This is a genomic window from Rhodopseudomonas sp. AAP120 (assembly GCF_001295845.1).
In the GTDB taxonomy this organism is placed as follows: domain Bacteria; phylum Pseudomonadota; class Alphaproteobacteria; order Rhizobiales; family Xanthobacteraceae; genus Rhodopseudomonas.
In genome coordinates, this window is record NZ_LJIC01000134.1 from 1 (window position 1) to 42,335 (window position 42,335).

The 42,335-nt window shown below is 61.7% G+C and carries 36 protein-coding genes and 2 pseudogenes; 12 read left to right on the forward strand and 26 right to left on the reverse strand.

What is annotated here, in order from left to right; all coding sequences use genetic code 11:
- Positions 1–143, forward strand: a 143-nt coding sequence (locus IP86_RS29465) for a conjugal transfer lipoprotein TrbH (RefSeq protein WP_502694008.1), incomplete at its 5' end; no start/stop codon positions are given.
- A 12-nt stretch (positions 144–155) separates the two neighbouring features.
- The gene (trbI, locus tag IP86_RS20255; protein ID WP_054164236.1) at positions 156–1,454 is read left to right on the forward strand and encodes an IncP-type conjugal transfer protein TrbI; all 1,299 of its coding nucleotides are present in this window, start codon (positions 156–158) and stop codon (positions 1,452–1,454) included.
- A gap of 122 nt (positions 1,455–1,576) precedes the next feature.
- On the opposite strand, the gene IP86_RS20260 is transcribed toward trbI, so the two are convergent.
- Positions 1,577–2,890: an NRAMP family divalent metal transporter gene (locus IP86_RS20260; RefSeq protein ID WP_054164237.1), complete on the reverse strand. Its 1,314-nt coding sequence runs from the start codon at positions 2,888–2,890 to the stop codon at positions 1,577–1,579.
- A gap of 335 nt (positions 2,891–3,225) precedes the next feature.
- Here IP86_RS20260 and IP86_RS29150 point away from each other — a divergent pair, with 335 nt between their 5' ends.
- Entirely contained in the window at positions 3,226–3,396 is a 171-nt protein-coding gene (locus IP86_RS29150; protein WP_197279906.1) for a hypothetical protein, read from the forward strand.
- Between the two features lie 121 nt (positions 3,397–3,517).
- Complete coding sequence (locus IP86_RS20270; protein ID WP_054164266.1) at positions 3,518–3,928, forward strand: MerR family transcriptional regulator; 411 nt, start codon at positions 3,518–3,520, stop codon at positions 3,926–3,928.
- A gap of 141 nt (positions 3,929–4,069) precedes the next feature.
- On the opposite strand, the gene IP86_RS28260 is transcribed toward IP86_RS20270, so the two are convergent.
- The 13 genes from IP86_RS28260 to IP86_RS29730 form a co-directional block, all read right to left on the reverse strand.
- On the reverse strand, positions 4,070–4,306 hold the full coding sequence (locus tag IP86_RS28260) for a PilZ domain-containing protein (RefSeq protein ID WP_082364133.1): 237 nt from the start codon (positions 4,304–4,306) through the stop codon (positions 4,070–4,072).
- A 295-nt stretch (positions 4,307–4,601) separates the two neighbouring features.
- Complete coding sequence (locus tag IP86_RS20275; protein WP_054164239.1) at positions 4,602–6,593, reverse strand: carbohydrate porin; 1,992 nt, start codon at positions 6,591–6,593, stop codon at positions 4,602–4,604.
- Between the two features lie 160 nt (positions 6,594–6,753).
- Positions 6,754–8,370, reverse strand: a complete 1,617-nt coding sequence (locus tag IP86_RS20280) for a T6SS phospholipase effector Tle1-like catalytic domain-containing protein (protein WP_054164240.1) — start codon at positions 8,368–8,370, stop codon at positions 6,754–6,756.
- 144 nt (positions 8,371–8,514) lie between these two features.
- Positions 8,515–9,741: a tetratricopeptide repeat protein gene (locus tag IP86_RS20285; protein ID WP_245290684.1), complete on the reverse strand. Its 1,227-nt coding sequence runs from the start codon at positions 9,739–9,741 to the stop codon at positions 8,515–8,517.
- A 692-nt stretch (positions 9,742–10,433) separates the two neighbouring features.
- Entirely contained in the window at positions 10,434–11,369 is a 936-nt protein-coding gene (locus IP86_RS20290; RefSeq protein ID WP_054164242.1) for an NAD(P)/FAD-dependent oxidoreductase, read from the reverse strand.
- A gap of 52 nt (positions 11,370–11,421) precedes the next feature.
- Positions 11,422–12,288 (reverse strand): MBL fold metallo-hydrolase, encoded by an 867-nt coding sequence (locus IP86_RS20295; protein ID WP_054164243.1) that lies wholly within the window; start codon positions 12,286–12,288, stop codon positions 11,422–11,424.
- Positions 12,289–13,555: 1,267 nt separating this feature from the next.
- Complete coding sequence (locus IP86_RS20300; RefSeq protein ID WP_054164244.1) at positions 13,556–15,085, reverse strand: thymidine phosphorylase family protein; 1,530 nt, start codon at positions 15,083–15,085, stop codon at positions 13,556–13,558.
- The gene (locus IP86_RS20305; protein WP_054164245.1) at positions 15,082–16,440 is read right to left on the reverse strand and encodes an MBL fold metallo-hydrolase RNA specificity domain-containing protein; all 1,359 of its coding nucleotides are present in this window, start codon (positions 16,438–16,440) and stop codon (positions 15,082–15,084) included. The genes IP86_RS20300 and IP86_RS20305 overlap by 4 nt, the downstream gene beginning before the upstream one ends.
- 9 nt (positions 16,441–16,449) lie before the next feature.
- Positions 16,450–18,819, reverse strand: a complete 2,370-nt coding sequence (locus IP86_RS20310) for a phosphoketolase family protein (RefSeq protein WP_054164246.1) — start codon at positions 18,817–18,819, stop codon at positions 16,450–16,452.
- Positions 18,820–18,865: 46 nt separating this feature from the next.
- Positions 18,866–19,897, reverse strand: a complete 1,032-nt coding sequence (locus tag IP86_RS20315) for a ribose-phosphate pyrophosphokinase (protein ID WP_054164247.1) — start codon at positions 19,895–19,897, stop codon at positions 18,866–18,868.
- 152 nt (positions 19,898–20,049) lie between these two features.
- Entirely contained in the window at positions 20,050–20,499 is a 450-nt protein-coding gene (locus IP86_RS29470) for a hypothetical protein (RefSeq protein ID WP_244526140.1), read from the reverse strand.
- A 40-nt stretch (positions 20,500–20,539) separates the two neighbouring features.
- Positions 20,540–21,457, reverse strand: coding sequence for a cation diffusion facilitator family transporter (locus tag IP86_RS20325; protein WP_054164248.1), 918 nt, complete (start codon positions 21,455–21,457; stop codon positions 20,540–20,542).
- A 203-nt stretch (positions 21,458–21,660) separates the two neighbouring features.
- Positions 21,661–22,023: a zinc-ribbon domain-containing protein gene (locus IP86_RS29730; RefSeq protein ID WP_082364135.1), complete on the reverse strand. Its 363-nt coding sequence runs from the start codon at positions 22,021–22,023 to the stop codon at positions 21,661–21,663.
- A 335-nt stretch (positions 22,024–22,358) separates the two neighbouring features.
- Here IP86_RS29730 and IP86_RS20330 point away from each other — a divergent pair, with 335 nt between their 5' ends.
- Complete coding sequence (locus IP86_RS20330) at positions 22,359–22,820, forward strand: MgtC/SapB family protein (protein WP_054164268.1); 462 nt, start codon at positions 22,359–22,361, stop codon at positions 22,818–22,820.
- Between the two features lie 116 nt (positions 22,821–22,936).
- On the opposite strand, the gene IP86_RS20335 is transcribed toward IP86_RS20330, so the two are convergent.
- From IP86_RS20335 to IP86_RS20350, 3 genes are all read right to left on the reverse strand, one after another.
- On the reverse strand, positions 22,937–23,395 hold the full coding sequence (locus IP86_RS20335; RefSeq protein ID WP_054164249.1) for a ferritin-like domain-containing protein: 459 nt from the start codon (positions 23,393–23,395) through the stop codon (positions 22,937–22,939).
- Positions 23,396–24,451: 1,056 nt separating this feature from the next.
- Entirely contained in the window at positions 24,452–24,760 is a 309-nt protein-coding gene (locus IP86_RS29155; protein ID WP_054164251.1) for a ClpX C4-type zinc finger protein, read from the reverse strand.
- A gap of 175 nt (positions 24,761–24,935) precedes the next feature.
- The gene (locus IP86_RS20350) at positions 24,936–27,488 is read right to left on the reverse strand and encodes a heavy metal translocating P-type ATPase (RefSeq protein ID WP_054164252.1); all 2,553 of its coding nucleotides are present in this window, start codon (positions 27,486–27,488) and stop codon (positions 24,936–24,938) included.
- Positions 27,489–27,883: 395 nt separating this feature from the next.
- Between IP86_RS20350 and IP86_RS20355 the strand changes: the two genes are divergently transcribed.
- Together IP86_RS20355 and IP86_RS20360 are read left to right on the forward strand one after the other, a co-directional pair.
- Positions 27,884–28,729: a universal stress protein gene (locus tag IP86_RS20355; RefSeq protein ID WP_054164253.1), complete on the forward strand. Its 846-nt coding sequence runs from the start codon at positions 27,884–27,886 to the stop codon at positions 28,727–28,729.
- 70 nt (positions 28,730–28,799) lie between these two features.
- Entirely contained in the window at positions 28,800–29,258 is a 459-nt protein-coding gene (locus IP86_RS20360; protein WP_244526139.1) for a hypothetical protein, read from the forward strand.
- A gap of 70 nt (positions 29,259–29,328) precedes the next feature.
- Here IP86_RS20360 and IP86_RS20365 read toward each other — a convergent pair whose 3' ends face one another.
- From IP86_RS20365 to IP86_RS20380, 4 genes and pseudogenes are all read right to left on the reverse strand, one after another.
- Positions 29,329–30,453 carry an ABC transporter permease gene (locus tag IP86_RS20365; RefSeq protein WP_054164254.1) on the reverse strand — a complete coding sequence of 375 codons (1,125 nt, stop codon included), beginning with the start codon at positions 30,451–30,453 and terminating at the stop codon, positions 29,329–29,331.
- A 3-nt stretch (positions 30,454–30,456) separates the two neighbouring features.
- Positions 30,457–33,231 (reverse strand): ribosome-associated ATPase/putative transporter RbbA, encoded by a 2,775-nt coding sequence (gene rbbA / locus IP86_RS20370; protein ID WP_054164255.1) that lies wholly within the window; start codon positions 33,229–33,231, stop codon positions 30,457–30,459.
- Entirely contained in the window at positions 33,228–34,304 is a 1,077-nt protein-coding gene (locus IP86_RS20375) for an HlyD family secretion protein (protein ID WP_054164256.1), read from the reverse strand. Before IP86_RS20375 ends, rbbA begins: the two co-directional genes overlap by 4 nt.
- Positions 34,305–34,341: 37 nt before the next feature.
- Positions 34,342–35,037, reverse strand: a pseudogene (locus IP86_RS20380) (acetate/propionate family kinase); the annotation flags it as partial.
- Positions 35,038–35,044: 7 nt separating this feature from the next.
- Here IP86_RS20380 and IP86_RS20385 point away from each other — a divergent pair.
- Both IP86_RS20385 and IP86_RS20390 read left to right on the forward strand, forming a co-directional pair.
- Positions 35,045–35,827: pseudogene (locus tag IP86_RS20385) on the forward strand (type IV secretory system conjugative DNA transfer family protein); the annotation flags it as partial.
- Positions 35,828–35,989: 162 nt separating this feature from the next.
- A complete protein-coding gene (locus tag IP86_RS20390; RefSeq protein WP_082364143.1) occupies positions 35,990–36,412 on the forward strand; it encodes a thermonuclease family protein in 423 nt (140 codons plus the stop codon).
- An 80-nt stretch (positions 36,413–36,492) separates the two neighbouring features.
- Here IP86_RS20390 and IP86_RS20395 read toward each other — a convergent pair whose 3' ends face one another.
- On the reverse strand, positions 36,493–37,419 hold the full coding sequence (locus IP86_RS20395; protein WP_197279904.1) for a class I SAM-dependent methyltransferase: 927 nt from the start codon (positions 37,417–37,419) through the stop codon (positions 36,493–36,495).
- Between the two features lie 268 nt (positions 37,420–37,687).
- On the opposite strand from IP86_RS20395, the gene IP86_RS20400 reads away from it, so the two are divergent.
- The 3 genes from IP86_RS20400 to IP86_RS20410 all read left to right on the forward strand — a co-directional run bounded on the left by IP86_RS20400 (position 37,688) and on the right by IP86_RS20410 (position 38,905).
- Positions 37,688–38,089 (forward strand): hypothetical protein, encoded by a 402-nt coding sequence (locus tag IP86_RS20400; RefSeq protein ID WP_054164259.1) that lies wholly within the window; start codon positions 37,688–37,690, stop codon positions 38,087–38,089.
- 235 nt (positions 38,090–38,324) lie between these two features.
- Complete coding sequence (locus tag IP86_RS20405) at positions 38,325–38,570, forward strand: WGR domain-containing protein (RefSeq protein ID WP_054164260.1); 246 nt, start codon at positions 38,325–38,327, stop codon at positions 38,568–38,570.
- Between the two features lie 146 nt (positions 38,571–38,716).
- Positions 38,717–38,905, forward strand: a complete 189-nt coding sequence (locus tag IP86_RS20410) for a hypothetical protein (protein ID WP_054164261.1) — start codon at positions 38,717–38,719, stop codon at positions 38,903–38,905.
- On the opposite strand, the gene IP86_RS20415 is transcribed toward IP86_RS20410, so the two are convergent.
- The 4 genes from IP86_RS20415 to IP86_RS20430 form a co-directional block, all read right to left on the reverse strand.
- The gene (locus IP86_RS20415) at positions 38,906–39,175 is read right to left on the reverse strand and encodes a DUF4326 domain-containing protein (RefSeq protein ID WP_054164262.1); all 270 of its coding nucleotides are present in this window, start codon (positions 39,173–39,175) and stop codon (positions 38,906–38,908) included. It lies immediately after the preceding gene.
- Positions 39,176–39,241: 66 nt separating this feature from the next.
- On the reverse strand, positions 39,242–39,592 hold the full coding sequence (locus tag IP86_RS20420) for a DUF736 domain-containing protein (protein ID WP_054164263.1): 351 nt from the start codon (positions 39,590–39,592) through the stop codon (positions 39,242–39,244).
- A gap of 645 nt (positions 39,593–40,237) precedes the next feature.
- Positions 40,238–41,164: an ArdC family protein gene (locus IP86_RS20425; protein WP_054164264.1), complete on the reverse strand. Its 927-nt coding sequence runs from the start codon at positions 41,162–41,164 to the stop codon at positions 40,238–40,240.
- Positions 41,165–41,521: 357 nt separating this feature from the next.
- The gene (locus tag IP86_RS20430; RefSeq protein ID WP_054164265.1) at positions 41,522–42,109 is read right to left on the reverse strand and encodes a hypothetical protein; all 588 of its coding nucleotides are present in this window, start codon (positions 42,107–42,109) and stop codon (positions 41,522–41,524) included.
- Between the last annotated feature and the right edge of the window lie 226 nt (positions 42,110–42,335).

The following is a 42,335-nucleotide window of genomic DNA, read 5'->3' on the forward strand; positions in this document are numbered from 1 at the left end:
CTCTTGCGTATGTCGTCGACAATCTCGATGGCACGATCCTCGCGCGACTGTCGACGCAGCAACTCGATCTCGGCCGCGCCTATACGGTGACGGCCTCGGGCGCGAAGCCGACGAGTCCCGTGTCGGTAATGCAACGCGGTTAGCGGAGGACGGTGATGGCGCAGTCGCTTGATCTCAATGCCGGCGGACCCGCGCCGAAGATCCGTCGTCTTAACCGCCTGCCGGTCATCGCTGCGATCGTGTTTGTCGTGTTGTTCTTTGGCGTGATCCTCTATGGGCTCACGACGCGCGGATTGTATTTCCGCGGCGATCGCGGTTCCGACGGTCCGCCATCGAGTCCCGCCTCGACCTACGCCGATGCGATGAAGCGCAATGTGCCAGACGGCATCATCGAGGACCCGACGCCGGCGCAAGTCTTCCAGCCTGCGCCTCCGCCGGCGCCCGAGCGACCGGCGGCGAACCCGTTCACCCCCGCACCCCAGCCGGTGCGCGAGGGGCCGGCGATCGAATCCGAGGAGGCCTGGCGCGCCCGCATCGAGCGCGAGCAGCGTGAGCAGTATCTGCGCGAGCAACACCGACAGCGCATGGCGCGCATTCAGGCGCACAGTACCGCTTATGATTCACCGCTTGGCGTGAACCTCGCCAAGTTGCAGACCGCGACGCCCGCCGGGGCACAACAACAGCCACAACGGCCGGGAGCCGCGAGCCCGCTTGGCAATGGGGGCGCGGCCGATCTTTACGCGGCCGCGCTCCGCGCCGGTTTGACCGGGCAGCCCATCGACCCGAACGGGCAGACATCGAAAGAGAGCTTCTTCAACAGCGACCTCACCAAGCTCGGCTATCTGCCCAACTCCGTGGTGCCGCAACGATCGCCGTTCGAACTCAAGCGCGGCTCGGTCATTCCGGCGACTCTTATCACCGGCATCAATTCCGACCTTCCCGGGCGCATCACAGCGCAGGTGTCTCAAAACGTGTACGATAGCGCGACCGGCCATCGCCTGCTCATCCCACAGGGGACGCGACTGCTCGGGCGCTACGACAGCAAGGTCTCCTTCGGCCAGTCGCGCGTGCTCGTCGTGTGGACCGACATCATCCTGCCGAACGGCTCGACCTTGCAGATCAGCGGCATGGCCGGCACGGATGCGCAGGGCTATGGCGGCTTCAGCGACAAGATCGACCGCAAACTGCTGCAGACCTTCGGCTCTGCGATCCTGATCGCCTTGATCGGCGCCGGCACGGAGATGGCGATCCCGCGCGATCGTAATTCGTTCGGAATGCAGAACACCGCCGAATATGCGGCCCGGCGATCGTTTGCAGAAACTTTCGGACGCATGGCCGAGCGCACGATCTCGCGCAACATGGACGTACAGCCGACTTTGGAAATCCGCCCTGGATACAAGTTCAATGTCCTTGTCGACCAGGACTTGGTGTTTCCGGGGGACTATCGCCGATAGATATGATGCAATCTCCTAACTGTTATGCTGCAGTACGTGCGAAACGGCCGGCGATTCTGGCCCCGGTGCTCGGTACGGCCCTTCGCTATGACATCGCGGCTCGGTGGACGGCGAGCAACTACTTAGAATGAGGTCGCCGCCATCGCGGCCACAGCCGCCGCCATGATGGCCGTCGCGCACCAGCCAAGCGCTTTGAGCCAACCTTTCACTGTGAATTCACCCATGATTTTCGTCTGAGCTGACATCAGCATCATGATGACCATCACGGGGACCGCCACCACGCCATTGATCACCGCGGTCCAGTACAGAGCCTTGATCGGATTGATCGGTGTGAAATTAAGTGTCATGCCAACCAGCGTCGCAACAGCGATCGTTATGTAGAACGCTTTGGCTTCAAGGGGCTGACGCGCCAGACCGACTGGCCACTTTCGCGCTTCGCCAACCGCATAGGCCGCCGAGCCAGCCAGCACCGGTATCGCGAGCAAACCCGTCCCAATCACACCGAGAGCAAAGACCAATTCGGCCAGGGGGCCGGCGATCGGGCGGAGCGCCTCGGCAGCCTGCGCCGACGTCTCGACATCCTTGACACCTGCGACGTTCAGCGTTGCTGCGGTCGTGATCATGATCGCGAGGGCAATGAAGTTGGAGATGCCCATGCCGGCGATCGTATCAAGCTCGATCCTAGCAAGCGCCGCCGGTGCTTGCTGTGGTGCGCGCGTGAGCGGCCGTCGCTTCGGCAGCTCGCGGACGTCTTCCGCTTCCTGAGAAGCCTGCCAGAAGAACAGGTACGGGCTGATGGTGGTTCCGAAGACCGCAACCAGCGTAGTCAGATACTCTTTGCTCCACGTAATGTCCGGTACCACAAGCCGGTATAGCGCTTCGCCCCAGGACACTTGGACCATGAACATCGTCGCGACGTAGACCAGCAGGATCAAAGCCAGCCACTTCAAAACGGCGACGTAGCTCGTGTATTGCATGAAGATTTGCAGCGCGGTGGAGATCCCAGCGAACAGAAGAACGTATACAATTTGGGGCCCACCAATGATCAGGCGCGTGGCATCCGCCATGGCGCCAAGATCCGCGCCGATATTGATGGAATTTGCGATCAGCAGCGGAATGACGATGCTCAGAAGGACGTAACTCGGGTAGTGTTGACGGAGGAGCCCTGCGAGACCGCGGCCTGTCGTGCGGCCCATCCTGGCGCTGATCATCTGAACAGCGGTCATTAAGGGGAACGTCAGAAGCAGCGTCCAGGATAAGCCGTAACCAAACTGAGCGCCCGCTTGGCTGTAGGTCGCGATGCCGCTGGGGTCGTCGTCCGAAGCTCCTGTAATGAGGCCAGGCCCAAGAACTTTCAGCAGGCGTGGTTTGCTAGTCCCGACAACCGGACTTTGGTGCTCTGTTTCAGGGTCTAAAGTCTCCGGCGCTTCGCTCAAGCGGTATTCCTGACCGTCGGTGATACTTTCGCAGCGCCGCTCATCGCTCGCGCCTGAGGTACATAACCAATAGCAAAACCCCGAGCACGCAAAGCACCGGGCCTATGAAATTCACAGCGATGCTGTCCGGGAAAATTCGCTTGAGCACGAGGACCAAGTTCGTCGCGGCCAGTGGGACAGCGATTAGGCCGCCGACCAGAAATGCAGTTCTCGATCTTCTGGAACTCATCAGTTGATGTCGGGCGCGCCGAGAAAACCGTGGAGGGCGAGTCCGCCCTCCACGGTGGGGTTGAAAAGGGCTATCGCTTGTCCGATCCGCCCTTGTCGCGATGGCCATGCTGATCGACGTCACCCGGCTTATGGCCTGGGTGATCGTGATGCTGGCCAGGGACTTCCTTCTGGCCTGCCTTATCGCGATGGCCGTGCTGATCGACGTCGCCCGGTTTGTGGCCCGGATGATCGTGATGCTGACCGGGTTTATCCTGGGGCATGTGGTACTCCCTTGAACCAAAAGCTCGCACCTTCATGCGAAACCTCGTTCGGCCATCGAGGCCTCTCGGTCCTTGCATTATCACCGAGAAAGGAGCTTACATCCTCAAGTCACTTGAGGAGCAAGGGCTGAATCTGATGAAGGACGAGCTGTCTATCGGCAGGGTTGCGGAGATGGTGCGGATGAACGTGCCGACAATCAGGTACTATGAGGAGATCGGCCTCGTCCCAACCGCGTTGCGAACCGAACAAAACCGACGAGTCTACAAAGATGTGGACGTCCGGCGCCTTAATTTCATTCGCCACGCCAAGGAACTCGGGTTCGATCTGGATTCAATCCGGCAGCTTCTGGCCCTTGCGGGTTTACCGGAGGAGCCTTGCGAAGAGGCCGATCAGATTGCGCGTGCTCATCTTGCTGATGTCGAGCACAAAATAGCACGATTGACGGCGCTGCGAAAGGAACTACGCGCAATGGTCGAAAATAGCGATCATGGCAGGATCAGGGAATGCCGTGTTATTGAAGTCCTTTCACGGTTTGGAAATCAGTGACCGCGGCGTTCGGAAAAATAACCTCTATTACCCGGACGGGTGTGATAGCTGACGGGCTTGCACGCGCGTCAAGCTCTCAAATACTTTTAGCCACGGCAAGAGCGTGCACCGGTTTCGATGGCAAACTAAGCGGATTGGCGGCTATTGAAATTCAACACCCAATCGATTCTGCTTCGCCCAGATGATGCGGCACCGCATGCGCATGTCATCCACTGGCACGACAAGCACAAACTCTACCGGAATGCCAACGGGACTTTCGACGTCAAGCATCGCGCCAACCGAACTGACATTGCGTACGAGGCAATCAATGGCTGATGCCCCAAATTGAATTGATCCTTTCTTCAGGACACGCCGCCGCGGATTTTTACGTCGTTCCATCTGGCCGCTCTTCGGTTGGGTTTGTTGCTGAATGTGTCCGTCCCGCGCGTAGCGCCCGTTACCATCTACCACAAAATTTTTGGCTCGCGTCGTGGTCGGTCAAGAAGCGGTTTCGGATTTCCAACAACTCTGCGGTCCTTGCAGGGTCGTTAAGATAAAAGTGCCCGATCTGACCTTACCTAAAGTGATGTCGACTGACGGAGTGAAAGCTAACCGGAGCAGCTTGGAATCGACGCGTCTTCAATTCCGCGGCGAGCAAGCGTGACCCGGCGATGCGCCCGCCCCAAAGCACGCGTCAGAACTGCGTGCGCATCCGAATGCCAAAGATCGAAGCCGGGCCGCGATCGCGGTTGTAGGCAGGGTTCGTAACAAGCTGATAGTTCAAAGTCGCACGCCACGACCAGATTGGGAGGCTGTAATAGGTCTCTATAATCTTTTCCAGACCGGCGTTCGGCAGGCGCCCGTCGCCGACAAGAATACCGAGACCGCCGGCGTCAAGATATGCCTGGCGGGCACTCGAGATGCCGTTGACGACGCCGGCCAGCCCGAACGTATCGTTCGGCCTGTTCCAGGAGGAACCGGTCAGCGAAAGCCCGGCAGCGAACGTCGAGTCAATATCGGAGAATTCGTAAGCTTCCTTTGACCCATCAGCGAGGCCCGCGCGAGCGAACACACCAAGGTCAGCCGTGATTTCCTGTTCCAGGTTCACACCGATGCCAGCTCGGCTTTGGTATCGCCTGACCAGAGCGACATCAGCGGGCATTCCCGTTGCCCGCGCCAGCGTTACGGCCTCGTCCAAGCGCCCCATGCGGCCACGCGACAAAAACGCCGTGACCGCAACCTTCCCCTTCTTGCCCCAGATCTCATGCCGATGTTCGATCTCGCCGACCCATTGAAACTGAGAAAAGCTCGGATCTAATTCGGTGCTGTTGGGGACGCGGGAGAGATCGAAAATCCCGCCGCGGAATGTCCAGTCACCTTTGTACCATTCAACTGCGGCGCCATAGGTGAAGCCCCAGGCGTCGGCGGCGTAATCGAAGGTGCCGGTGTCAACGACCGACCAATTCATGAAATCCTTGCGCGGATCATGAGCATATTTGTTGGTGTCGAACACGTCGGTGACCGCAAATTTCCCAAGGGTCAGGATCAGTCGATCCGACGTCTGGCTCCCCGCGAACTGGTTGATGTCGGCGTCGATCTTTTTCGTCTCTCCGCCCAGATCGAAAGTCTGACGGAAGAACGCGCGCGGGATGCGCGCGTAGGCAACCGCCGCTCCGACCTTGTAGGCCTCGCCACTTGGAAAGCCGGCCACACCGACGGTCGAACTCAAGCCAAACCCCTGATCGATCTCGGGGTTGATCCAGACCTCTCCGCCTGACCAGGGGCGAAATCCAGCATACAGCGTCACATCCCAAGTCTGTCGGGTCTGGTTGGGGATGAGACTGTTTGTGCCGATATAGGGCGACCGAAACGGTGCTGCGTATTGTTGGAGGTAGGTAGTCTGTCCGTGCAGAGCGAACCGATCAGTTTCGAACGGTGTCAAGCCATCCTGTAGAACCCGCTGTCCCTCCTTGCCAAAGCGGTAATTGACGCCGAGGCGGGCGGTCTGAACCGCGAGGTCCGATGACAGGCGCTGCGCGGTTCCACCGAACCCAATCTCTTTCCCTCCGAAGTTCGTGGAGAGATATTCAAACCGGGCGGACCAGTTGTTCGATAGCGCGAGTTCGGCACCCACGCCCCACACCGTTCCAAGTCGCGTGGTCTTGGTTGTGTCTTCTGGAGCATCGACCGGCCCGAGCTGCGCCTCATCATAGCTCCATGCGAGGCCGCCCGTCGCATAGAACAGCCAGGAGCCCGGCGCATATCCCACACGTGCCCGCAGCGTTCCAGATGTCAGCACGGTTTGCGTAAGCGTTTGCGAACCCTGAACGCCCGTCGTTGTGGCAATTCCGGAAACCGTGTTTGGAAAGGAAATGTCGGCCTCAAGGCCGACGACCATGCGCGAAGGCAGCATGTAGTTGTATCCGCCACCCAACCCTAACGCATACGATCCCGTCCCCTTGAAAGCATCGATTGGATTGGTCAAGTCGATCGCGCCCGAGGATGGCGGCAACCCGGGCCCGACCAAGGAAAAGTTTGAATGTCCGCTCGCGTAGGCGAAATGACTGCCAACGAAAGGCCCGGTCCAATCGACAGGAGTATTTGCGCTGACCTTGCCAAGGTCAGCCGACTGCCCCTCGACGGCCGAGCTTGCCGCCAGGACCATCGCCAGAAAAGCCTTTCTCATTGCACCTACGCCCGCCCATTTGACCGGTATTCGGCACGACATTTGGGTGTTGGCAACAGCTAAGTTTTTGCAGGTGTCACGTCAGCGTCACGAAGGGTGTGAAAACTCCGACCAATGGATTTCGCGTCGGAAAAACGCATTCGAGAGCGTCCCGCGAACATCAGGCCTTCGAGTCGGAGCGATCGAGAGATGCGGCAGGACTTCGGTGCAGATGAGCCGGGGATTCCGCGCTCGTCAGCGGCTGGTAATACTGCTTGAAGCTTTCATGATTTTTCAGCGCGTCCGGGCGGTACGCGCCAACGCCCGCACACTGCCTAACCTCCGGCAAGTCAAACCGCGCCCGGACAGTCGCGTGCACCGGTGCTTTGGGATTGATCTCCCGGATTTCAAAGTCCCAGTTCTTGGCGCCGACGAGAGTCTGCAGCCACGGCCATTTTGGCAAGCTGGCAGCGTAACTATCCAGGGTGTCGCGCATGCTGGCAATCTCGCAATGCTGCACACCTTCGGCCCGAGGAAACAGGTTTAGCGCGGGGCCAGAATCCCCGGTGTTCGGCATTTTGACGCCGTCGACGTAGATCGGGCCGGTGATGAGGCCGTCGGGGACGGAAATCGCTTGTTCGCACATCCAGGAGAGCGCGATATCCGACAGCCGCGATTCCGGTTCCGGATAAGACCCGCCGATGTCGGAGTGGTTGCCCGCAAACCAAAGCTGGATAATGCGATCAAAACCAGGCGTGGCAGGGTGCGCCCCCGGTTCGGTGCCGCCCCAGCCGACCCGGGCGAAGTCCTTACGCGCTTCATCGATCGCATTCGCCGATCGCGCAAACCGAACGTGCTTGCTGAGGAGGCGGTCGAAGTTCTTTCCCGTCCATTCCGCAATGTGCGAACGAGGCGGGTCTCCCTTGTTTGGGAAATCGTAAATCGTCTTACGATTAGTCGTGCGCTGCTTATTCAAGAACCATAGGACGGCACCCAACATCGCCAGATGGGTGACGAACCACGCCGGGACGATAAATCCCCAAAGCAGGCCTGCTCCCGAGACAATGGCTGTTACTACACCGACAACCGCGGCAGGGACAAGGGAAGCTATAAACGCAGCAACCGCAACGCCGAGGGTCAAGCCCAGTTGGATCATGCGACGCCTGGGGCCGCTTGCTCCAAGTGCTGCGACGGTGTCGAACACCCCGATGAAATAGGCGGCGGCATTCGAGTTTGCTTCATCGCCAGACCCGTATTTGAGTTGAAATCGCCGCGCCAGTTCCAGTCTCTCCGCCTCAAACTGCTCGCGCGGGTGACCCGCGCCGTGTTCGAGCACTGTATCGACCGCCTCCCAGGCGACATCCTTCACAGCTTTCCGAAAGCGCAGCAGCGGGCCTGCGGGCGTCGTGGTCGGGATGCCGCACAGCATCAGCAAGTTGGCAACGCTGCGCACCGTGTAGGCTCCGCGGCTGAAGCCGAACAGGAAGATCCGGTCGCCCTCTTCATAGTGGTTGAGGATAAATTCGTAGCAATCAGCGATATTGCGTTTGATCCCATCGCCAGCAACAGATCCCAGCATCTTTTGGACAAATCGCAAGGGAGCGATGAAAGCGGTGGCACCGATATCGGTTCCCAAGCCGGCATCATAGAAGACGACCTGCTTGGTCGGGTCGACAGCCGTATCCGCGTGGTTACGTGAGACCCTGTACATCTTGTAGATGTTGCTGATGCGTTGCTCCGGACGGGCGCCACCGTCCTGCCCAGTACCATCAGAATAAATGACGATGTTTTTGCTCATGCCCTTGTCCCGGAACCGACCTTCGCATTCACGCTTGGAGCCTGCCGATCAAGGCTAAGGGGCCTAATCAATTATGCGCAAAATTGTCGGCGCGCGTCTGCTCTGCGCGCCCTGTCAATGATTGGAGCACAGCTGAGTCGCCCATCATTTAGAAAGTAAATTAAGCTCGGCCAATGCTGCGCTGTAAACGACGTCATACAGTTTGCACCCTGCCACTACGCTTTTGAGACGTTCGCGCGCTTGATCGACTTGTCCGGCATGAACAATGGACTCGCTCAAGAAGAACTCAGCTTCGCACGCGCGCTTGGCTTGATCCTGGCCAGACCCGATACGGGATGCCGCCTGAACTTGCCCCGAATCGACCGCATCCAGATAATACTCGAGCATCGGCGCCGGCCACATGTCTCGCCTGACTTTTGCAGCGTTCTCGGTCAGCTCGGCGCGGTCATTTTCTCCACCGTGCACGCGAGCGATGTGGAGCCAGATCATCGCATATGGATTGGACGGCCGCAGACGCACCGCGGTTTTGAAATCCTCGACACTCGCCGTATTATCCCCGGCAAACAATCGGGCGCGTCCTCGACCGAGATAATAGGCTGGGTCTCCGGGAGCAAGTTGGAGCGCCTGATCGAAATCGGCGAGCGCCGCAGTAAAATTTCTTACTGTCAAATTTGCATTGGCCCGATTTGCCCAAAAGCTCGCGTCCCCCGGCCTAAGGCGGATCGCCGCGCCGAAATCTGCGATCGCCTTCTCAAAGTTTCCCAGCATCAGATGCACCGCGCCTCTGTTGCCGATTGCATCCGCAAACGTCGGCTGCAGTGAGATTGCCTGGTCGTAATCAGAAAGTGCTCTTTGTAGGTCGCCTTTCGTCAGAAAGGCGGCAGCGCGGTTGTAATAAGCTTCTGCGTAACTCGGCTGAAGGCGAACCGCCTCATCATAGTTTTCGATCGCTCGATCCAGATCGCCTTTTCTTTCGTAAGCGCCCGCAAGGTTGTTGAAAATCATCGGATCCCTGGGACTTAGTCGGCGCGCGCTAAGAAAGTCGTCGATGGCGCGATCGTATTCGCGCTCGAATGTCCAAATCAGGCCCCGGTAGATGTAGGAATTGGGAAAGTTCGGCAAAAGCGCTATTGCAGTGTCGAAATCGGATAACGCTTTGTCGCTAATTCCCATGCCCTCGTAACATACACCTCGGCTGTAGACGAGGAAGCCGCGGCGCTCACTATCGAAATTGCCCTGACGAATTGCCTCGCTAAAAAGCTGAATGGCTTGCACGCAATCGCGACGCTGCTTCGCTGCAAAACCAGCCTGTGCCAAATCGAGTGCGTCTGCCTTCGCCAAAGGTATTGCAGACAAAGTAATGAGCGTCACGAAAAGTCCGAACACCACCGGTGGGGCCGATTGTTTGGAAAGCGCCCTGAGCATAAAAGCGACTGCCCCTAAATATAGCGAGATGTCCAAATATTAGCACACTTAGGCGCCAAATGCTCACGTTAAGGACATGCTGGCACCCCATGGTCGCAGTCGACCTGCTGGGAAGATGCGATCAGAGCCCCGCTGGGCAATTCTCTGATGTTGCGCTCATCTTCGGCCTCGGTATCAAGGAACGCTACCTTTTTAAGGGCGATCGGGCGTTGCCTTTGTACAGCACGCTCGTGAACCGCCATTTCACGCTGTATCACTCCTTTGATCGCCCACCCCCGGTGACGGGAGAATGTGACCATCACCGGTGCACAATATCACCTCATCCATTGCCCACACAACAGCGCAAGCCTGGCCAAACTGCCTGCACCGTCGCGCGGTCCGACACATTTACAACTGACTTTGCCACCGAGTTAATGTCCTCCGTATCGGCACAGTCCCAATGCCCTGCTTTGCGCTGATGGAAGACCCACACAGCGCGGCTGTTTCACTTCCGTCATGAAACACACGAGAACCGCCATCAGTCCAGATTGAATACGACAAAGAGATGAGGTGCGATGCACTGCGGCTCTGGACAGGCAGCTCCAAGCGCTTCGAAGGTTTTGTCTGTGCTGCCATTCTCGACTTCACAGCCCGATTTACTACTGGCGCGTTAAGCCGTCTAGATTGCGCAGATCGTTGTGCAGCGTCGTGGCGGCGATTGCCGCGTGGCCCATCGCGACGCTGATCTGATCGAGCGCGAAGACGATGTCGCCTGCGGCGTAGATGCCGCCTCGGCTAGTGCGTTGCTTTTGATCGACCGCGATACAGCACCCATCCGCCATGTCGAGACAGAGCGCCTGGGCAAGATGGTCGTTCGCTTCGGAACCAAGCGCCGGATAGATGGTGTCGAAGCTGAGCTGCGAGCCGTCGCGAAAGTGAACTATCGCGCGACTACCGGTGCAATCGAGGCGCAAGGGCGGTCGTTCTTCCACGCGGATACCGTGGCGTTCGAGAAGGGCGCGGTCGTCGGAGCTGATATCGACTGCACCCGCCGGGAGTATGGTAATGTCTTCGGAATATGTTCGCAGGAACAAGGCTTCAGCGACGCCCCGCGCATCGGCGCCGATAACACCGATAGCCTTGTCCCCGGCCTCGAAGCCGTCGCAGACCGGACAATAGCGCAGCAGACCGCGCTCCAGCGCAGACCGATGCATAGCGGGATCGAGGTCCGGGCGCCGGTTGTTGGTGCCGGTTGCCAAAAGAATGGTTCGCGCTTCGAGCGCGATGTTGTTACCACACGCCAGAAAGCTGCCGTCCCGCTCCTCGATCGTCTCGATACGGCCCCGCAGCACTCCGGCACCGTAGAGCTCCGCCTGAGCGCGCATACGACTCAACAGCTCCTTGCCGCTAATTCCGTCGGGAAAGCCGGCATGGTTGTGTGAACGGGGTATCCAGAGTGCGCGGCTGTCGCCGTCGTCCACTACGGTGACGCGTCGCCGGTACCGCGCCAGATAGATCGCAGCAGTCAGGCCCGCAGGGCCCCCTCCAACAACGAGGCAATCGAGCGGACGGCCAGTTGACAGGATTTCATCCATCACGGTGTCCCGTGTATTTGGGGCGGTGGAAGCCACGCTCGGGCGGTGGCGGCTAGAGAGCACTGACCGGAACATCAAGCGGCATCGGCAGAATGACCCGCCCGTTACTTGCGGGCTCCGGGAAGCGCCCAGCCGCGATGTTGAGCGGCAAGGATGCGAGCAGGAGCGCTGGCATTTCGAGCCCGGCATCGCGCTCCTGCCGCAGAGCGATGAACTCCGCTTCGGTCCGCCCCTTGCCGACATGAATATTTTCGGCCCGCTGCGCGCCCACTGTGGTTGCCCAGGCGGGCGGGCGGCTGCCCTCCGCGCCGTAATCATGGCAAACGAACAAGCGTGTCTCTTCGGGCTGATCGAGGATACGACGGATCGAAGAATGGAGCATGCGGGCGTCGCCGCGATGGAAGTCGCAGCGCGCCGTTCCGCTATCGGGCATGAAGAGCGTGTCGCCCAGAAAAATCGTGTCGGCGATGCGATAGCTCAAATGGTCGATCGTGTGCCCCGGCGTCGCCCAAACCTCGATCGTCTCTTCGCCAAACCCCAGGCTGTCGCCTTCATCCAGCAGACGGTCGAACGGACGTGCATGCGTTTGCGGCAGGGCATAGACTTGGCGAATAACTTCGGCGACCTCCACAACGCGCTTGCCGATTGCCAGTCGGCCGCCGAGCGTTTCACGCAAGGCCAGGGCGCCGGAGATGTGATCGTGATGAACATGGGTCTCCAGAAGCCATTCCAGTGACAACTTCTCGGCCCTTATGAAATCCACGATACGGTCAACGGGAGCGCGGCTGGTACGTCCCGACTTTGGATCTAGATCGAACACTGGATCGATGACAACACAAGAACCGGACGCAGCGCATGTGACAACATGCGTTGCGGTGCCACTGCGCTGATCGTAAAAGGTCTGGACACTGATAGTCATTGCCACCTATCCGTTATGGGTTCACGACTTGACCTGCGTCACCGCGATAAGCTAGCTTGGCCTCAAGGGCGCCCGCCGGAAATTTCATGCACACCGCGTTTTGGGACCGACCCGTGTAACGTAATCTCTGTCGCCAGTTAATAGTCCTCGCAGCAGAATGTTTCGAACATAATCCAACGAATTTACCACACCAAGTTGTCCTGAAACTTGTCTCGCGCTTACCAAAAAAGATTGGTAGAGCTTCACGGAGGGGTCTCGCTCGTATGGCGATGGATGATGCGCACTGCCCGGGTAGTCGCCAGTCACCGTCGTGACGGTGGAGCGCTTCGACTTCATCCCGCAGGGCTGCGGTGATGCCATCATGACGCACTGATGCCTAGGCGAAGCGGCCAAGGTAGCGTTGATCGAGGAATTAATCCGGCGTCTCACGGGCTCGATGTCTTACGATGTCCCTGTATAGCAGCTGGGCTATTCGCTAGCCTAGACTAGATTCCCGCCCGGTGACGAGACGGGTTCGGGATTGCCGCCGGACAAAGTTGCGAATGACGGACAAGAGCGAATCGCCAATGATGGACGGTGCCCAACTTGACCACCTTCGGTGGGCGGCCATCGACGACATCATCACGTAGAGAGTCTTCAAGCCATCGGAGCAGAACGGGTTTGGCACCATTGTCTCATGCTGAAGACAATGGCTGCGTCGTCGCCTACCTCATCAGTGCATGGCTAGCAAATGTGTGGCGAGCGCGCGGTAGGCTTGATGGGGAAGAGCTTAGCAAACAAGTTCGATCATGTTCTGTATGATCTTCGACAAGCAAGGACAAGTCGGCAGGGCGAGGGTGAGCGGCAGCGCACCAGATGGCCCGTCGAGCCCTGCCATTCCAGCGCTGTTAGACAACGAAGATAAGCCGGCTCCGGCGCAACTAAGATCCGCCGAACCGTTCCCTTACAGTCTGACGCAACACGCCAAGCTTGTCTCTGATCTTTGCCCAACTGACCTCTCGATGGCGGAGGGTGTCGACTATTTCGCAAGGTGGTCGCGGTGCGCCTCGGCCGTGGCGTTGAGCGATCCAGGAGCAGCGAGCAGACGGTGAGTAGACGAAATCCTTTGGCAATGTAGCTTGGCCCCACATGAAAAGCTGGCAGGCCTCCACATCGTAAAACGCTGTGTATGCTGCAAAATATCCTGTAAATTGGAAACGGAGTTATTGCTTTGAACGCGGCCCCAGGTAAGCCTAGACGATCCGACTCAACCGCCAGCAGGGAGCCTTCAAGACCCGACTATCAGAATATCGCCAGCACGTGCCGCATAGTCGAGCGCGTAGGCGAGCTCGCCGGGTGTCTCGGCGTGGACATGAAAGAGCGGCTGTCCGCGATCAACCTCCGCGCCAAGCCGCACCTCCATGAAGACGCCGGCAGCCTTGGCGCCGGGCGCACCGGCCAGCTTGGCAAGCCGCGCTAGTTTGCGATTGTCGATATGAACGATTCGGCCTGCGCGCGGCGCAACCAATGGATAGACGTGGCGCGCCTGCGGCGGAGTGCGCAGTCCGCCCTGCGCCTCACAGATGGCTTCGAACTTCTTCCACGCCCGGCCGTCGGAAAGCGTCGCGAGCGCCAGCGTCACGCCGCTTCCCTTGCTGGCCTTTCCGCCAATTTCCAGTGCCGCGCCCGCCAGCGTGACAGCTCGCTGGCGCAGGTCATCGGGCGCGTCGGATTTGTTATGCAAAACGGCGAGCACATCGAAGGCCTCGAGCGCCGGACCGATGCCACGGCCGACGGGCTGCGAGCCATCGGTTTGAAGGCATATGGCGGCAAGGTTAAAGCGCGCAGCCACTGCGGTCATGCGCTCGGCAAGGCGGTCAGCGACGTCTTTACCGCGCACCTTCGCGGTTGTGCCGACCGGGATATCGATGACCACGTGTGTCGAGCCTGCAGCGATCTTCTTCGAGAGGACGGACGCAATCAACTGACCTTCAGTATCGATATCCAGTTCGCGCTCCACCCGCACGAAGATATCGTCGGCCGGGCTGAGGTGGACCGCACCGCCCCAGGCAATGCAGCCCCCTTCCGCCTCCACCACGCGTCGGAGAGTCGCGATGTCGAGATCGACAGGCGCCAAGGTTTCCATCATATCGGCCGTACCGGCCGGCGAGGTGATCGCGCGCGAGGAGGTCTTGGGCATGACGAGGCCGTTCGCGGCCACGATCGCCACGACAATCGGCGTGGTGCGGTTGCCGGGAAGCCCGCCGATGCAGTGTTTATCGACCACGATCGCGGCATCCCAGCGCAGGCGGTCGCCGACATTCACCATTGCCCTCGTCAGACTAACCGTCTCCTCTTCGTCCAGCGGCAGCGCGGCGCTCGCGGTCAGGAAGGCGGCGAGGTGCACGTCGGTGTAGCTGCCGGCGACAACATCCCTCACGATCTCCGAGAAGGCGGACGTATCCAGACGATTGCCATAGATACGCCGCCGCACATCAGCGAGCGAATCCATTGCGGGTGGATGGGAGACCCTGACCTCGTCGCCTTCCGCGACGCCAAGAAGGTCCCAGGCGGTTTCGGACAGTCCGATCTCGTCGAGGCCCAGCATGGCTTCACCGTCGACTTGAAAAAGAGTCGCCTGGACCTGGCGCTTGCCATTGGCCACGAGAACCTGAGAGCGCGAAGCAAATCCCTCGGCCCGGCAGACGTGACAGTCGGCACGCATGATTACGATCGCCTGATGCTGGCTATGCAGCCGGAGACGGCGTACACGGTGCCTTGGTTGATCGGCACGAGCAGCGTTATCTGTCGTCGTCATAGATCGAAGATCTGGTTCTGACGTGGCACAGCGGCATCCCACCCAAGTTCGCGATCAATCCGCACCCGCAGCGCTTCGGCGGCGTCGGCCTCGCCATGGACGATGAAGACGCGAGACGGAGCGCGGCGGAAGCCGGAGAGCCAGCGCATCAGCTCGCTAGCATCAGCGTGTGCCGACAGCATCGACAGGTCATCGACCTCTGCCCGAACCGGCACCCATTGGCCATGGATCCTGATGTCGCGCGCGCCCTGAAGCATCGCTCGGCCTCGCGTTCCAGCGGCCTGGAACCCGGAGAACAGGATCGTGTGCTTGGGATCGGTCGCGAAGGCCTTGAGGTGATGGAGAACACGGCCTCCCGTCGCCATCCCGCTCGCCGATATCACGACCTTGGGCCAGGGGCTGGTCGAGATCGCCTTGGAGCTTTCCACATCGCGTGTATAGGTGGCGATGCCGCAGATCGCGTCGCATTCCTTGGAAGACAAGTGGTGATCGTCGTGGTGGGCGTGGAGCAGGCCTGTCGCCTCGATCGCCATCGGGCTGTCCAGATAGATCGGGACGCCCGATAGACGGCCGGCGGTCTGCAGGCGCCACAGATGATAGAGCAGCGACTGTGCGCGCCCGACCGCAAAGGCCGGGATGACGACGGTGCCGCCGCGCTTGATGGTGCGCTCGATGACCTTGCCGAGCGCTTCGGTGGGATCGGCAGAATCGTGGAGGCGGTTTCCGTAGGTCGATTCAACGACGACGTAATCTGCTTCGGCGATAGCTGCCGGGTCCGGAAAGATTGGGTCGCCGTAGCGGCCAAGGTCCCCTGAAAAAGCAATGCGGCGGCCGCCCCATTCGATCTCGGCGCTGGCGGCTCCGAGGATGTGGCCGGCGTAGCGAAACCTCACGGTCGCACCACCTGGGAGCGTCGTGACCGTGTTAAAAGGAACAAGCGAAAAGAACTCCATGGCGCGTTCGGCATCACGCGCGCCGTACAGCGGCAGCGCCGGCTTGTGTTTGGAGAACCCTTTCCGATTGGCGTACTCAGCGTCCTTCTCGTTGAGGTAGCCGCTGTCCTTGAGGATGAGCTCTGCGACATCGCGTGTCGCCGCGGTCGCGTAGATGCGGCCACGAAAGCCGTCACGCACGAGCTTGGGTAAGTAGCCCGAGTGATCGAGATGAGCATGGGTCAAGACGACGGCATCGATGCTCGACGGCGCGACCGGCAACGGTTCCCAGTTCAGCTCGCGAAGGTTCTTGAGGCCTTGAAATAGACCGCAATCAATCAAGATGCGCTTGCCGCCGTTGGTGAGGAGATGTTTCGAGCCGGTGACAGTGCCGGCGCCGCCGAGAGAGGTCAGAGTCAACATTGCGAACTTTCAGAATGTGAAGGCGGCCAAATCCGCCGGATCGCCGCGTCCGTCGAGCGCGCCTTGCTCGGTCGAGGAGAGAATCTCCTCGCGCTTGCAGCCGAGGAGAGCGCCTCCCGCGTCCACCAGATGCGCCCAGCTACAGCGGTTAGCGAACAGCATGCCTGCAACGTCGAGCGTGCCGCCCCGGCTGATATAGCCGCGCGCGACAGTCCTTTGAGGCCCGGAGTCGAGCCGCCGCAACAAGCCGAGCATTGGTTCCGGTCTCGCGTGAGACACGATGACTCGCGGCAGCCCGGCCGGGAACAGCGCCGCAATATCCTGCTCGCTAGCTGTGAAGGCGGCTTCAATGGAATCGCGGGGGATTCGGAATCGGCCAGGTTCCGAGAGAGCGGTTACGAGAACGCGGCGGCCGTGCGTCTTGAGGCGATGTGCTGCCTTGAGCGCCTCCTCGAGCTGGTAGGCGCCGATGGCAACCAGTTGCAACTCGGCCCCGTCGCGCTCGCCTTCGATGTGAGCGGCGCCATCGGCAATGAACTTGAGCGCAGCCTCGCCACCGAAGCGATACGGCATGTCGCGCTTCGACACGATGAGGCAGGCTACCTGTCCGCGACCCTGGTAGACGGCTCTCAGGGCGGCCATGGCGCTGTTGGTATCCACGGGGAACAGAACGCGTGCCGTGTCGGACATCTCGCCGAGCAGCGCCTCGCCAATGGTCGGGTCCTGATGCGACTGCTCGTTTTTGGAGTTCTCCCAGGTATGAGACGTGACGATGAGCGGGACGGATACCCAACCCGGCTTCTGGCCGACCTCACGCTGGCGACGGGCGAAGACGATCTCCTGGCGAAGCCCGCCCAACATCTTCAAGGCGAAAGCCTCGTAGCTGACAATCAGGTTGATGCCTCCCTTGTTGGCGAGCGCCGCGCCCGCAACCGCTTCCTCGTTGAGCGCGGTGATGACCGCCCCATCCACGGCATCGGCGACGTTGGGCTCCGAAACGTTCACCCGGTGGCGCAACCTGTCGAGGGTTGCACCCATATGGTTTGAGCGCAGTTCGTCGGGGTTGCCGACACGGGGCCGAAGGCCGGGGTTCGCATCGACGAGGCGGACGAACCAGCGGTCGATAGCATGCATCGCGCAGTCGGGCGGACTGCCGGCTACGGTCCAATCAGGTTCGGGGAGTACTGGAGTCGGAGGCCGCCGCAGCGCGAGGGGGTGCCGGCTTTCGGGCACGCGGCCTTGCTTGCCATGGACAGCGATCGCTGCGACGGCTTGCTCAATCTCGTCAGGCGGCACGAACAGCACGCGGGCCGCATCGTTGAAGGCGGTACGGGCTGCTTCGTCCTGCGCGGGATTGCCACCGAGCGGCAGATTGTGCGCGGCATTCGTGCCCGCTCCCGGAAAGCCGAACCCTTTGACGGTTTCGGCGATCACATAAGGAACCGGCGCCGGATAGGAATGCGCCGCTTCCGCAGCGAAACTCTGGAGTCGGCGCTCGGCTTCTAGAATGGCCCCTGCGAAGGCGGCTGGATCGCGGCCATCGACGATGAAGGGATCAAAGCCGTTGAGCTTGAGATGGTCGGCGAGCCATGTGGCGCCACCCTGCTGCGCGATCTGGACGCGCTCTTCGATACGCCGCCCGTTGAGGATCATGACCGGGATGACATGGCCGGAATCTTCGGCCCGCCACCAGCGAGGCGTCCAGTCCGAACCGCGCTGTTCCTCGAATGCGCCGTCGCTCAGGAACGCCACGAGGCTTTCGCCGGGGAGCGGCATGTGCACGTACTGCACCTCCGCGAAGCCGAGATAACCGCCTTCGGAGATCGCGCCGGCGGTATTCGGTCCTGCGTGGCTGCCGAGCGGTACGGCCGGAGCGCCGTCGGGGCCGATCTTGTATGAGTAGAAGTCGGCGGCGAGTTGCGACAATCCCTTCTCGCTGCGATCGTAGCGGCCCTTCTGCGCCGGTGAGACATCGCCGGTGAGGACGTTGACGGCCTCGATAGCGGCAACACAATGGCCTTGGCCCATCAGCCAGGAACGCGTCGTCGCTGAAATCGCATTGGCCGTCAGATAGCCGACAAAAGCCGGGACCATGTTGAGCGAGCCGCCGGTATGTCCTTCCGGGGTGGTCTTGAAAGCGTCCGCCGGGAGCGGGGCGCCAGAGAGATCGACCCGCTTGGTGTAGGTCATATGGACCACGCTCCACATGGCGGCGGAGGTGAGGCGGTCGGCAGCCACCAGCATCCGATAGAGCGGTTGCGGATCGATGCGGCCGGACGAAGCCAGCGCCACTATGCGCTCGACCGTCTCTTCACGATGGACAATCGGGCCGTATCCCTTGCGCCAAGTGTTGAACATCTTGGAAGCCGTGCCGCTCATGCTGCATCGTCGCCTTTATTGGATCTGGTTTCGGGAGGCGGCACTTTCACCGCGCCCCGCTCGTCCAGGATGGCGGATCGCTCGCGGGAAAGGAATCGAGACCCGCCCGCTCCACCTCATCCAAGGGCTCGGGCGGACGCCGGTGCCGGACGAGGTCTGCCGACGATGGAGCGCTCAATCCGAGCGCGTTCGCAACCAGCGGCGCAAGGCCGATGGCATTGCTCTCGTGAGGAACAGAATCTGTCGAAACGATCCGGCCGCAAAGCGGCGCAAGGCGCTGGAAAGAATCTTCGGCAAAAATGCCATGCACAACGACCACCACGGGTCGCGCAAAGCCTTGAAGCGGAAGTTTGAGAGCCGCTTCGATCAGCGTGCGGCCGGACGAGGCGATGTCATCGACCAGCACCGGCTGCCGGCCACGCCATCTGGACAGATCGGGTAATTCGACGTCGACATTGCGATCGCCATGCCGGATCTTGCGCAGCACCGCGTGTGGGGCGCCAATGCGTGCGGCGATGGCCGATACCCATTGCTCGCTCTCTTCGTCGGGACCGACGAGAAAAGGATTGTCGACTTCCGCGGCAATCCAATCCGCCAGCAGCGGCGCCGCATGCAGCGTATCCGTCGGGATCGTGTAGAGCGCCGAGAGAGTCGAATATCTATGCAGATGCGGATCGACGGTGACCAGCCGGTCGAAGCTCGACGAGACGAGCCGCGCGAAGCTCTTCGACGTCACCGCCTCACCCGGCTGAAAACGGCGATCCTGCCGCATATAAGCGAGATAAGGCGCGATCAGAGTGACCTCTCGCGCGCCGAGCGCCCGCGCGGCATCTGCCGCGAAGACAAGACGCAAGAAGCCATCATCGGGCCTTGCGAGTGTGCAGACCAGATCGACCGCTTTGCCTGCAACGTCGGAAAGGATACGGACGTAGGACTCGCCATCCGGAAATTGCCGGGTTCCTATTGTGCCGAGCTCCCAATGCCCGGCTGCTGCCAGATGCTGCCCAAAGGCTTCGTTGCCCGGCAGGGAAAGGATCAGGCGAGGAGCAGATCCCGGATGGTCTTGTTTTTCTGTCATCCTTCCTCGACTCTAGAATTTGCCGAAACTGGGTGATGGCTACCCCAATCATGCCGCCGGTCACTCATTTGCGACAGTGGAATTACCACAAGGCAGTGGTTCAAGATATGACTGGGATCATTCCAGAGCGCGGCCGGAGCGATAGCACTTACTTAATGTCGGCGTCTGCCGAATGCTCCACCCAAACGCCAAAGCATCCTCGGCAAGAGGACGATCAACAGCGCGCCAAGCGCCCAAATCACGATGGCTGCCGGCTTCAGGACGATCATCAGCAAGGAGACCGCCTGGTCGAGGAGACCGGTGGACTTCAGGCTGTCGATCGCGACGCCGACCTCTTTGCCGACGCCTATCGCGCTTCCGGCGTCCTTCCCCGCTTGCAACACGGCGCCGCCGCTGGTTGAGAGCCACGACAGGGCGATATCGAGTGCGACATATCCAACATAGACAACGACCGTCCATGCAAGGAGACCGAAGATGACGACAACCCACGAGATCGGCGCCCGCGGCGGAGCATCAGTCGAGTAACCGGACCTGGGCGCCGGGTATCGATTTGATCCAGGACCCTTTCGGAAAGAGCGTTCATTCCAATGATCGTTACCCACGTCGTCCTCACTCGTTCACTGCGGCAAACTCTCGACGAAATCAAAACGGCCGCTTGGCTTCGGCTCCCTCAAGCGCTTCGTCCTCGATCTGGATCGTCACATGTGTCAGGCCAAAGCCAGTCTTCAGCGCCTCCTGAGCTTCGGCCAGTATCGTCCGGGCTGAAGCCGTGTCAGTCACGACAAGGTGGCCGCTCATCGCATCGGCGCCGGATGTAATCGTCCAGACATGGAGATCACGAACGGCAAGGACGCCCGGAATCTCGAGAAGCCTCTTTTCAAGCAAGGCCATGTCGATTTCCGGCGGCGTGCCCTCCATTAGAATATGGATCGCTTGCTTGAGCAGGATCCACGTGCGCGGGACAATGAACAGCCCGATGCCGGCGCCGATGATCGGATCGACTAGTTGCCAGCCGGTCAGAACCACCACGATTGCAGCCACAATGACGCCGAGCGAACCGAGCATGTCCGCCAGCACCTCGAAGTAGGCGCCTTTGACGTTGAGGCTCTCCGCCGAGCCGGCGGAGAGCATTTTCATACTGATCAGGTTGACGACGAGACCGGCAACTGCCACGGCCAGCATCGGTCCGCCGATGATCTCCGGCGGGCTCAAGAATCGCTGATAGGCCTCGTAGAGGATATATACAGTCAGGAGGAGGAGAACCACGGCGTTGGTGAGCGCCGATAGCACCTCCATACGAACATAGCCGAAGGTGTTCTGTGGTGTCCGTGGCCGTTCGGCGAAACGGATCGCGATCAAAGCCAATGCCAGGCCGCCGGCATCGGTGAGCATGTGGGCTGCGTCGGCAAGGAGAGCGAGGCTGCCGGTCCACAAGCCGCCGATAACCTCGACAACCATAAAAGTGGTGGTGAGGGTCAGCGCAATGTACAGTCTGCGCTTATGCCGCCCCGCTGCTGTCGCGGTAGATACTGGGTCGCTCGCTGAAACCCCTGCGGCCATGTCACCCTCTCGCGCCTAGAATTCAGTTCGTTAAGACGGCGCGCCTCGGCATCAGCTCCTGCTTGTACAGCCTCGGGCACGGATGCAGATTCTTTTCGACGATCACTCTCATCCCCAACCGGGCATGACGTCGCGTTCCTGTGAACGCACGAGGCCTTCAGCCTCACATGTTCACCAATCGGACGTCGGCGTGAAGATAGGACTCACTTTCCCTCAGGATTTGCTCCGGCCACCGCCGTACCGCAAGAGCGGCAAAATTTAGAGTTGGCTGGAATTGACGCATTGCACTTCGAACACGCCGCCTCGGACGATCCGAAGCGCTGGCCACAATTGGCGCAAAAACGGCTGTCCGGCGCGTTGTCAGAGCGACAGCTGGGACACACAAGCACCCGCTGTTGCGCGGGCGGCGGCGATTGATCCCAGTCCGGATTCTGCTGATTGCCCCAAGGCGCACCACGATCGGGCCCTCGGCCGTACCGGTCTCCGTGGCCGCCTCCATGATGACCGCCTCCATGGCCGCCGCCATACCTCCGGCCAAACAGACGGTCGAGAAAATGCGAACCCACAGCAACCTCCTACGAGTAAAAGTCTGCCAACATGAAATAAGGCGCCTGTCCAATCTTGACAACCGCCGGGAGCCGGTCCCGCCGCCATGTGTTCGGGCTCCGCAATTGAAAGTCAATTGCAAACCCCCGGGATTTTTTAGCTAGAATCTCGCATTCATTTTGTAACATTCCGCCCGCTCTGAACGAATGGAGAATTTCTGGCCGAGCGGTAGCCAATCATCGACTGGGGCGGAAGAGGCTGGGCACGGAAAATCTCTTCGTCGTGTAACAGAGTAACAGGAACCCCTGCACGAGCACTATTGTTCTGGATGTCCGTTGGCGAGTGGGAGATGACGATGAGATTTGCAGCCTTGAATTGGGTAGAAATGGGCTCCCACTTGGTCGATTTGGCTATCGCCTACATTTTGGCATTGCCGATTGGATGGGAGCGGGAAAGTCAGGAGCGCAGCGCTGGTCTACGAACCTTTCCGCTCGTCGCGATTGCCGCGTGCGGTTTTGTGCTCGTCGCGATCCGCGTCTTGGGCGAGACCTCGATGGGTCAGGCTCGGATTCTCGAAGGTCTGATTACGGGAATAGGATTCATTGGCGGAGGTGCCATCCTGAAGCGCGGAGACCATACGTCCGGCACAGCCACAGCGGCCAGCTTGTGGGCAACAGGGGCGCTCGGGGGAGCTGTTGGCTACGGTCTCTATGATATTGCCCTGATCCTCAGCATTGTGACCTTCGCAACTCTCCGCTCTCTTGCCCCTCTGAAAAGCATGATCCAGCCCTCAACACCCAACGATGGCAAAAGCTAATATTTGAGGCGCGCGTCCACGCCAGAAATCGTCATTTCGACAAAATAATCAACACATTGGGCGCGGACAGACCTCGCACTCAAATCCTTCGGCGTGCGTGCACCTCGCACGCGATGCTAGTTGGTCAAATCTGGCGCGTCTTCGCCCAGAGCGGTGGCAAGATCAATCAAATGGTCTTGCTCATCGAGCAAGATCTCGCGGATGTGCTCGGCGATAGCGAATTCGCCCAATGTTTCACACTGACGGATCCGCTCGCGATAGTTCTTGATTGTGTCGATCTCGTTCTGAAGATCTGCCCGCAATATCTTCTCCGCGCTATCGGATACTTCGATGGGTTTTGGAATCGTCGTTGGTGTAGCGCCGAGATAATCAATTTGCCGAGATATCGTCAGCGCGTGTTTCAGCTCTTCCGCGGCGTGCTTTTGTAGCTGATCCGCAATGCTCATATACTCAGCACCCTTGAGCACTTGCGAATAGACAACGTACGCGATGATCGCTTGGTATTCGCGAGCCAAGTCTTCGTTCAGCAGCGCCGCCAGCTTCTCGCGTGTAATCGAAGGTCTGTTGTCTGCCATTTACCCGCCCAATGCGCGTTATTCGGCATAGACAACGCTGCGGTGCTATTTGGGTTCCTTTCGAAATAAGCCCGGTTACAAAGATGTGCGAGAGACACCCCATCAATCGCGCGAGTTTGCCAGAAACGCTTTGATCGAGAGAGGTACAGCTAACAGGGCAGCTTTTTTTGCAGTAGTCGCTGATTGCGCCTGCTTATAATTATTTTCAGCGTTACATTTCTACGCCCGTCCGAGCCAAAAGTAGAGCCTGCGGATTTGCGGATTGTCCAAGTTCGCGCGCAGCGCCACTACGATTAGAGGGTGATAAGCTCGACCAGACTTTCGATGTCTGACGATTCGCCTTCTCAATCAAGGCACGAGCCGGCAAAGCTAATGATGCCCGTGGTGCTGCAAATGACCCCCGAAATTATGTCCACTGGAAAGGTGCCCACCTAAATGGTGACCGTAATAGCCACCTAAATGGTGACCATAATAGAGCGGCACATAGACGGGATAGGAGTACGCGGCGTACGGATAAGGGCCGATCGGGTATCCCCTGTAGCCACGATATGCATAATGCCGATGTCGGTGGCGGTGTTTGCGGGAATGAACTTGTTGGAATAGGTCCCCTCCGATGGACGCACTCGGCGCCAGAGATTTAGGAGCGGCGCCGGGCAAAGCGCTCGCCGCATTGGAATACAAGAGGCACGCCGAGGCCGCGCTGATCCCGATTATGAGAAGTTTCCGCATCATCACCTCCTTTAGGTATCGTACAATCAAAGACTCTTGCGCAGCTCCGAAGGTCCGACGCTTCACATCGCGGCTTATGCCCGACGTCAGAGATAGCAAATAAGCCTTTTTTCATGCCGCCTCCGACCACAAACGAAACGGGCCATGGCAGTAAGGAAAACGGCAATCTTCGCATTGGGTTCCAACCACAATTATGCGTGGATGCCCAACAGTTCGCTCAGCCGAAGGCTGAGGGCGGCCGGGAAATCCGGACAAGTACCGCGCGGAGCCTTGATCGCCGCCCCTCGCGGAATCTCCCTAAGCCGACTATTGCCCGCCGAACCGTTCCTACGCAGTTTGGCAGGACACGCCGAGGGGCTCTGCAATCTTTGCCCAGCTTACCTCTCGATGGCGGAGCGTGTCGACGATCTCCGCGAGATGCTCGCGGTGCGCCTCTGCTGTGGCGTGGAGGGGTCCAAGGGCCGCGACGAAGCGATCAGTCGGCCACGTCGCCGGATCAAAATCCCGCGGCAGTGCAGCAGTGCCGGACATGAAAAGTCGGCTCGCTTCGACGCAAGCGTCGCAAATGTGAATGCCGCCCGGCCCTGCGGCCAGCTTAGCGACCTCGCGTTCCGATTTCCACAGAATGAACGGCATAGCTTGCGCCACACTACGAACCCTACTGTCAGGACGACCCTGACTGTAAGGGAGAACCTGACAGGACAATGCTCGCCGTTCCAATACGGCTGGAATAGCCTTCGTATCTTTCGCCGGCTCCCGTATCCGCCCACATTGCCCGGGCGGCTCCTCCGGTGGGGAATACGCCGAGCTGCTATTGTCTCTTGTCGCGATACGCGAGCAGCCGCAGCGCGTTGACGACGACCACGAGCGTCGAACCCTCATGCACCGCGACTGCCGCACCGATGCTGAGCCCCATGATCGTCGCCGGCACCAAGATCACGACCACGCCGAGGCTGATGAACACGTTCTGCAAGATGATCCCGCGGGTGTGGCGGCTGAGGCCCACAGCAAAGGGCAGGTGACTGAGATCGTCGGCCATCAGCGCGACGTCCGCAGTCTCTAGAGCGACGTCGGAGCCGGCCGCGCCCATCGCGATGCCAACCGTCGCGCTCGCCATCGCAGGCGCGTCATTCACGCCGTCGCCGACCATGGCGACCTTCTGCTCGGCGCTCAGCTTCTTGATCGCCTCAACCTTGTCCTCCGGCATCAGATCGCCCCAGGCCTCATCGAGCCCGACATCCTTGGCGATAGCGTCGGCGACCTTCTGGTGATCGCCGGAGATCATGATCATCCGCTTGATGCCGAGCGTGTGCAGCTCGGCCAGCGCCTTGCGCGCGGCGGCGCGTGGCGTATCCATCAAGCCTATCGCACCGAGTTCCTTGTCGCCGTAGCGCACGACCATCGTGGTGCGGCCGCCGTCGCGCAGTTTCGCAATGGCCGCTCTCATGGCCTCGCCCAGCGGCGCAATGCCGTCGGCGCCGAACATCTCGGCCTTGCCGATCCAGACCGGCTTGCCCTCCAGCGCTGCGGTCACCCCGCGTCCGGTGAGGCTCTTGAGATCCTGCGCCTCCGGGACGTCGCGTCCACCCAACCGCTCACGGCCGTCGCGTGCGATCGCCTCCGCGAGCGGATGATCGCTGAGTTGCTCGACGGCCACGGCAACCCTGAGCAGTTCCTCTTGCGAAACGCCCTCGGCCGGGACGATGTCGGTGATGCGCGGACGGCCCTCCGTCAGCGTGCCGGTCTTGTCGAAGGCGATCGCGCTTAACGAGCCGAGATTTTCCAGTGGCGCGCCGCCTTTTACGAGGACGCCGCCGCGCGCCGCGCGCGCCACGCCAGACAGCACGGCGCTGGGCGTCGCGATCGCCAGCGCACAGGGGCTAGCCGCCACCAGGACCGCCATCGCGCGATAAAAGCTCGCGCTGAACGGCTCGTCGATCACCACCCAGGCGAACAGCAGAATGACGGCGAGCGCCAGCACGGCCGGCACAAAAATGCGCTCGAACTTATCGGTGAAACGCTGGGTCGGCGATTTCTGAGTCTCGGCCTCGCTCACCATCTGCACGACCTTGGCGAGCGCTGTTTCCGTCGAAAGACGCGTCACCTCGATCTCGATCGCACCCGCGCCGTTGATGGTGCCGGCGAAGACGCGCGAGGATGAGTCCACGGCGTTGGGCTTGGCCCGTGCCTTGGCAATGTCCTCGACAGGCCGCTTGTCGACCGGGATGCTCTCGCCGGTCACCGGCGCCTGGTTGACGCTCGACTCGCCCTTGACCAGGAATCCATCGGCCGGCAGCCGCTCATTCGGACGCACGACAACCACGTCACCGACCACGAGGTCCTCTACGGGGACCTCGCGCGTCTCGCCGTCGCGGCGGACAGTGGCAGTTCGTGGAGCCAGTTCGGCGAGCGCTTCAATCGCCTGCTTGGCCCGCCCCATCGCATAGTGCTCGAGCGCGTGGCCGAGGCTGAACAGGAACAGCAGCAGCGCCCCTTCCGCGAAGGCGCCGAGCGCCGCGGCGCCCGCCGCTGCGACCAACATCAGCGTGTCGATCTCGAACTTCCTGAGGCGCAGATTGTCGATCGCTTCGCGCAGCGTATAGAATCCGCCGAAGAAATAGGCGGCGATATAGCAGGCGGTCGGCAGCCAGGAGGGAGCCGTCGGCAGGAGCTTCTCGATCGCGACGCCGACGCCAAGCAGAGCGCCACAAATGAGCGAGAAGATCAGTTCGGTGTTGGGCCCCAGAAGGCCGCCATGCGCATGATCGTGATCTTTTTCGCCCCTGCCGCCCTTTTCTTCGCCGTGATCGTGGCCGGCATGATCGGGACCGGCATGACTATGGTCCCCATGCGCGTCAGCCGCCTCGTCCGTCCCGGAACGCCGCGGCTCCGGCGCAGGCGCCCGGGCGACGACCTGCTCACGCACCGTGACACCCATTTTGGCGAGCGCATCGCGGATGGCCTTCTCAGACCCCTGGCTCCGGTCAAATTCAACACGCACCACCCCGCCGGCGCTCGCTTGCGCCTCCAGTACGCCCGGCAATGTACGCAGACCATCGGCAACCGTGCGTGCCCGGCGCTGGTGGGCGATCCCTTCGACCTGCCACAGCAGATGGCCGAACCGTTCGCTGATCGTGGCACCGGCGCTCGCCGCGAGCTCGCGGATCCGCGGTAGTGGTATGATCTCCGGGTCGTAGTGCACGCAAAGCTGGGCCGGCTCGCCCGGGCCGGTGCCCCGCACGTGCACCTCCTCGACGCCCGCGCGCCCGCCGATCTCCGAGGTGAGCCGCGCGACGCAGGCATCGTCGGCGTCCGGCACGTCAGGCAGCAGGATCGGAATATCCAGACGAAGTTTTTCGGTCATCTCACACCTCTTTGCCTCAAGCCACTGACGACGATGGGAGAGCGCTGCCAGCCTGTGCTGGCCGCTTCCTCATCATTTCTCCGAGATGGAGACGGGGCTGACCGGACTGTTCTCACGATTGCATAAATGCCGCGATAGTCCAATCTTCGTAAAGCCTCAATAGTAGAAACGCTTTTCGTTCTGACGCCCGCAGCGCATGCCAAGATCACCGCAATGTTCGCCGCTCCTCTTCCGGTTGAGCGGACCGGCAATCGGTCGGATCGGGCGATCTTTGGTGCAATGAATAGCTAGACTAATGTTTGTTCTCTCGGCCAGATTGTTGAGCGAGATCAACCCCTGCAAGCGCAAGATGCGATAACAATTGGCTGAGCCAGCGCGGAGAAAATGGAGAACAGATGGCCTTCAAAGACTTGCTGATGGTCCTGACGACCTACCCGGATCCAACGCCGGTCGCGGAGCTCGCCCAAGGCGTTGACTTCGCCGCAGCCATCGGCGCCAAGATTTCGGCCGTCGCCTGTGAGGTTGAATTTCAAATTCCAGGAAGCATTGTCGGTAACCTGTTTAATGTTCCCGCATTGGCCGCCGCTGAGAGCAAGAAGAGTTCGGCGAACGCGCAGATGCTCTTGACCGCATTCCAGGAGGCCGCTGAACAGCGGGGAGTATTTCATGAGCGGCGATCGGAGACTTGCCTAATCTCAGACGTTGCGGATGTAGTGATCGGACATGCCCGACTTCGCGATCTAACGATTGTCCCCGTGGGCGAGGGTGGAGCTGTCGATATCGGCGACTGGTACGTTGAACAGATCGTATTCGAATCGGGACGCCCTACACTCATCATCCCGAAGCCAGCCAGTCATCGCGGTGCGTTGAATACTGTCGTAGTGGCTTGGGATTTCAGCCGACCTGCAGCGAGGACGATTGCCGACGCAATTCCGATACTGGCAATGGCCAAGCGGGTGTACGTCGTGACGGTCACCGGCGACAAGGCAATCAATACCAGGCATTCTGGCGCAGAACTCTCAAAGCATCTGGCCCATCATGACGTCGAGGTCACCTTGGATACGGTCGATGCCGCCGGTAGAAGCACCGGTGACGCACTCGATTCGTATGTTGCCTCACGCGAGGCTGACCTTCTTGTCATGGGAGCATACGGACACTCTCGCATTCGGGATTTCATCCTCGGCGGGGCGACAAAAAGCATGCTTGCGCGGCCATCGCTTCCGATCTTTCTGTCGCACTGATTGAGAGCACGAACGGCTTTCTCAGGGCTGCGCGATGATACGCCTGCAAACCGACATACAAGTGCCCGGCTTGAACAGCCGTGAAGTGACCGACTTCATGCTGAACTGCGACGACGCCAGCTATCAAGCCTGGTGGCCCGGGGTTCACTTGCGATTTCACACTGTGCGCAAGGTCGCAGGCGATGTCGGCAACCTGATTTACATGGATGAATATGTCGGTCGTTTCCGCCTGAAATTCCATGCGGTTGTGACCGCCTCGATTCCAGGCAAGGAGATCACCTGGCAGTTCGTCAGGGGCGTGCGGCTCCCCGGAAGACTCATCCTGGGCCTCGAAGACGAAGCGGACGGCGTGGCGATCTCTCACGTGGTCGAGGCCGGATTTCGCGGTCCGGGCCGCATATTCGATGCGGTCTTGCGCTTTTCGTTCACGCCCGAATTCGCGGATGCGTTGGACGAGCACGTGCGCACCGAATTTCCGAAGCTACGGGACTTGCTGCGTTCGCGGGGCTCTGGGGCCGCCAAGGCGTAGCGCAAAGGCGATCCGCCGCTTTTTGCGTTCGTGCGTCGGCTGGGCCTTGGATGGTGTTTGCTCTGCTTTTTTATCGTCCACGGGATCGCAAGGACTTCCGGAACCGCCACAGCGACAGCAGGAAGAAGGCAAGGCCGATCGCGAACAGGTTTAGCAATTGAGGCCAGACCGCACCGAGTCCCGCGCCCCGGAACAGGATCGACTGCGACAGGGACACGAAATGCGTGTCGGGCGCGGCCATCATGACCGCGCGGACAGCACTTGGCATGCTCTCCGCGGGCGTCAATCCGCCGGCGAGGACCTGCAGCGGAAACAGCACCATCAGCAGCAGCAGACCAAACTGCGGCATCGATCCTGCTATCGTCGCAAGGAGGATGCCCAGCGAGGTGGTCGCAAATAACTGCAAAACCAAGCCCAGCATGAGCAGCCAAAGAGAACCGGCAACCGGAATCGCAAGCCAGGTCTGTACCACGAAGGTGAGCGCGAACAGGGCGGCCACGAACACCGCGAGCGCCATCGGCCAGATCTTTGCCAGCATGATCTCGATCGGTGTAACCGGCATGACCAGGAGATGCTCGATCGTGCCGCGCTCACGCTCTCGAATGAGCGCTGCGCCAGCCAGAATGACGGACAAGAGGGAGACGTTGTTGATGACCTCCATCATCGCGCTGAACCAGCCGGCAATGAGCTCGGGGTTGAAGCGAGCGCGCAGCACCAAATCGACCGGCGCCGCTTCCGCAGGACGATAGTGCCGTGCGAATTCGGTGACCTCGGCCGAGACGATCGCCCGCACATAGCCGGCGCCGGTGAACGCCTGAGTCATGCGGGTCGCGTCGACGTTGAACTGGATCGCCGGCTCGCTGCCGGCCAAAACGTCGCGTTCGAAATTGGGCGGGATCACGAGCGCGAAAGTGTCGATGCCTGCATCCATGCGCTGGTTCATTTCGGGGAGCGAAATGACCTTGGGGGCACTGAAATAGGGACGATAAAAGGCCGACGCGATCCGCGCCGACAGCGACGAGACGTCCTCGTCGACGATCGAGATCGGCGCGTTGTTGAGATAGAGCGGAACCGCCGTCGCTGCGACGTAGATCTGCAAGGAGAAGGCGTAGGCAATCAGTGCCAGCAGAGCGGGATTGCGAACGAGGCTCCATAACTCCTTGACGCCCAGCCGCCAGATGTTCGAGGCACGCATGGCTCAGCGCGCCTGCTTCTTGAGAAAAAGCACGCTCAGGCCGATCAGGACCGGACCCGCGGCCAAAAGCGGCACCAGGGATGACCGGAGTTCGGCAAACCCCAGCGCCTTGGAGAAGGCGCCGCGCGCGATGGTGACGAAGTGGGTCGCCGGGTTGACCGCGCCGATGAGGACGGCCGAACCTTCCATGGAGGCGACCGGATCGATCATGCCGGAATACTTGACCGCCAGCAGCATGGTCGCGAGCGTGGTGAGGAAGATCGCCGCGATCTGGCTGTTCATAAAACTCGAGATGAACAGTCCGAGCGCGGTCGTCGCGATGACATAGAACAGCCCGCCGGCGATGAAGGCGGCAAGGTTTCCGTTGAAGGGAACGCCTTGCACGAAGATGCCGAACGCCGTCAGCGTGACGAGATTCATCATCGCCAGGCCGACATAGGGCAATTGCTTGCCGAGCAGAAATTCCAGCCGGGAGACGGGCGTGACGTAGAAATTGACGATCGAGCCGAGGTCTTTCTCCCGGACGATGCTGAGCGTCGCGAGCATCGCGGGAATGAGCAGGAGAAGCATGGCGATGACCGCCGGCACAATGGCCTTGCGGCTCTCCACGTTCGGATTGTAGCGGAAGCGGGTTTCAAGCTGGAAGTCGCCCGCCAGCGCCCGGGGACCGAGCTTCTCGCGCATCGCCTGCGCCATCCAGTTGGCATGGACGCCTTCGACATAGGCGCGCGCGGTCTCGGCGCGCGACGGCATGGCGCCGTCGATCCACGCGCCGATCTGCACCGGACGGCCACGCTCCGCGTCGCGCGCAAAGCCCGGCGGAATCTCGATGGCAAGGCTGAGCTCGCCGCTGCGCATGCGGCGATCCAGGTCCGCGTAATCGGCGATGGGCGGACGTTCCGTGAAATAGCGCGAGCCCGCGATATCGAGATCATAGCTCCGGCTGATCGTGGTCTGATCGTGGTCAAGAACCGCATAAGGCAGGTTCTCGACGTCCATGCTGAGCCCGTACCCTATCACGAAAAGCAGAAGAAGGCTGCCGATGAAGGCGAAGGAGGCGCGGATCGGATCACGACGCAGTTCAAGAGTCTCGCGTCGGGCGTAGCTCATCATGCGCCGGACGTCGAAGAAACGCCGCGTGCTCGCATTGGGATTCGCGCTGGCATGCGACCGAGCAGCGTCGGACGTCGCCGGTGCGGTGACAGCCTGGCCGCCGCCCGCTTCCTGCAAGTGGCCGATGAAGGCTTCTTCGAGATTTGCCGCGCCACGCGCTTCCACGATCGCGGCAGGCGTATCGCTGACGAGCACCTTGCCCGCATGCATCAGGGAGATGCGATCGCAGCGTTCCGCCTCGTTCATGAAATGTGTGGAGATGAAGATGGTGACGCCGTCCTGGCGCGACAGATCGACGAAGCTCTGCCACAGCGCATCGCGCGCGACCGGATCGACGCCCGAGGTCGGCTCGTCGAGGATCAATATTTCCGGGGCATGGATCGTCGCCACGGCCAGCGAGAGCCGCTGCGTGACGCCGAGCGGCAAGGCATCCGGCAGGCCGTCCATGATCTCGGTTAAGTCGAAACGCGTCGCCATCGCGTCGACGCGGGACGGGATGTCGGCAGCAGGCAATTCGAATAGCTGGGCGTGCAGTTCCAGATTTTGCCGCACGGTGAGTTCGGAATAGAGCGAGAAGAACTGCGACATGTAGCCGACGCGCCGGCGCGTCCCGAGATCTTGCGGATCGAGTTCACGACCGAACAACCGGGCCGTGCCGCCGCTCGCGGGCAGCAGGCCGGCCAGCATCTTCATGGTGGTAGTCTTGCCGCAACCGTTCGAGCCGAGAAACCCGAAAATCTCCCCGCGCGGAATGCGAAAACTGACATGGTCGACAGCGGTGAAGTCTCCGAACCGGGCGGTGAGACCCTCGGCCTCGATCGCCGGCTCCTTGCCGTTGTCCTCTGGCCGCGGCGGAATCACCACCGCGCGATGCTGCTTACGCCTCTCGTCCGGCATCAACGCGATGAAGGCGGCGTCCAGCGACGACGTCCGGGTCTGGGCCTGAAGCTCGGCGGGGCTGCCGGCGGCGAGCACGCGCCCGGCATCCATGGCCACCAGCCAGTCGAACCCGGCCGCCTCCGCCATATAAGCCGTCGCGACGATCACGCTCATTTCCAGCCGCTCGGCCCTGATGCCGGCGATCAGATCCCAGAACTGGCGGCGCGCCAGCGGATCGACGCCGGTGGTCGGCTCGTCGAGGATCAGAAGGTCGGGATCGTGGATCAGCGCGCAGCAGAGGCCCAGCTTCTGCTTCATGCCGCCGGAGAGCTTGCCGACGGCTCTGTCCCGAAACGGACCGAGGCCGGTGCTGACGAGCAGGTCATGGATGCGCCGCTCGCGCTCCGCCTTGGCGTGGCCGAACAGTCGCCCGAAGAAGTCAATGTTCTCGAACACTGAAAGCGTCGGATAAAGGTTCTTGCCGAGTCCCTGCGGCATATAGGCGATGCGAGGACCAACCCCGTTGCGCTCGCGCGCGCTGGACATATTCGCGCCGAGCGCCTCGACATAACCCTGCTGCACCTTGCGGGCGCCGGCGATCAGCGACAGCAATGTCGATTTGCCGACGCCGTCAGGCCCAATCAGGCCAAGCATGCGCCCGGTCGGAAAGTCGAGCGTGATATCGTCGAGCGCGCGCTTCTTTTTGAAGACATGGCTGACTCCTCGCAGCCGAGCAGCAAGCACAGCCGGCTCTAACGTGCGCTGTTCCTGCTCATGCGAGATCATTCCAACACTCTTTGCGGAAGGGTCTCCGGCCATTGCGCCGCCGGATTGAGCTTCACATACGCCACTCCCGGCAAGCCCGGCTTGACGTACTCGGAATATTTCTTGAGCAAGTCGCGTGCGATCCGCACGCGGACACGGAACATCAGGCCTTGCCGTTGTTCCGCTGTCTCGACCGTCTTCGGCGTGAACTGCGCGATGTCGGACAGGAAGGACACCGTCGCGGGTATCGCCACGTCCGGCGCCGTATCAAGCACGATGCGAGCCTCCGCACCGAGCGAGAGGCGGCCGGCCTGGGCGGTCGGCAGGAAGAAGGTCATGTAGACGTCGTTGAGGTCGATCAGGTTGAGCACCCGGCCGCCAGCGGCGATCACTTCGCCCGGCTGCGCCACGCGGTATTGCACCCGTCCATCGCGTGGAGACCGAAGGGCACTGTCGTTGATGTCGACCTGAATACGCTCGATCGTGGCTTCGGCCGCTTCGATGTTGGCTTCGGCATCGACGATCTTAGCCCGCGCCGAAGCGATGCTCGCCTCGGCTGCAGCGACTTGCGCACGCGCGGCGTCACGTGCGGCCGTCGCTCCTTCCCTCCGGGCCCGGTCGTCATCGAGCGTCTGAAGCGACACGGCATTGCGTTCCGCCAACTGCTCCGACCGCTCCAGCCGGCGTTGCGCGGCGTCGAGCTCGGTCGCCCGCTGTGCGAGAACCGCCTGCGCCGCGGAGCGCTCGGCTTCGCGCTGTGAAACTCCGCTCTGCGCCGCCTGCTTGGCAATCTGGCTTCGCTGCAGAAGGGCGCGTGCCTCCCGCAACTGGGCCTGGAGCGGAAGCGTATCCATGTGAACGAGTATCTGTCCGGAAGTGACGACATCGCCTTCCTGAACGAGGATTTCCCTGATCCTCCCCGACGAACGGGCCGCGATGTCGATCGCGACCGCCTCCATGCGACCGTTCCCGCTCGCAATTCCGGCCGGCAATTCGCTCTTGGTCAGCTGCTGCGTCAGATACCAACCGCCGACGCCTGCTGCGACGGCGATGGCAATCCAGAGCCACGGCTTTCCTGTGAACACCTTGCTCATTCCGGCCATTCCTTCCTGGCCTGATCGGTGAACGGCCTCATGAAGGATCTTTCCTAATGACCTGGAGTGTGTGAAGGGCGATCATGCGCTCTTCATCGGTGGGTATGACGAGGATTGCTACGGGGCTGTCGGGCGTCGATATCCGCAGAGCGCTGTCGCGATTGGTCGCCTCGTCGATCCGAAGGCCAGCCCAAGCGAGCCGGCCGCAGATCCGGTGGCGCACATCGGCGTGGTTCTCGCCGATGCCGGCGGTGAACACGAAGGCATCGAGTCCGCTGAGCGAGGCGATGAGGCCGCCCGCCTCACGCGCTGCCCTCCAGCAGAAAAGTTCGATCGCTTCCTCGGCCTCGGGGCCGCCACTAGCCGATAATGTGCGCATGTCACTGGAGATTCCAGACACGCCCAGCAGCCCCGACTTCCGGTAGAGGAGATCCTCGACCTCCGCCGCGGACATTCCGAGCTGCGTCTGGAGATGAAGCACAACGCCGGGATCGATGGCGCCGCAGCGGGTTCCCATCATGAGCCCGTCGAGCGCGGTGAAGCCCATGGTGGAGTCGATGCTTTTGCCGGCGCGCATCGCGCACAGGCTGGCGCCGTTGCCGAGATGAGCCGCGATCACCCGGCCGGCAGCGAGCACAGGATCAATCTCACGCAGGCGCCGCGCGATATATTCGTATGACAGACCGTGGAAGCCGTAGCGCCGAATGCCCTGCTCATGGAAGGCGCGCGGAAGGGGCAGCTTCGTGAAGGAGAATGTCGCCTCGTTCGTCAACATGACACCCGAGACCTTCAGCGGCGTCTATGCCAATGCGGTCAAGGAGACGCATTGGCTATCTTATGAGAACTATGCGGCGCTGGTGTCGGGCCGCAGCTTCTCGACCGACGAGCTGGCGGCTGGAACGATGGATGTGTTCATCAACGTCGACTTGAAGACGCTGGAGAACCATCCGGGGTTGGCGCGCCTCATCATCGGCTCGTTGATGAACGCGATCTATAACCGCGCGGGCGCGGTGGCCGGCCGCACGCTGTTCCTGCTCGATGAAGTGGCGCGGCTTGGGTTCCTGCGCGTCCTCGAGACCGCGCGTGACGCCGGACGCAAATATGGCATCACCCTTCTGATGCTGTTCCAGTCGATCGGCCAGATGCGCGAGGTCTATGGCGGCCGCGACGCCGCATCGAAGTGGTTCGAGTCGGCGTCCTGGATGTCGTTCAGCGCGATCAACGACCCCGAGACCGCCGAATACATCTCGCGGCGCTGCGGCGACACGACGGTCGAGGTCAGCCAGATCAGCCGCAGTTCGCAGGCCTCCGGGTCGTCGCGGACGCGCTCGCGGTTGCTGTCACGCCGGCCGCTGATCCTGCCGCACGAGATCACGCAGATGCGCGGCGACGAGCAGATCGTGTTCACGGCCGGCAACCCGCCGCTGCGGTGCGGACGCGCGATCTATTTCCGGCGCAAGGACATGACCGCCTGTGTTGCCAGCAACAGGTTCGCGCCCACGGGCGGGCGGCGATCGGCATAATCGCACAGAAGGCGAATCAACGGATGCGAAGGGTGCGGACGTGACGGGACGGGAGGAACAGCGCAGGTGAGGATCGGCGGACCTGGCAGAGGATCGACAGCCTATGACGTCGGCACGCGGCTTGTGATTGCGGCGTTGGTGATCGCCGGTGTCACGGCGTGGATGTTTCATTCTCGCGACGGCAGTCTGTCGGAAGCGCCGGTGACGCGCGGCGCGACGTCCGAACAGACGGTGGCCGTCACGTTCTCGATCTGCGGCGCTGGCCGGCGAACCGATTGCGTCGTCGACGGCGATACGTTCTGGTTCCGCGGCGAGAAAATCCGGATCGCCGACATCGATACGCCCGAGCTGAGCCCGCCGCGCTGCCAGCGCGAGGCCGAGCTTGGCGAGGCGGCGCAGCGGCGGTTGCAGGCGCTGCTGAATGCGGGCCCGTTCACGCTCGTCGCCGCCACGCGCGACCAAGATCAATATGGTCGCAAGCTCCGTACGGTCTCCCGCGGCGGCCGCTCCCTCGGTGACGTGCTTGTCGCCGAAGGCTTGGCGCGGCGGTGGAACGGCCCCCGGCAGAGCTGGTGCGGCGGTTGACTGCCGAAGCACCGGCTCGTGCTTCAGCTTCGGTGTTGCCTGTGGCTGGAATGCCGAACGGCAACCCCGCTCGCAACCGATCAGTCTGCCGCACGCCTGCCCGCAACGAGGTAGAACAGGCCTCCGCCCGCCGTGTGCCACCGGCGTTCCTGCACCGATGCGACGATCTCTTGATCGTGATTAAGATAGTCGTGCCAGGCTGCGTCAAAGAACGCTTCTGATCCTCCGCCTGCAATGACATTGACGCGCATTTCTTCGCGATCGTAGGGTCCGATGCCGTCGGCGCGCCAGCGCGCCAGCGCATCGAAGCCCGCGATTTCACCGGGGCTGGAATAGGGTGGATAGCTGGCACTCGCTCTGTCGGAGAGCCACACCCTGACGTCCTCGAGACCGAGGCGGGCGAACATGCCCGGTAGCTTTTCGCCGACGAATTCTGCGCCTTTGCCAAGTCGCGCTCGACCAAGGACATAGCGCCATGCCAACTCCGAGAGCCGGATCAGGCGCTCCGGCGGTTGCTCGCCCATGAGTCCGCTGAACGGGAAGCGCGCGACGAGATTGTTCGGCTCGGCGCACAGCACCAGGCCACCTGGCCGGGTGATGCGAACCAACTCCTCAAGAGCCTGCTCCGGGTGTTGGAGGTGGAGAAGCAGCGTTTGACAGGTCGCCATGTCGAACGCGCGATCAGGCAAGGGCAGATTGGTCGCCTCACCCACCAGCGCGGTAATCGAGGTGGGATCGGTGGCCAACGTGCGCAATCGAGAGAGATAGTCGATGACATGGCTTTGTTCGCGATCGATACCAACAAGACCGGCGCCGATCGCAAGATGCGGATAAAGCAGGGCGCTCCAATGGCCCACACCGCAGCCTATGTCGGCGACATCGGCGACGGCGCCGAGATTGAGGCGGTGAGCGACCAATTCGAGAAAATCTGAATTCCAGAAATAGTCGCGTTCCTTGCCGAAGAACTCGGAGGAATGCGGTCTTATAGACTTATTCGGTTTGGACATGCGTATCCCCATGACAAAGTTCGCGCGCAAGCGTGCGCGCTGGATGATTTCGGATGGGGATCGACCTCACATATGATTCCCTCTAGCACGCCGTACCTTGAAGATCGACTGCGAGTGCCGCCTTTGTGGCCGACGTTAAAGGGATCATATCGCCAGCGCTGCTCGTCTACCCCGCAGGGCCAGCCACATGGATCAACCTGGACGGTCGAAATTCAGCTATCCCAATTTAGCCCGTCCTGTGGCATTTTCGGCCTGATCAGAGGACACAATGCCAAACCGGATTACGCTCGACCCCAAGCTGCCGAAGGCCTTCGACGCGACCCCCAACGACGCACGAAGCAAGACGCAGCTCGATGCATGGTGGGATCGTCCCTATGGCGTCACGCTGTCGGATGGCCGCATCGAGGTCCGGTGCCTGAATGGCGGCGCGTGGGACCGCTCGACTCATCTCGGTATTGCAGACGATTATGACGCGGCCTGCGCCTTGGCCGAAGCCAAGCAAGCGGAATGGCTGAAGTTCCGCGAGCGCCCGTGCCTTTTGTTCGACGAAGGTCAGGTCCTGGTGATGCGGCAGGCCCAACGGCCGGACGAAGCGCAGCAGCAGCTCGCGGCGTTCCCCTCCGCGGACGCCGCGAACGCCTATCTTCGTGCGAACTTCCCCGAAGTGTAACCGCGATAGCGGGGCACCTGCCGTCCCAAGTTCGCGAGAGGATCGTCACCCGAATGGGCGGAGACCGCGCAGCGGGCTCCGTGAGCGAAGCGAATAGAGCCGTCCGCCGAAGGCGGCTCGCCCAACACGTCATGCCAAGCGCATCGGGGTTCCATCATGATTTTGAATCACTGGCGGACGATCGATTCGATCTCCTGATTGGACATCATGATGGTGACGGAGCGAGACTCGGCAGATGATCGAGGACCGCTCCACACCCACGCTGCTTCGCCGGATTGATCCTTCGCGCAACATGGCGCGGTTCTATGCCCTCAGCATCGAGCCGTCGCTGTTCGGCGCCGCTGCGCTGGTCCGGGAATGGGGCCGGATCGGCGCCCGCGGCCGGCGGCGGATCGAACTCTTTGGGCGCAGAGAAGAAGCGGAAGCGGCATTCAATCGGATCGAAAGCCGCAAGCGCCGCCGCGGCTACGTCGATCGGTGACGTGAGTGGTCGGTTCGCGCTCAGAGGCCATGTCTCCATGTCCCGCATGGATGTCGGTCAGAAGAATCCCATCAGCCAGCGATTGACATCAATCGCGCGGTGAGCGTCCTTTCAGCAATGTGGTCTGGCAAAGGAGACGCTGCGATATGCCGACGATTCAGCTTTCTGCCACGCCCAAAGGCAACGGCTATCAGGCGACCGTGACATTCCCCGACGGCGTCTCGATCAGTTCGCAGGAAACCTATCCGACGATCGCGGAAGCCCTCACCGCCGCGGCACGCAAGCTGCTCGACATGCCCGAGCGTTTGGCGACGCTCGATCGAACAGGCGCGTAATCAGCGCCTGTTGGCGAGGTCGATCAGCACGTCGCCGTGGCATGCGAGCGGCGCGCACCAGCAGACGAGATCGCGGCCGCGCAGCTCCTCGAGCGCGTTCATCAGCGCGGGCTGCGTGACGATCCACGCGCGATACTTCGCGACGACCTCGGCGCGCGAGCCGTCGCGCCCGATGACGAACGGGTTGCCCCATTTGCTCGGGCGTCCGATATAGACGCGCGTCGCGCTCGCGTGCTTGCCGACCTGTCGCGCGTTCAAGACCTTGCACATGATCGTTCTCCTTTCCGCTCACGAGCGAAGGCCCCGCCGCGCGGCGGGGCCTTCTTGCGTGACCGCTCAGTCGCGGTTCGGGCGGGACCAGATGAGCGAGTGGCCTTCCTCGCCTTCCACCTCGACCAGCGTGGCGTAGATGGGCGCTGCGAAGCTCGGGTCGTCGAGCTTGACCGAGAGATAGTCGCGGCTCGACTCCTGGGACTTCTTCTTCCACGCGGCGCCGAACTCGATGGCGCCCGCGAAGATCCGGAAGTCCGGGGCCTTCTCCGAGGTGCGCTCGGCGGCGACGATCTTCGCCTTGACGGTGCCGAGGGCGAGGGTCTTGACGGTGCCCACGAAGCCGTTGCCGTTCACGGTGAAGTTGCCGATGGTGGCCATGTTCGTGTCCTCTTTCGTTTCTCGGGCCGCGACCATCGCGACCTCGATGGCTGTCGTTGACCGGAGGCGATCGGGCCGCACCCGAAGGGCCGCAACGCAGTGGAGGACGGCCAGGGCGAGGCTTTCTTGTCTCGCGAGGAATGGGCGCGCAGCGACCAGGGGAAGAAAGCTGAGAACGGCCGTTGCGGACTTGAGATCGAGGCGGAGCGCAGCGACGACGGCCTTCGGTCAGACATGCCAAATCGAGGACGCAGTGGCGCGTCAGACCGAACGGTGGGGACACGACGAGCTGCCGGCACACCACACCGCACGGCGGCGGCGTCCCGGCGCCGGATGAAAGACCCTCCCGCACACCGCGCAAGGTCTCGCGCCGCCGACCACCACGAGACACCGGACAGCCGATCTGCGAGGCGACCGGCGATCGCCGCGGGCAGAGAGTCCGGACAGCGCAATGCCGACGTCTCGGACAGCCACGCGAACCGCCGCTGCCCCATCTCTTCGGTGCGGCTCGGTCGGGAGGGCGGAAGGACCGCTCCTCTCCGGTCGCCGGCGCAGCATGACGAAACACGCAACGAAGGCCCCGCCGCGCGGCGGGGCCTTCGTTTATTTCCAGACAAGGAGAACGATCATGTGCAAGGCGGCGCGCCTTGCCTGCCCTGCAATCGACGCAGCGGGACGGCATCATGCCGCCTCTCGCACCATGCCAGAGTCGGGCTGAAGGCCGTGAAGATAGGCGACCGCGCGTTGCGCGTGCGCCGCCGCCGAGAAGATGAAGCGCTTGTCGTTGGATAGCACGTCCAGCCACGATGCGAGGTAGCTCGCATGGTCGGGGCGCGGCTCGAGTTCAGGCACGATGTCGAGATCGGCGCAAAGGAAACATGCGCCGAGCTCAGCGACCAGCTCCTCGCGCGCGGCCACGCTGCGATCCTTCGCGTAGCGGCTGAGGTCGCGATCGACGCGGTGCGCTGGCGCGGTCCAATGCACGCTTTCATGCGCGAGCGTCGCCGTGTAGCTCTCGGCGTCGCGAAAGCTTTCGAACGGCGGCATCTGAATGATGTCGAGCGACGGCGCAAAGAACGCCTTGTCGCCGCCGTGTCGGATGGTCGCGCCGGTATTGGCGAAAAACGCGTCGGCGTGTGCGATACGCCGGGCCGGCGCGACGGTCGGTGCCGGACGCCCGTAATAATGATCCGGCAGGTTGTCGATCTGGTCGACGCAAAAGACGACATAGGCGCGCAAGAAGGGGATCGCGCGCTCGACCTCGTCGCCACGCTCATCGGTCTCGGTTTTCGTGATCCGATTGGCATACACGACCATCGTGCCGCTCTCGCCCTTGCGGACATGGCCGCCGAGCTCGACCGCCTGCTTGAACGTCATCCAGATCGGCGACGTGAAGCCGCGCGCAACGGCCTCCGACCAGAGCAGCACGACGTTGATTCCCTGATAAGGCATGCCGTTGTGGCGCAGCGGGCGCGTGATGCGTCCGGCCGTGTTGGCCGCGTTCCAAGGCTGGACCCAGGGTCGCACGCCGCGTTCGAGGTCGGCGACGATGCGATCGGTGATCCGCGCATAGATATCGGCGCGGGGCTTGGTTTCCTTCCGGCTCATGATTCAAACCTCCGTTTGGGGGCCGCGCCTATCGCGGCCCGTCACGGCGGTCCGCGGCGGAGGTCCGCGGGGCCGCGCATCCGGTCGTGAAAATGTGCCGCGTGACGATGGAGACGCCGGGCCGGAACGTCAGTGGAGGACGGCGCAGCCGTTGCGCTGCCGCGCGGGCCGGAGCATGGACCGAAAGCCGCGACGGGCCGCGACAGGCGCTTCACGTCGATTCATTTTCTATTTGCGTAATTCTCTTGCAGCGTTTGCGCGGCGGCGGCGCGCGACATGAAAAAGGCCGGCCCTGAAGGGGCCGGCCGGCATTGGATGATAGTGGAAGAAGGCGGGGCCGAAGCCCCGCCAGCGGCGTCAGCCGAACGCCGCCATCTGCACCTCTGCCGCCTTGCGGCTGACGGTCTCGCCGGGCTGCTCGGACTGACGCTCGAACGGCTTCCAGCTCTCGCCGACGACGTGTTCGTAAGCCGCCACGGCGCCCTCGGCTGCCATGCGCAGCGCGTGGGCTTGAAGGGCGACCTCAGCGGCGAACTCGCGCTTGCGCTGTGCCGCCGAGTCGAAGCCGACCGGACCATCGAGGTCCGCGTCGCGCGCATCGTTGGCGAGTCGCGCCGTGGCTTCGCGCGCTTCGGTGACAGCGCGACTGTAGAACTGCCCAGCGCCGTGCGCGGAGCCGACATACGACCCGACGATGCGCTGCAGGTGGATCTGCATGGCGCGTTCGCTGAGGCCTTCGTTGAGCGCGTCGGCGGTTTCGACGATGAGCCGCTGGTGCAGATCGCGGATGCCGTCGCTGTCGAGGACGGTGAGGCCGAAGCTCTCCGCGATGCGGGTGGCTTGCGCGGCGTCCGGGCAAACGAGCCGGATCATTTCGAGGGTAGTGCCGCGACGGAGCGGGACGACGCGGGCGCTGGTGCGGGGTGCGCGGGCGGTTTTGGTCATGTGCAGTCCTTTCCTGGTTTCGCCGCCGGGTTCGATCCGGCCCCTGCCGGACCTCCCTTCGGGTGCGGTCGCCGGGCGCCGCCGGATTGAGGGCCGCTTCAAGGCCCGGGGGCCGCCAGGCGAGCGAGGTCCGGTTGCGGACAAGCGGGGCGAAAGCCCTGCGCAGGCCGCGGCCGGGCCTTGGCGAGATCGGCGGGCTCCGGTCGCTTGCGACTTGGCCTTGAAG

Excerpts from the sequence above, each read along its gene's own strand:
- IP86_RS20330 (WP_054164268.1), top strand. The coding sequence starts at position 22,359 with ATGAGATTTGCAGCCTTGAATTGGGTAGAAATGGGCTCCCACTTGGTC.
- IP86_RS20335 (WP_054164249.1), bottom strand. The coding sequence starts at position 23,395 with ATGGCAGACAACAGACCTTCGATTACACGCGAGAAGCTGGCGGCGCTG.
- IP86_RS20415 (WP_054164262.1), bottom strand. The coding sequence starts at position 39,175 with ATGTGCAAGGTCTTGAACGCGCGACAGGTCGGCAAGCACGCGAGCGCG.
- IP86_RS20365 (WP_054164254.1), bottom strand. The coding sequence starts at position 30,453 with ATGCGTGCCTCGAACATCTGGCGGCTGGGCGTCAAGGAGTTATGGAGC.
- IP86_RS29155 (WP_054164251.1), bottom strand. The coding sequence starts at position 24,760 with ATGCCGTTCATTCTGTGGAAATCGGAACGCGAGGTCGCTAAGCTGGCC.
- IP86_RS20280 (WP_054164240.1), bottom strand. The coding sequence starts at position 8,370 with ATGAGCAAAAACATCGTCATTTATTCTGATGGTACTGGGCAGGACGGT.
- IP86_RS20390 (WP_082364143.1), top strand. The coding sequence starts at position 35,990 with ATGTTTCATTCTCGCGACGGCAGTCTGTCGGAAGCGCCGGTGACGCGC.
- IP86_RS20310 (WP_054164246.1), bottom strand. The coding sequence starts at position 18,819 with ATGAGCGGCACGGCTTCCAAGATGTTCAACACTTGGCGCAAGGGATAC.
- IP86_RS20430 (WP_054164265.1), bottom strand. The coding sequence starts at position 42,109 with ATGACCAAAACCGCCCGCGCACCCCGCACCAGCGCCCGCGTCGTCCCG.
- rbbA (WP_054164255.1), bottom strand. The coding sequence starts at position 33,231 with ATGATCTCGCATGAGCAGGAACAGCGCACGTTAGAGCCGGCTGTGCTT.
- IP86_RS20350 (WP_054164252.1), bottom strand. The coding sequence starts at position 27,488 with ATGACCGAAAAACTTCGTCTGGATATTCCGATCCTGCTGCCTGACGTG.
- IP86_RS20355 (WP_054164253.1), top strand. The coding sequence starts at position 27,884 with ATGGCCTTCAAAGACTTGCTGATGGTCCTGACGACCTACCCGGATCCA.
- IP86_RS20405 (WP_054164260.1), top strand. The coding sequence starts at position 38,325 with ATGATCGAGGACCGCTCCACACCCACGCTGCTTCGCCGGATTGATCCT.
- IP86_RS20325 (WP_054164248.1), bottom strand. The coding sequence starts at position 21,457 with ATGGCCGCAGGGGTTTCAGCGAGCGACCCAGTATCTACCGCGACAGCA.
- IP86_RS20270 (WP_054164266.1), top strand. The coding sequence starts at position 3,518 with ATGAAGGACGAGCTGTCTATCGGCAGGGTTGCGGAGATGGTGCGGATG.
- IP86_RS20315 (WP_054164247.1), bottom strand. The coding sequence starts at position 19,897 with ATGACAGAAAAACAAGACCATCCGGGATCTGCTCCTCGCCTGATCCTT.
- IP86_RS20275 (WP_054164239.1), bottom strand. The coding sequence starts at position 6,593 with ATGAGAAAGGCTTTTCTGGCGATGGTCCTGGCGGCAAGCTCGGCCGTC.
- IP86_RS20290 (WP_054164242.1), bottom strand. The coding sequence starts at position 11,369 with ATGGATGAAATCCTGTCAACTGGCCGTCCGCTCGATTGCCTCGTTGTT.
- IP86_RS20395 (WP_197279904.1), bottom strand. The coding sequence starts at position 37,419 with ATGTCCAAACCGAATAAGTCTATAAGACCGCATTCCTCCGAGTTCTTC.
- IP86_RS20300 (WP_054164244.1), bottom strand. The coding sequence starts at position 15,085 with ATGACGACGACAGATAACGCTGCTCGTGCCGATCAACCAAGGCACCGT.
- IP86_RS20305 (WP_054164245.1), bottom strand. The coding sequence starts at position 16,440 with ATGTTGACTCTGACCTCTCTCGGCGGCGCCGGCACTGTCACCGGCTCG.
- IP86_RS20410 (WP_054164261.1), top strand. The coding sequence starts at position 38,717 with ATGCCGACGATTCAGCTTTCTGCCACGCCCAAAGGCAACGGCTATCAG.
- IP86_RS20420 (WP_054164263.1), bottom strand. The coding sequence starts at position 39,592 with ATGGTCGCGGCCCGAGAAACGAAAGAGGACACGAACATGGCCACCATC.
- IP86_RS20375 (WP_054164256.1), bottom strand. The coding sequence starts at position 34,304 with ATGAGCAAGGTGTTCACAGGAAAGCCGTGGCTCTGGATTGCCATCGCC.
- trbI (WP_054164236.1), top strand. The coding sequence starts at position 156 with ATGGCGCAGTCGCTTGATCTCAATGCCGGCGGACCCGCGCCGAAGATC.
- IP86_RS20425 (WP_054164264.1), bottom strand. The coding sequence starts at position 41,164 with ATGAGCCGGAAGGAAACCAAGCCCCGCGCCGATATCTATGCGCGGATC.
- IP86_RS28260 (WP_082364133.1), bottom strand. The coding sequence starts at position 4,306 with ATGGAACGACGTAAAAATCCGCGGCGGCGTGTCCTGAAGAAAGGATCA.
- IP86_RS20400 (WP_054164259.1), top strand. The coding sequence starts at position 37,688 with ATGCCAAACCGGATTACGCTCGACCCCAAGCTGCCGAAGGCCTTCGAC.
- IP86_RS20295 (WP_054164243.1), bottom strand. The coding sequence starts at position 12,288 with ATGACTATCAGTGTCCAGACCTTTTACGATCAGCGCAGTGGCACCGCA.
- IP86_RS29150 (WP_197279906.1), top strand. The coding sequence starts at position 3,226 with ATGCTGATCGACGTCACCCGGCTTATGGCCTGGGTGATCGTGATGCTG.